55 protein-coding genes (2 of these 55 running past the window's edge) are annotated in these 57,671 nt (G+C 40.4%); 3 read left to right on the forward strand and 52 right to left on the reverse strand.

Going from position 1 to position 57,671, the window contains the following annotated elements; all coding sequences use genetic code 11:
• The 23 genes from CXF95_RS00790 to CXF95_RS00900 all read right to left on the reverse strand — a co-directional run.
• Positions 1-236 carry the start of a MinD/ParA family protein gene (locus CXF95_RS00790; protein ID WP_101196933.1) on the reverse strand. 631 nt of this gene lie to the left of the window's left edge, so 236 of the gene's 867 nt are visible here — the first part of the coding sequence; the start codon lies at positions 234-236; its stop codon lies off the left edge, out of view.
• Entirely contained in the window at positions 233-1,564 is a 1,332-nt protein-coding gene (gene flhF, locus CXF95_RS00795) for a flagellar biosynthesis protein FlhF (protein ID WP_101196934.1), read from the reverse strand. The genes CXF95_RS00790 and flhF overlap by 4 nt, the downstream gene beginning before the upstream one ends.
• Before the next feature lie 45 nt (positions 1,565-1,609).
• A complete protein-coding gene (gene flhA / locus CXF95_RS00800; protein WP_101196935.1) occupies positions 1,610-3,709 on the reverse strand; it encodes a flagellar biosynthesis protein FlhA in 2,100 nt (699 codons plus the stop codon).
• A 114-nt stretch (positions 3,710-3,823) separates the two neighbouring features.
• Positions 3,824-4,948 (reverse strand): flagellar biosynthesis protein FlhB, encoded by a 1,125-nt coding sequence (gene flhB / locus CXF95_RS00805; protein WP_101196936.1) that lies wholly within the window; start codon positions 4,946-4,948, stop codon positions 3,824-3,826.
• 16 nt (positions 4,949-4,964) lie between these two features.
• Positions 4,965-5,726, reverse strand: coding sequence for a flagellar biosynthetic protein FliR (fliR, locus tag CXF95_RS00810; protein WP_369809263.1), 762 nt, complete (start codon positions 5,724-5,726; stop codon positions 4,965-4,967).
• Between the two features lie 57 nt (positions 5,727-5,783).
• Positions 5,784-6,053: a flagellar biosynthesis protein FliQ gene (gene fliQ, locus CXF95_RS00815; protein ID WP_101196938.1), complete on the reverse strand. Its 270-nt coding sequence runs from the start codon at positions 6,051-6,053 to the stop codon at positions 5,784-5,786.
• 50 nt (positions 6,054-6,103) lie between these two features.
• Positions 6,104-6,859, reverse strand: a complete 756-nt coding sequence (fliP, locus tag CXF95_RS00820) for a flagellar type III secretion system pore protein FliP (RefSeq protein ID WP_101196939.1) — start codon at positions 6,857-6,859, stop codon at positions 6,104-6,106.
• The gene (fliO, locus tag CXF95_RS31055) at positions 6,856-7,362 is read right to left on the reverse strand and encodes a flagellar biosynthetic protein FliO (RefSeq protein ID WP_101196940.1); all 507 of its coding nucleotides are present in this window, start codon (positions 7,360-7,362) and stop codon (positions 6,856-6,858) included. The genes fliP and fliO overlap by 4 nt, the downstream gene beginning before the upstream one ends.
• Positions 7,322-7,744, reverse strand: coding sequence for a flagellar motor switch protein FliN (fliN, locus tag CXF95_RS00830; protein WP_101196941.1), 423 nt, complete (start codon positions 7,742-7,744; stop codon positions 7,322-7,324). Before fliN ends, fliO begins: the two co-directional genes overlap by 41 nt.
• Before the next feature lie 29 nt (positions 7,745-7,773).
• Positions 7,774-8,832 carry a flagellar motor switch protein FliM gene (gene fliM / locus CXF95_RS00835; protein ID WP_101196942.1) on the reverse strand — a complete coding sequence of 353 codons (1,059 nt, stop codon included), beginning with the start codon at positions 8,830-8,832 and terminating at the stop codon, positions 7,774-7,776.
• Positions 8,833-8,860: 28 nt separating this feature from the next.
• Entirely contained in the window at positions 8,861-9,382 is a 522-nt protein-coding gene (gene fliL / locus CXF95_RS00840) for a flagellar basal body-associated protein FliL (protein ID WP_101196943.1), read from the reverse strand.
• A 122-nt stretch (positions 9,383-9,504) separates the two neighbouring features.
• The gene (locus CXF95_RS00845) at positions 9,505-12,072 is read right to left on the reverse strand and encodes a flagellar hook-length control protein FliK (protein ID WP_198556454.1); all 2,568 of its coding nucleotides are present in this window, start codon (positions 12,070-12,072) and stop codon (positions 9,505-9,507) included.
• A gap of 371 nt (positions 12,073-12,443) precedes the next feature.
• Complete coding sequence (gene fliJ / locus CXF95_RS00850) at positions 12,444-12,878, reverse strand: flagellar export protein FliJ (RefSeq protein WP_101196944.1); 435 nt, start codon at positions 12,876-12,878, stop codon at positions 12,444-12,446.
• A 10-nt stretch (positions 12,879-12,888) separates the two neighbouring features.
• Positions 12,889-14,223, reverse strand: coding sequence for a flagellar protein export ATPase FliI (gene fliI / locus CXF95_RS00855; protein ID WP_101196945.1), 1,335 nt, complete (start codon positions 14,221-14,223; stop codon positions 12,889-12,891).
• Positions 14,224-14,226: 3 nt separating this feature from the next.
• Positions 14,227-15,009, reverse strand: coding sequence for a flagellar assembly protein FliH (fliH, locus tag CXF95_RS00860; protein ID WP_101196946.1), 783 nt, complete (start codon positions 15,007-15,009; stop codon positions 14,227-14,229).
• A gap of 30 nt (positions 15,010-15,039) precedes the next feature.
• Complete coding sequence (gene fliG, locus CXF95_RS00865; RefSeq protein WP_101196947.1) at positions 15,040-16,077, reverse strand: flagellar motor switch protein FliG; 1,038 nt, start codon at positions 16,075-16,077, stop codon at positions 15,040-15,042.
• Between the two features lie 37 nt (positions 16,078-16,114).
• On the reverse strand, positions 16,115-17,815 hold the full coding sequence (fliF, locus tag CXF95_RS00870) for a flagellar basal-body MS-ring/collar protein FliF (RefSeq protein ID WP_101196948.1): 1,701 nt from the start codon (positions 17,813-17,815) through the stop codon (positions 16,115-16,117).
• A 10-nt stretch (positions 17,816-17,825) separates the two neighbouring features.
• Complete coding sequence (fliE, locus tag CXF95_RS00875) at positions 17,826-18,152, reverse strand: flagellar hook-basal body complex protein FliE (protein WP_101196949.1); 327 nt, start codon at positions 18,150-18,152, stop codon at positions 17,826-17,828.
• 342 nt (positions 18,153-18,494) lie between these two features.
• Positions 18,495-19,847 (reverse strand): sigma-54 dependent transcriptional regulator, encoded by a 1,353-nt coding sequence (locus CXF95_RS00880; RefSeq protein WP_101196950.1) that lies wholly within the window; start codon positions 19,845-19,847, stop codon positions 18,495-18,497.
• A 3-nt stretch (positions 19,848-19,850) separates the two neighbouring features.
• The gene (locus CXF95_RS00885; protein WP_232787557.1) at positions 19,851-21,047 is read right to left on the reverse strand and encodes a PAS domain-containing sensor histidine kinase; all 1,197 of its coding nucleotides are present in this window, start codon (positions 21,045-21,047) and stop codon (positions 19,851-19,853) included.
• Positions 21,048-21,544: 497 nt separating this feature from the next.
• On the reverse strand, positions 21,545-22,981 hold the full coding sequence (locus CXF95_RS00890; RefSeq protein ID WP_101196951.1) for a sigma-54-dependent Fis family transcriptional regulator: 1,437 nt from the start codon (positions 22,979-22,981) through the stop codon (positions 21,545-21,547).
• Positions 22,982-23,181: 200 nt separating this feature from the next.
• Entirely contained in the window at positions 23,182-23,985 is an 804-nt protein-coding gene (locus tag CXF95_RS00895; protein ID WP_101196952.1) for a flagellin, read from the reverse strand.
• A 149-nt stretch (positions 23,986-24,134) separates the two neighbouring features.
• Positions 24,135-24,725: a D-glycero-beta-D-manno-heptose 1,7-bisphosphate 7-phosphatase gene (locus CXF95_RS00900; RefSeq protein ID WP_101196953.1), complete on the reverse strand. Its 591-nt coding sequence runs from the start codon at positions 24,723-24,725 to the stop codon at positions 24,135-24,137.
• A 58-nt stretch (positions 24,726-24,783) separates the two neighbouring features.
• On the opposite strand from CXF95_RS00900, the gene CXF95_RS00905 reads away from it, so the two are divergent.
• From CXF95_RS00905 to CXF95_RS00915, 3 genes are all read left to right on the forward strand, one after another.
• The gene (locus CXF95_RS00905; RefSeq protein ID WP_101196954.1) at positions 24,784-25,821 is read left to right on the forward strand and encodes a zinc-binding dehydrogenase; all 1,038 of its coding nucleotides are present in this window, start codon (positions 24,784-24,786) and stop codon (positions 25,819-25,821) included.
• A gap of 132 nt (positions 25,822-25,953) precedes the next feature.
• The gene (locus tag CXF95_RS00910; protein WP_101196955.1) at positions 25,954-29,481 is read left to right on the forward strand and encodes a 6-hydroxymethylpterin diphosphokinase MptE-like protein; all 3,528 of its coding nucleotides are present in this window, start codon (positions 25,954-25,956) and stop codon (positions 29,479-29,481) included.
• Positions 29,478-30,179 (forward strand): nucleotidyltransferase family protein, encoded by a 702-nt coding sequence (locus CXF95_RS00915; RefSeq protein ID WP_101196956.1) that lies wholly within the window; start codon positions 29,478-29,480, stop codon positions 30,177-30,179. The genes CXF95_RS00910 and CXF95_RS00915 overlap by 4 nt, the downstream gene beginning before the upstream one ends.
• 17 nt (positions 30,180-30,196) lie before the next feature.
• Here CXF95_RS00915 and CXF95_RS00920 read toward each other — a convergent pair whose 3' ends face one another.
• From CXF95_RS00920 to pseG, 29 genes are all read right to left on the reverse strand, one after another.
• Positions 30,197-31,687, reverse strand: a complete 1,491-nt coding sequence (locus CXF95_RS00920; RefSeq protein WP_101196957.1) for a PfkB family carbohydrate kinase — start codon at positions 31,685-31,687, stop codon at positions 30,197-30,199.
• Between the two features lie 115 nt (positions 31,688-31,802).
• Positions 31,803-32,951 carry a methyltransferase domain-containing protein gene (locus CXF95_RS00925; protein ID WP_101196958.1) on the reverse strand — a complete coding sequence of 383 codons (1,149 nt, stop codon included), beginning with the start codon at positions 32,949-32,951 and terminating at the stop codon, positions 31,803-31,805.
• Positions 32,952-33,249: 298 nt separating this feature from the next.
• Complete coding sequence (locus tag CXF95_RS00930; RefSeq protein WP_101196959.1) at positions 33,250-33,984, reverse strand: phytanoyl-CoA dioxygenase family protein; 735 nt, start codon at positions 33,982-33,984, stop codon at positions 33,250-33,252.
• A 12-nt stretch (positions 33,985-33,996) separates the two neighbouring features.
• Positions 33,997-35,022 (reverse strand): Gfo/Idh/MocA family oxidoreductase, encoded by a 1,026-nt coding sequence (locus CXF95_RS00935; RefSeq protein WP_101196960.1) that lies wholly within the window; start codon positions 35,020-35,022, stop codon positions 33,997-33,999.
• Positions 35,019-36,269, reverse strand: a complete 1,251-nt coding sequence (locus tag CXF95_RS00940; RefSeq protein ID WP_101196961.1) for a class I SAM-dependent methyltransferase — start codon at positions 36,267-36,269, stop codon at positions 35,019-35,021. The genes CXF95_RS00935 and CXF95_RS00940 overlap by 4 nt, the downstream gene beginning before the upstream one ends.
• On the reverse strand, positions 36,266-36,796 hold the full coding sequence (locus CXF95_RS00945; RefSeq protein ID WP_101196962.1) for a WbuC family cupin fold metalloprotein: 531 nt from the start codon (positions 36,794-36,796) through the stop codon (positions 36,266-36,268). The genes CXF95_RS00940 and CXF95_RS00945 overlap by 4 nt, the downstream gene beginning before the upstream one ends.
• Positions 36,793-37,995: a methyltransferase domain-containing protein gene (locus CXF95_RS00950; RefSeq protein ID WP_101196963.1), complete on the reverse strand. Its 1,203-nt coding sequence runs from the start codon at positions 37,993-37,995 to the stop codon at positions 36,793-36,795. Before CXF95_RS00950 ends, CXF95_RS00945 begins: the two co-directional genes overlap by 4 nt.
• Entirely contained in the window at positions 37,996-38,862 is an 867-nt protein-coding gene (locus CXF95_RS00955) for an NAD(P)-dependent oxidoreductase (protein ID WP_101196964.1), read from the reverse strand.
• Positions 38,862-39,713 (reverse strand): phytanoyl-CoA dioxygenase family protein, encoded by an 852-nt coding sequence (locus CXF95_RS00960; RefSeq protein WP_157828023.1) that lies wholly within the window; start codon positions 39,711-39,713, stop codon positions 38,862-38,864. The genes CXF95_RS00955 and CXF95_RS00960 overlap by 1 nt, the downstream gene beginning before the upstream one ends.
• Positions 39,714-39,726: 13 nt before the next feature.
• Positions 39,727-40,791 (reverse strand): alpha-ketoacid dehydrogenase subunit beta, encoded by a 1,065-nt coding sequence (locus CXF95_RS00965; RefSeq protein WP_101196966.1) that lies wholly within the window; start codon positions 40,789-40,791, stop codon positions 39,727-39,729.
• The gene (locus CXF95_RS00970) at positions 40,784-41,728 is read right to left on the reverse strand and encodes a thiamine pyrophosphate-dependent dehydrogenase E1 component subunit alpha (protein ID WP_101196967.1); all 945 of its coding nucleotides are present in this window, start codon (positions 41,726-41,728) and stop codon (positions 40,784-40,786) included. Before CXF95_RS00970 ends, CXF95_RS00965 begins: the two co-directional genes overlap by 8 nt.
• Complete coding sequence (locus CXF95_RS00975) at positions 41,725-42,378, reverse strand: class I SAM-dependent methyltransferase (protein WP_232787558.1); 654 nt, start codon at positions 42,376-42,378, stop codon at positions 41,725-41,727. The genes CXF95_RS00970 and CXF95_RS00975 overlap by 4 nt, the downstream gene beginning before the upstream one ends.
• Before the next feature lie 2 nt (positions 42,379-42,380).
• Positions 42,381-43,370 carry a GDP-mannose 4,6-dehydratase gene (locus CXF95_RS00980; protein WP_101196969.1) on the reverse strand — a complete coding sequence of 330 codons (990 nt, stop codon included), beginning with the start codon at positions 43,368-43,370 and terminating at the stop codon, positions 42,381-42,383.
• Between the two features lie 56 nt (positions 43,371-43,426).
• Positions 43,427-44,086, reverse strand: coding sequence for a bifunctional 2-polyprenyl-6-hydroxyphenol methylase/3-demethylubiquinol 3-O-methyltransferase UbiG (locus CXF95_RS00985; protein ID WP_101196970.1), 660 nt, complete (start codon positions 44,084-44,086; stop codon positions 43,427-43,429).
• A gap of 101 nt (positions 44,087-44,187) precedes the next feature.
• Positions 44,188-44,754, reverse strand: a complete 567-nt coding sequence (locus CXF95_RS00990; protein ID WP_101196971.1) for an SIS domain-containing protein — start codon at positions 44,752-44,754, stop codon at positions 44,188-44,190.
• A 124-nt stretch (positions 44,755-44,878) separates the two neighbouring features.
• Positions 44,879-45,817, reverse strand: coding sequence for an NAD(P)-dependent oxidoreductase (locus CXF95_RS00995; protein ID WP_101196972.1), 939 nt, complete (start codon positions 45,815-45,817; stop codon positions 44,879-44,881).
• Entirely contained in the window at positions 45,818-47,389 is a 1,572-nt protein-coding gene (locus CXF95_RS01000; protein WP_101196973.1) for a TIGR04372 family glycosyltransferase, read from the reverse strand.
• Between the two features lie 24 nt (positions 47,390-47,413).
• A complete protein-coding gene (locus CXF95_RS01005; RefSeq protein ID WP_101196974.1) occupies positions 47,414-48,952 on the reverse strand; it encodes a TIGR04372 family glycosyltransferase in 1,539 nt (512 codons plus the stop codon).
• An 82-nt stretch (positions 48,953-49,034) separates the two neighbouring features.
• Positions 49,035-49,940, reverse strand: coding sequence for a nucleoside-diphosphate sugar epimerase/dehydratase (locus CXF95_RS01010; protein ID WP_101196975.1), 906 nt, complete (start codon positions 49,938-49,940; stop codon positions 49,035-49,037).
• Positions 49,930-51,030 carry a phosphonoacetaldehyde reductase gene (locus tag CXF95_RS01015; protein WP_101196976.1) on the reverse strand — a complete coding sequence of 367 codons (1,101 nt, stop codon included), beginning with the start codon at positions 51,028-51,030 and terminating at the stop codon, positions 49,930-49,932. Before CXF95_RS01015 ends, CXF95_RS01010 begins: the two co-directional genes overlap by 11 nt.
• Positions 51,031-51,035: 5 nt before the next feature.
• Positions 51,036-52,160 carry a phosphonopyruvate decarboxylase gene (gene aepY, locus CXF95_RS01020; RefSeq protein ID WP_101196977.1) on the reverse strand — a complete coding sequence of 375 codons (1,125 nt, stop codon included), beginning with the start codon at positions 52,158-52,160 and terminating at the stop codon, positions 51,036-51,038.
• Complete coding sequence (gene aepX / locus CXF95_RS01025; protein ID WP_101196978.1) at positions 52,160-53,461, reverse strand: phosphoenolpyruvate mutase; 1,302 nt, start codon at positions 53,459-53,461, stop codon at positions 52,160-52,162. The genes aepY and aepX overlap by 1 nt, the downstream gene beginning before the upstream one ends.
• Positions 53,462-53,767: 306 nt before the next feature.
• Positions 53,768-54,205 (reverse strand): DUF86 domain-containing protein, encoded by a 438-nt coding sequence (locus CXF95_RS01035; RefSeq protein WP_101196979.1) that lies wholly within the window; start codon positions 54,203-54,205, stop codon positions 53,768-53,770.
• Positions 54,198-54,587: a nucleotidyltransferase domain-containing protein gene (locus CXF95_RS01040; protein ID WP_101196980.1), complete on the reverse strand. Its 390-nt coding sequence runs from the start codon at positions 54,585-54,587 to the stop codon at positions 54,198-54,200. The genes CXF95_RS01035 and CXF95_RS01040 overlap by 8 nt, the downstream gene beginning before the upstream one ends.
• A gap of 17 nt (positions 54,588-54,604) precedes the next feature.
• Complete coding sequence (locus CXF95_RS01045) at positions 54,605-55,330, reverse strand: SDR family NAD(P)-dependent oxidoreductase (RefSeq protein ID WP_101196981.1); 726 nt, start codon at positions 55,328-55,330, stop codon at positions 54,605-54,607.
• Complete coding sequence (locus tag CXF95_RS01050) at positions 55,323-56,639, reverse strand: AMP-binding protein (protein ID WP_101196982.1); 1,317 nt, start codon at positions 56,637-56,639, stop codon at positions 55,323-55,325. The genes CXF95_RS01045 and CXF95_RS01050 overlap by 8 nt, the downstream gene beginning before the upstream one ends.
• Positions 56,640-56,646: 7 nt before the next feature.
• Positions 56,647-56,904, reverse strand: coding sequence for an acyl carrier protein (locus CXF95_RS01055; protein ID WP_101196983.1), 258 nt, complete (start codon positions 56,902-56,904; stop codon positions 56,647-56,649).
• Positions 56,905-56,914: 10 nt separating this feature from the next.
• Positions 56,915-57,502: a UDP-4-amino-4,6-dideoxy-N-acetyl-beta-L-altrosamine N-acetyltransferase gene (gene pseH / locus CXF95_RS01060; protein WP_101196984.1), complete on the reverse strand. Its 588-nt coding sequence runs from the start codon at positions 57,500-57,502 to the stop codon at positions 56,915-56,917.
• Positions 57,499-57,671: the 3' end of a UDP-2,4-diacetamido-2,4,6-trideoxy-beta-L-altropyranose hydrolase gene (gene pseG / locus CXF95_RS01065; RefSeq protein WP_232787559.1), read on the reverse strand. It continues 880 nt past the right edge of the window; the window shows 173 of its 1,053 coding nt (coding positions 881-1,053); the start codon falls outside the window, past its right edge; it ends in the stop codon at positions 57,499-57,501. The genes pseH and pseG overlap by 4 nt, the downstream gene beginning before the upstream one ends.

A 57,671-nucleotide genomic window follows, 5' to 3' on the forward strand; every position in this document is an offset into this window, starting at 1 on the left:
GATAACACATGAGACAGATTTTTTTCTACCCGAAGGCCTAAAAGCACGTCAACATTGGCTAAGCCTAAATCAGCATCCAACACCATGACTCTTTTGCCTTGTTGTGCAAGTGATATAGCGGTATTGAGGGTAACATTAGTTTTCCCTACTCCGCCCTTCCCACCTGTCACGGCTATTACTTTTATTAACCTAGATTGATTCATTCTTCTTAAGCTACTTGCTTGGTCCTCAATCATACTGCCACTGCTGCGTTATTAATGTGATTAGGTGCATTATGAATTAAACCGAATTTTTTATAAAGCTTCGCTGCACTAGTAATTAAAAATTTTGTGCTTGCAGATTGCAAATCTTCTGGTACCCGTTGCCCGTCAGCCAAATAACAAATTTGTAATTTGTTCTCAATTGCCACGCTGATTGCCTCTCCTAAACTGTAACATTCATCTAATTTAGTCAATATACACCCTTGTAAAGAAATCTGTCGATACTCATTTACTGTTTGTTGCATGACGCGGTACTGGCAGTTAGCCTGCATTACTAAATAATGCTTGATATTAGCACAAGAATTCTGTCTCATAGTATTTAACTGTTTGATTAGCCTAGCGTCTTTTTGGCTAAATCCTGCTGTATCTACCAATACTAAACGTTTATTTCTAAATTGATAAAGTAAATCTGATAGTTCATTGGAATTTTGTGCTTGTTTAACACTACAGCCAATGATTTTACCGTAGGTTGCAATTTGTTCGTAGGCACCAATTCGGTAATTATCCAAGGTAATAATCGCCACTTGTTCGACGCCAAATTTATGTGCTGCTTGAGCCGCGAGTTTGGCGATAGTGGTTGTTTTACCCGTGCCTGTTGGTCCCATCAATGCCACCACCCCAGGTTGAGATAAGATATCATCATGTTTGGTTTGTAATCTATTTGCCAAAAGTTTCAGCAGGAACAGCCAAGATTGTCTCTCATCTGCAGCTTCTGGCGCATAAGACACCACTTCTTCAGCTAAAGCATCCGAAATTCCCATTTGCTGTAACCTTTGCAATAAATATCCATGTAACGGGTGTTTACGGTTCTTTTCTTGTTCAATTAACCCAGATACCTGAAATTGCAAAATGTGGCGCAAAGACGATAACTCTTGACGCATTTCTTTAAAGGCATCTTGTTGCTGGGTATTTTGCTGTGAATCCGAAGATTCAGGAGAAGGTACAGCAATAGCATTGTCAGAATAAGCTTGGGGCTGCGCTTTATATGCCGGCTTAACGCCTTTAATTTTTAAGGGGGAGGCAGCTTGTGACTGTTTTTCTAATAATGCTTTTAGACTATCAGGCCCAGTATCACCAATGATTTCACTCAAAGTAGGGGTTTTTCTAGATAAGTTAGCTTGAACTTTGGGCGCTTCTTTTTCAGTCAATAGCGGAGCATCAGGTTCATTGTCATAGGCGGCCATTATCTCAATACCGTCAGCATATTTTTTATTTGACATAATAACTGCGTCACCACCCAACTCGTCTTTCACTTGTTTGAGTGCATCTCGCATGTCTTTGCCATAAAAACGTTTAATTTTCATATATACCCTTTAAATACCAACATTACGGCTGATCATCCCGTCAGATTATTGACCCACGGCACTGACAATTTTGATTTGTTTGTCATCAGGTATTTCCTGATATGACAACACATGTAATCCACTAACTGAGTGTTTTAAGAACTTTGACAATACTGGTCTTAACATACCTGAAGTCAGTAAAACTGCAGGCTCACCTGCTAACTCTTGTTGTTGAGCTGCTTCGTTCAACGAACCTTGCAAACGTTCTGCTAAGCCCGGTTCAATTCCTGCGCCATCCGCTCCACCAGCTTGTAGAGACTGGTGCAACATCTGTTCCAATTCTGGTGCCAAAGTAATAACAGGTATTTCGGGTAAACCACCGTTTATTTCTTGCACAATTAATCGTTTAAGTGCGATACGCACCGCAGACACCAAGACATCTGGATCTTGGCTTTTAGGACCAAACTCACATAACGTCTGCACTATGCTGCGCATATCCCTTATCGGCACGCCTTCATAAAGCATGATTTGTAAGACTTTCACTACCGTGCTCAAAGGCAAGATATCAGGCACTAAACCTTCAACTAATTTAGGGTTATTTTTGGCTAGTAAATCCAACAGTTGCTGCACTTCTTCGTGACCTAACAATTGATAAGCATTGTTAGTTAACAATTGGCTTAGATGTGTAGCCACCACTGTGGCTGCATCCACTACTGTATAACCAAGGGTTTGCGCGTGTTCTCTTTGATTGGCTTTGATCCAAACCGCGTCCAGTCCAAAAGCAGGATCTTTAGTCACTTTACCTTCTAATTTGCCAAATACTTGTCCGGGATTAATCGCCAACTCATCATCATGACTCAGTTCAGCTTCACCAACTGTGACGCCCAACATAGCAATAGTATAATTATTCGGGCTTAAATCTAAATTATCGCGAATATGTACCGGCGGGATCAAGAAACCCAGTTCTTGTGATAATTTTTTTCGCACACCTTTAATACGGGTAAGTAGTTCACCCCCCTGTGCCTTGTCGACCAAGGGGATCAATCTATAACCCACTTCTAATCCAATGGTGTCAACATGCTGGACGTCATCCCAACCAAGCTCTTTTATTTCTAATGGTTGTTGATTTTGTTCAGGTAAAGACTTAACCGATTGTGGCTCATTGGCAATTTTTTGGGCGCGCCAATGACTGTAATAAGCATAGCCACCCACCACAGCACTAAATCCTAAGAAGGCAACATGAGGCATACCGGGTACAATCCCCATTACAAATAAAATACCAGAGGTGATATAAAGTGCCCGCTGATCGCCCAGTTGTCTGGTTAATTCTTTTCCCATTTCTTGTGAGTCATTTTCTCTTGTCACAATAATGGCGGTCGCTACTGACAACAACAACGAAGGAATTTGTGCCACTAACCCATCACCTATGGTCAGTAAAGTGTAAATTTCAACCGCATCGCCAAAAGCTAAATCATGTTGGATCATGCCAATAAACAAGCCACCCACTAAGTTAATTAACATAATGAATAAACCAGCAACAGCATCACCTTTTACAAATTTAGATGCACCGTCCATAGATCCGTAGAAGTCAGCCTCACTGGTGACTTCAAATCGACGTTTACGGGCTTCATCAGAATCAATAAAGCCAGCATTTAAGTCTGCGTCTATGGCCATTTGTTTGCCAGGCATCGCATCCAAAGTAAAACGAGCACTGACTTCTGAAATCCGGCCTGCGCCAGCCGTAACCACTTTAAAGTTAATGATGAGCAAAATGGCAAATACCACTATACCTACTGCATAGTTACCGCCAATCACGACTTCACCAAAGGCTTTTATTACCTTACCTGCTGCGTCTCCACCCTCGTGCCCTTCAAGTAAAACGATTCTTGTTGACGCGACGTTTAAGGCGAGTCGCAATACAGTCGCGATAAGTAACACTAACGGGAAAATACCAAAATCAACGGGTTTTTTAGTAAACACTGACACCAGAATAACCACTAAAGACAAGGCAATATTGAAGCTGAATAGAATGTCCAACAAAAATGCGGGCATAGGCAGTATTACCATGCCCATTATTGCTAACAAGACTATGGGTGCGCCTAAACCAGATGAGACAGACTTAAATTGGTTTTTATCAAACCGACCGAGATAAGATGCTAATTGCATAAAAGAATTATTGACGCTTTGTTGAATTTGTTAACCTTAAAAGAAGTAAAGCAACTAGTGCGCCAAGTCTATAGAGAAAATAGGTTCCTCTGTAAAAAGTTACTAAACCAACGCTTAACGTCTTAGCTCTGGGGGGATCGGCAAATTACTTTTTAATGGTTTAGGACGTTTACCTTTACCTTGTTTATAGGCTTTTAATTGATAAACATAGGCCAATACTTGAGCCACTGCCATAAACAGTTTTTCGGGGATTTCGTGTTCGGCTTCAGTAGAATAATAAATAGCCCTAGCTAACATAGGAGATGCCACAATTGGGACTTCATGTGCATTGGCAATAGTACGAATATGCATGGCCATTTCATCCACTCCTTTGGCCACTAAAGTCGGCGCGCGATTACCTAACTGATCATACTTTAATGCCACCGAAAAGTGGGTGGGGTTGGTGACTACCACATCAGCATTTGGCACTTCTTGCATCATCCGGTTGGCGGCAGCTTGATACTGTAACTTACGGATCCTACTTTTTACTTGGGGATCGCCATCGGCGTTTTTACGTTCGTCTTTGACTTCCTGCATAGACATTTTCATTTCTTTGTTGTGTTTGTAGCTTTGATAAGGCACATCGAAAACCGCAATAGGTATCAAAGCACAACACATAATCAAAAATCCCCACGCAATTAAATCTAGCGCATGAAAAAGGTTGCGCGGATATAACTCTAAGTCCAAATGTAATGCTTCATCTTTAAACATTATCAATGCTACGTATGCCATCAACGCCACCACCACAAATTTAGCTACCGCTTTAAATAATTCCACTACGCTGTTCATACCAAACATACGTTTAAAGCCCGCTATAGGACTCATTTTTTGAGCTTTTGGCGCAGCGCCATCCCAAGTAAAATTATAACCACCTAAAGCGATATTCCCGTAGATACCAGCAATAGCCACAATCACCATATAGAGCATAACAGGCATGCTAATTGTATCGATTGCAAATCCCCAAGCTTGAAACATATGGGTGAAATCATAGGTTTCATCTCGAGACAAGGTAAACGTGCGCTGCGTCACTTCAAATAATGCGCTGGCAATTTGCGAGCCAATAAGTAAAAAACTAATACCACTAGAAATTAAAACTAAAGCCGTAGACAATTCTTTTGATCTGGCAATCTGTCCCTTTTTACGGGAGTCTTCAATTTTCTTGGAGGTGGGTTCTTCTGTTTTTTCATTTGCATCAGACATGGTTTACCTCCATTACTTAAGAACACACCAGCACTAGCTGACACATCATCAGTTGTGCCCGGTCCCACATCACTTCAAAGTGATGGGTTAAGTTGTCTAACGTTAACCAAATTATGAGTAGTCCCATAATTTGAGCGATAGCAAAACCTATACTAAAAATGTTCAATTGCGGGGCTGCTTTTGTCATCACACCAAAAGCTAAGTTAACAATAAGCAATGACACAATAGGCGCCAAAGATATCGTGACGGCTGAAATAAACATCCAGCCTGCCCAGTGAGCAATATCTCTAAATTGTTCTGGGGCAAACCATGCTTCACCAATTGGAAAAGCTTCGAAGCTCATCACAACCATCCGGATCATAGATAAATGTCCATCTAACGACCAAAACAAAAGAGTGGCCAGTATAAGATAAAACTGCCCCACTGCAGGCACACTGATACCATTAACCGGATCGACTATTGAGGCAAAGCCCAACCCAGTTTGCAAGGCAACAATTTGACCCGCTAACACAAAGGTATTGAGCACCATATTTGATAAAAATCCCAATGCAATACCAATGATTAACTGCTGTATTACTAGCATGAAGGTGCCAACAGAAAAAACCTCTGTTATTGGAACCGGTACTGGCGGAATAACGGGCATAATAATAAGGGTTAAAAATAGCGTCAGTAGCGCCCTTGTGGTAGGCGGTACACTTTTAGCACTCAAGCCAACCATAGAAGCAAATAACCCTGAGATGCGCATAAATGGCAACAGTAAGTCCGCCAAGTATTGCATTATTGTAGTCGTTGCTATATCCAAGGTTTTAGCCTTGATCCTTAAAAACGAACACCACTAACCCACTACCTCAGGAATTCTCTCGACCATAGTAAAAAAGAAATCCATAAGCTTTTGCACTAACCAATGCCCCCCCCAACTGAGTGCCAACAACGTGACAATTAGACGTGGCAGAAAGCTCATGGTTTGTTCATTAATAGAGGTTGCAGCTTGAAACACAGCAACAATTAACCCCACAAACAGGCTGGGCAGGATAATCGCTGAAACCAACAGAATAACCATCGCTAATGATTCTTTGAGTATTTCAACAAAAACTTCTGGACTCATGGGCATACCTTATTCATTTTTTGACTAGTTTTTTGACCAAGTAACATTCCCTAACCCATCCCAAAACTATTGGCTAAGGTACCAAAGACTAAATTCCAACCATCCACCAATACAAATAACATGAGTTTAAAGGGCAAAGACACGATCATAGGTGACAACATCATCATGCCCATCGCCATCAATATGGAGGCAACCACTAAATCTAAAATCAAAAAAGGAATAAACAACATAAAACCAATTTGAAATGCAGTTTTGAGTTCGCTGGTCACAAAGGCGGGGATCAAAACGTTCATAGGCACATCAACAGGATCTTGGAATTGCCCATCCATACCGCCAATTTGTACAAAGGTCTCTAAATCTTTAACCCGCGTTTGAGCTAGCATAAAAACACGTAATGGCTGTTTACCTATCTCATAGGCTTGTATAGAGGTAATTTCTTCTTTTAAGTAGGGTTGTAGTGCCGTTTCGTTTATCTTTTCAAACACAGGCGCCATGATAAACATCGACAAAAACAAACTCACACCGATTAAAATCTGGTTAGAGGGTGATTGCTGCAAACCTATAGCTTGACGCAAAATAGACAAGACGATGATGATCCGCGTAAAGGATGTCATCATCATCACAAAAGCGGGTAGCAGGCTTAACGATGTCATGATAGCGACAACCTGCAAGGTCATAGTATAGTCTTTGCTACCATCTGGGTTGTCTGTCAGTGTCAAAGCTGGGATCCCAGGTTCAGCTAAAACGTGTCCACTAAGAATACTCAGTAGTAACAGCAAACAAAGACTCCAACATATTTTTTTCATAAGCGTTTTCCGTCAATATTTTTTTTATTATTATTTTGAGCCATAGCTGGGTTTATTTTACCTGCCATAAGCAATGCTAGTTTATCTTTGAATTTTTCGTTGCCAGGCGCTGCTGACGAATTATCGATAGGATTAGACAAAGTCACTAAGTGGTTAATATTATGAGCTGTTATACCTAACAAATGCTGCTCACCCGCCACTTCAATCACTATGACTCTTTCTTTTGCTCCAGCCATCATCGAGGCGACAACTTTTATGTTTGAGGTGCCAGATTGAGTGACGTTAAACCGTCGCATAAGGAAAGCAAGCATAAAAACAACGCCAATAACCAATAACAAAGAAAGGAAAATTGACACTATTGATGTGGGGTTTGATACACTTTGAGGCGCCGAATTGGCCTCAAAAGAGATACATAAACATGAACCAATAGCTATCCAAGCCCATGTTTTGTAGGACTTTTCTTTATCTAAGTTTTTTGATTCTTTCCAGTTGGCTAATAACATCAGTTAATCGAATACCAAATTTGTCGTTGACTACTACTACTTCTCCATGAGCAATCAACGTGCCATTTACTAAAACATCTAATGGCTCTCCAGCAACGCGATCAAGTTCGACGACAGAACCTTGGTTTAACTGCAGTAAATTTCGAATACTGATATTGCTTCGACCGACCTCCATAGCGATAGTCACTGGGATATCTAAAATGGTGTCGAGTTTGCGTTTTTCTTTGGACGTTATTTCTCGGTCCTCATCAAATTCTTCAAGTTCGGCGACTTCTGCATCTATGCCAAGCTTGTCTTCAGACTCTCCTTCCGTTTTACCTTCTTCGTCAGCTTGCTCAGCCATGGCCGCAGCCCAATCGTCTAAACCGTCTTCTTCACTCATCATTTACTCCAGACTCTGGACAAAAGGTGTTACCAATCATCTTCGAGGGTTTGCAATTCGGCGTCGCTATCAATTCTTCGACCACCTTTGGTTAATAGTTGCAGCTCAGACTTCACAGAAGTTGGGCGCGGAATTTTTTCAATTATTTTAAGTGCCACATTATCTCGTGAACGTCCTAATTTGGCTCTAAAAGTCGGTAAATCTTCAATTAATACCGTAATATGTTCTGGCATGTCGATTGGGATGATATAACCGGGCTCTAGCTTCATGATATCTGCTAGTGTTAATTCCAGATCCATCATATGAGTAGATAAAGCCACTCTTACATCCAGCATTTCATCTCGTAGAGCCTTGCTCCAGCGTAAATCGGTGTCTTCTTTATCACTTTGTACACCCGCATCTAACAGCTCACGTATTGGTTCCAGCATTGAATAAGGAAGAGATATATGGAAGTCACCTCCGCCACCGTCTAATTCTATGTGAAAAGAACTGATCACCACGACTTCTGTTGGGCTCACAATGTTGGCCATAGCTGGATTCACTTCAGAGTCTAGATATTCGAATGACACATCCATAACGGGTGCCCAAGCCTCTTTATAATCTTCAAAGATAAGCTTCAATAACATCTGGATAATACGGCGCTCAGTTGGAGTAAATTCTCGCCCTTCAATTTTTGCATGGTAACGACCATCCCCACCAAAAAAATTATCGACCAAGATAAATACCAGTCTGGCTTCCATGGTAATCAGCCCAGTGCCTTTGAGTGGACGAAAGCGCACCATATTCAAACTTGTCGGTACAAACAAAGTGTGGATATACTCACCAAATTTAATCATTTGGATACCATTAATAGAGACTTCAGCAGAACGGCGCATCATATCAAATAAACTGACCCGCATATGCCGAGCAAACCGCTCGTTAACGATTTCAAGTGTTGGCATACGCCCACGAACGATCCTGTCTTGAGATGAAAAGTCGTATTCCATTGCTGAGCCATCAGACTCACCACTGTCAACTTCTTCTTCCTCAACATCATCTACACCATGCAATAGTGCATCAATCTCGTCTTGGGATAATAAATCGCTCAATCTAACTCTCTCATTAACAATTCAGTTGTTACTGCATAACAAATCCAATGAAAAGCACTTCTTCCACCGTTTGATTGCCGCTGACATCTAGCATAGTTTTTTGCACTTCTTTCAATGCACTATCTCGAATGGCAATTTTACCCGCCTCTGTGACTAAATCATCGGCATTGGCGGTACTAAAAGTTTTTAACAAGGTGCCTTCAATCAAAGGAATATGCATTTTTGCTTGTTCTTCGTTATCGGAACCTCGCATCATTAACTGTACTTTAATTTCAACTAACCTGTCTCGATTTGATCCTGGCACATTAAAAACAAAGGGTCTGGGCATAGCGACATACAAAGCCGTACCTGTTTTAACAAGTGCGGAGGCAACCCCTTCTTCCCCTTGAACCGCAGGTTCACCCTCTGATGCCATAATAGGCGCATCGTCACCCATTAAAAAGTAGTAAGCAGCACCACCTCCTGCAATAAGTACAACAACAGCAACGATAATAATAATCAGTTTGATTTTTTTGCTGCCCTCTTCCATTTTTAATTCTTCTTCAGCCATGTTTTCTTCTCAAATGGTCTAACGTTAAGGTCTGTAAACCTATTATCAACCCCAAAGCTAAATTGGCAAAGCGCTTTAGGCTTTTTCCTTGCAAATTCATCTGTAATACCAATCAGTATAAATCACACAAAATAATCAATTCCACCGAGGGCTCCATTTATAATGTTTTGCTGCGCTAAAACTTGCTCAGTCACATCCATATCTTCACTATCCCCCATACCACGATCACCCTGTCTGGCAGATTCACCCTGCTCTTGCTGACCATCACTTTCTTGGCGTACCGAAGATTGGCCTAGTTCAATGCCTTTTTCAGCCAACATTTCTCTTAATCTTGGAGTCGCCGTGTCAACTGCATCTCGTGCTTGTTGTGACTGGACCACAAAATTCACTGTTGCAGACTCACCGGATACTGCGACTTTGACATGAACCGAACCCAATTCAGCAGGATCGAGTCGAATTTCAGCCACTAGGTTTTTAGTATTCACCATCCAGCGCACTTTTTCGGCTAACTGCTGATGCCCCTCAGGTTTAGCGATATTAATTGCCTTCTCAAACTTGGACTCAAACTGATTTAATTGAATTTGTTTGCTTTGCTCACCTTGGATTTGAGCGGCATCTCTTAAAGTAGCGCTATAGACTTGATCATGTTGATGCTCGATGGCACGGTTTATTGTTTGGGCAAGATCTAACACTTTTGAAACGCTGTTGACCATCTGCTCTAAATTGATGGGGGCTTTAGCAACAACTCCGGTATCGGTTGTTTTTATTAACGCTTCTGACACCAATGTTTTCAAATCAATACTCGGCTCTCTGCCCTGAGATAGTTGATTCTTATACTCCTCAATACCCGACTTTAACGCGGAGATAAAATCCTTTGACGAAGATCCAACTGAACTACTGATTTCAGAAACCTTAGGAATAACGACTTGCTGAGCAATCTGTTCAGAGGTTATAGGTTCCTCAGAGTGTTTACTATCAAACACTCTCTGTGCAATATTCTCTAATACTTTATCCAGCTTATTATCAGTCAAGTTTAATATATTTTTTATGTCGTTATTACTGCTCACTTTCTGAATTTTACTCGAAGATCCAACTGAACTACTGATTTCAGAAACATTAGGAATAACGACTTGCTGAGCAATCTGGTCAGAGGTTATAGGTTCCTCAGAGTGTTTACTATCAAACACTCTCTGTGCAATATTCTCTAATACTTTATCCAGCTTATTATCAGTCAAGTTTAATATATTTTTTATGTCGTTATTACTGCTCACTTTCTGAATTTTACTCGAAGATCCAACTGAACTACTGATTTCAGAAACATTAGGAATAACGACTTGCTGAGCAATCTGGTCAGAGGTTATAGGTTCCTCAGAGTGTTTACTATCAAACACTCTCTGTGCAATATTCTCTAATACTTTATCCAGCTTATTATCAGTCAAGTTTAATATATTTTTTATGTCGTTATTACTGCTCACTTTCTGAATTTTACTCGGGTTAAGTAAATTGCTAGTTGCAACTTGAGCCAATTGAGAATCTTGTTCAAGCAACTCATCTTGCTCGGCAACAGACACTATTTTTGTTAATAAAGATAATGCTTCAGCTTGTTGAGCTTGAGTTAGTTTATCTGGTGTATCAGGCAAAACGGGCTTAGCTAATGTAGCTGGCCCTTGGACAGGATTTTTTCCTATATCAGAGTCAACTAATACTAATAATGATCTCAGCAGAGCTTTGTTTTCAGCTAAGGTCAAGTCTACTTGCGCTTGCGAGTCTGATTCAACTTGCTGATTTGCTAATAACACATCTTTTTCAATAACCGGATCGATTGCTGTATTAAGTGTTTTTTGTTCGGAAGTATCTGTGCCACTTTTTTGACTGTTTATCTGCAGTTTACTGCTCAATTCTTGTAAAACGCCGGTTTTTTCTAACAGCAATTCAGCCACTTTTTGTTGGACATCCACATCTGCTAGCCCTTCTTCTGCATGGGTTAGAACTTCCCCTAGCGCTGCGTCGACAAGCATGGATATGTCCTGTGAGATTTCACTGTCTAATTTTAAATCAGCCTCAGACATCTCTATAGATTCAATGTCGATGTTTTTGTCTACCAAAAGTTGTTTGGTGGACCTCGCAATATCAGCCAACTTTTGATCGGCCAACTTTTGAACGGCCAACTTTTGCAAATCATCTACCAATGACAGCCATTCTTGGGTAACAATACTCGCTGATTCCACAGCAGACTCTGTATCATTCTGTTTTGAGGACAAAACCAACTGCAACTCTGCTTCTGTGTTGCCATCCTTTAGTTCACCATTAAGGATATTTGCATCACTTTCACTGTCAACATTTTCCCCAGCATAAGGACCATCAGAAGCATGACCTTCATTGGCGGATTGCACAGCAGTATTGCCTTCTGACGAGCTTGATGTTTGTGCATCATGAGTTTTTATTTTGCTTTCTTTTACCACAGAAGAAGGCACCATTTCTGTTTCGTCAAGAGATTGTTGCAAGGCTTTTTTTCTTGGGGAGTGAGGCGGTGGAGACTCAGATGCACCAGCTAATGTATCAAGCGATGTTTGATCTTGTAATAACTTACCGAATTGCTCATTTGATTCAGAGCCTTTAAATGAGTTGGACTCTGCAGCGGTGGCAAAAGCGGCAACTTCTGATTTAGCTGTGGCAACATGTTGCATCATTCTTTTTTATCCCTCGAACTGAGAAGTTATCTCTAAAATACTGATTTATATTAACTTTATTTTTTTCATGTAGATTTAAATTAGCTTGTCTTTCTCAAGTCCAACTTTAAATTAACAATTATCTTGTGTATCTAGGTATGACTCAGCAAAGACCATTCCAACTTATACACATACACCTCAAAATGACGAATTCGCGGAAATTTAACTAACCTGAACTTGGGTTAACACGGATATTTTTCAGATGTGCTAAATTTAAGGGAAATGGCCTAAGTCAAAAATTGCCAACATAGAGCTAGGTATCCTGAATAAATAGCTTTGAAATCCGCCCGAAGGGAGCGCGTATTTTAGGTGGTATGCTTATATAGTAGTCGTCACTTACGCATGAATTTTTGCAATGACAGTTCATCGAGCATGATTTGTTCTTGTTTATCCTCACGCTTTTGTTTGGCTTTGTGTTGTTTATCCAGCAACATTTCTACCGCTTTACGTTTTCGCTGTTGTGCCAACCATTGCATACGCCGCTGGTCTGCCACCCTCACGGCTTGGTTTACCGCATGCATTTGCATTTCACAGGCTTTATCTAACTTACCAATAAATTGCTGATGTTGACCAAAGATGACACTGCCAACCCCTTGTTTAGCGCGCAGTTGGGCTTCCCGTAAATAATCTAAACGATAGTTTTCTAATCCAGCCAGTTTTTGCTTGTTGTCTTGGTAAAATTGTTGAGCTAACTGAAAATCCTGCACCAGCTTTTGTTCTTTTTGTCGCTCCCAATCTGCGACCATCTGTAATTGCGATTGTGCCATTAGTTAATTGTTACCCCTTGCCCAATCCACCACTTAAGGTGGTCATATCAGCAGTACTGTGATCAAAGTCTATAATTTGTTGCATACCTTGCTGTAAAAAAGCATTGATTGCAGGCTCGGCATTAATGGCTAAATCAATCCTAGGATCAGTACCTTTGCTGTATGCACCAATACTGATTAAGTCACGGTTACGTTGATAATTAGAATACACTTGGCGAATACGTCTAGCGCCTAGAACATGTTCTTCGGAAACCACCATTGGCATAACTCGGCTGATAGAAGCCTCAATATCAATGGCAGGATAATGACCTGAGTCGGCTAACTCTCTAGAAAGTACAATGTGTCCATCCAAAATCGCTCTTGCTGCATCAGCGATAGGATCTTGTAAATCGTCTCCCTCTGTCAACACTGTATAAAAAGCAGTAATCGAACCTTGATTTTCACTGCCATTACCCGCGCGCTCTACTAGTGCTGGTAATCTGGCGAATACCGAAGGGGGATAACCTTTAGTTGCAGGTGGCTCGCCAACTGCTAAAGCAATTTCTCGTTGCGCCATGGCATAACGCGTAAGGGAATCAATCAGTAATAATACATTTAAACCTTTGTCTCGAAAATATTCGGCAATAGTAACGGCAGTTTCACAACCTTTTAATCGCATAAGCGGTGACGTATCGGCTGGTGCTGCTACCACCACGGATTTTGCTAACTCTTCTTTACCCAAAATATCTTGTATAAACTCTTTTACTTCTCGGCCCCGTTCTCCCACCAACCCGACTACCACTACATCTGCTGAGGTTCCACGAGTCATCATGCCCATCAAAACACTTTTGCCAACGCCACTGCCGGCAAATAAGCCCATTCGCTGGCCCAAACCTACTGTCACAATCGAATTGATTGCTCTTACCCCAACATCCAAGGGTTGCTTAATAGGTTTACGCAATAGGGGATTCATTGGAGGCCTAGATAACGGTACCCGTTTTTCTGCTTTAATAGGACCTAAGCCATCCAAAGGTTGACCATTGCCATCAACGACTCGGCCAAGTAACTCCATACCGACAGCCAAACCTTGTTCACGATTGAGTGGTTGTACGCGTGAGCCAGGTACTATGCCCTTGACGGCTTCGGTGGGCATCAAGTAGGTTATATTTTCGGCAAAACCTACCACTTCGGCTTCTATTTCACCTTCCATCGTTTGAATGAGGCACTGGCTACCAACAGGCATTTGACAACCCACAGCTTCAAGTGTCAGCCCTATGCCTCGCACTAGTTTGCCGCAGGCGACTATAGGCACTTTGGGCACTTGATCTTTGAGCAGTTTTATCCGGTCTAACATAGCAGTAGACATAACTTACTCGTCACTTTCGCTAATATGACTCAAACCTTGTTCTAACAGGAATTTGTTTATTATATCTTTGACTCGGCGTTCTACCGTGATATCAACAGCATTTGATTGAGTAACAATCTCACATCCGCCCGCTGACAATTCAGGTGATTCAATAAAATCCCAGCGATGTTTAGTAATTTCTTCTGAACTAAAATGGTTATTAACCAACTCAATATCATCGGGATGCAAATGTATTTGATAATTTTTTTCTTGAATAGGTAAGGCTTTAAGCCCCTCACTCAAGGCTTGAAAAATAAGATCTGGATTCGTTTTGACTTCACTACGTATCACACCTTTAGCAAGGCTCACCGCCAATAACACCAGCTCTTTCTCCAGTGCTTTTTCCACATTCGCGACTGGATTTTGAATACTGTCAATTAATGATATCCAGCTGGTAAGATACTGCTGCACTTGCTCTTCGCCATTGGCCAAACCTTGGGTGGTACCTTCTTCTAAGCCTTTCTCGAAACCTTCCTCATGCCCTTTAACTAATCCGACTTCAGTTCCTTGGGCATGACCTTCTTGCTGACCTTGAGAAAAACCTTCTGCGTGGGCAGCTTCTCTAATCGCTTCAATTTCTTCAGCTGTAGGGGGTAATATTTCTATTTCTTCTTCAGGGGGCTCGTACTTCCAATCAGATTTCCGATTAAACGCATTGGTTTTGTTGTTAACAGCATCTTGATTGATATCTTCAACATAGGGTAAATCCCATGCTTGGAATTCATCATCTTGCTCATCTGTGGTCATATTTTCAATGCCTTAAAACTAACAGCTATATTACAAAAACTCATCACCACCACCAGCACCTAACATAATTTCACCGGCGTCAGCCAAACGTCTGGCCACAGCGAGTATTTCTTTCTGCGCTGCTTCCACTTCACTAATACGCACAGGCCCCATGGCTTCAAGGTCATCAAGCAACATTTCAGCCGCGCGTTTAGACATATTTTTGGTGATTTTTTCTTTAAGTTCGCCTTCCGCACCTTTAATGGCTTTAAGTAGCGCATCTTGTTGCACTTCACGCAAGATAGCTTGGATCGCCCTGTCATCCACATCTGCCAAGTTGTCAAACACAAACATCAAGTCTTGGATCTGCTGGCTCATTTCTTCATCTTGTTCACGGATAGCATCCATCAACTGACCTTCGATATTGGTATCTAGATAGTTCATGATATCTGCAGCAGACTTCAAGCCGCCCATTTTCGCAGCTTGTGTACCCGCTTGACCGGCAAACTGTTTCTCCATAATTTCGTTGAGTTCTTGTAATGCAGCAGGTTGCACTTCTTCCAGATTGGCTACTCGCATCATCAAGTCCAAACGCACTTTCTCTGGGAATTGACTGAGGATTTCCGCTGACTGTTCTGCATCCAAATACGACATAACGATAGTTTGAATTTGTGGATGTTCGTTACGAATAATGCTGGCTACTTGTTTTGAGTCCATCCATTTTAATGAATCTAAGCCTTTGGCACCTGAGCCCAGCAAAATTTGATCAATCAAGTTAGCGGCTTTATCTTCACCCAAAGCGGAGGTAAGGGCACGCTTTACAAAATCTGTACTTTGGAAACCAATAGTGCTGTAATTTTGAATTTCTTCAATGAAATGTTTATGTACCGCTGTAATTTTTCCTTGGGTCATATCATCAATCTTAGCCATTGCTGTGCCCAATTTTTGTACTTGCTTTGGCTCTAAGTGCTTAAGAATTTGCGCTGCATCATCTTCAGTCAAACTTAGCAGCAAAATAGCAGCCTTATCAACGCCTTCTAATTTACTGACGTCATAACCAGTATCATCAACCTGTTCTTCTTCAGCCACAATCTATTCCTCAAACTGCCGGATGGTAAGTCTAAACCTAATCATCCTGCAACATCCAGTTTTTCACAACTTGAGAAGATAACTCTGGTTCATTTGCTACCAGCGCCCTAACGGCTTTCAGTACATCTTCATCTTTATGCAAATCTGGCAACATAAAAGTGCCATCAGCTGCAAACCCAACCTGCGATTCGTCAAACTCTTCAGCTAATAGGCTAATAGACTCATCACCTAAGTCTAGCCCTTCATCAGCATCAAACTCATCTGCTTTCATATCATCGGGATTAATCAGTTTACGAACCATAGGCCGCACAACAACTAAGATAAGTAAAGCGATAATAAAAATACCACCACCGAGTTTCAGCAAAGGTAAGAACTTAGGATCTTCCCAAAACGGAATTTCTACCAGCGGCACCTCACCTTCACGGTTAAATGGAATGCTCACCACTTCTAATGAGTCCCCCCGGGTCACATCAAAGCCAATCCCACCTTGTAACAAACGGCGAATATCTAATAACTCGGCCTGTGATCTAGGTTCAATTGATTCTGTGCCATCAGCAGCGGTGCTGGTCACATAATCTAATGCAACTGAAACGCTTAAACGGCGGATCATACCCACTTGTTGTTTAGTATGACTGACTGTCGTGTCTAATTCGTAGTTCCGGGTTTCTTCTTTATGATTGCGTCCTGGCGTTTGCTGTGTCGAGCTGGTACTGGCATTCTCAGGAATGTTTGAATCTAAAGGAGGTTGATTGGTCAAGGCTCCTGGAATACCGGCAATCGCGCCACCAATACTACTATTTTCTACTGTCATTTCGCTGCGTATTGCAGGTAGGTCAGGGTTATAAGTACGTTGTGTTTGTTCTAATGACGTAAAATCCATAGTCACATCTGCTTGAGCTGTATAGTTACCTAAGCCCAAAACTGGAATAAGAATGGAATCAATTTTTTCAATATAGCTACTTTCACGCTTTTGCTCTAATTCGTATTCTTTGCGTGAGCGAGCTGATTCGGCTCCTTGGGACCCAGAATTCAACAAGCGCCCATTACTGTTTGTCACTGTGACCCGATCAGGCTCTAACCCTTGTACCGCTGAAGCGACAATATCGACAATCGAGTTAACTTCTCCACTGGAAATCATCGAACCACGGCGAGTGGTCACCACCACAGTTGCGCTGGCTTTCTTTTCGCGACGGGCAAAAACATTTGCTTTAGGTAAGGCTAAGAGTACTTTGGCCCTTGCAACGGCAGTCATTTCTTCAATTGTGTCGGCAATTTGCACTTCCCTAGCGTGTTTCAAACGAACTTTTTCAACTCGCTGGCTCACACCAAACCCCATGTCTTGCATGATGATATCGACACCCGCTCCATCACCTTGAGTAATGCCTTGACGGGTCATGCCTAATTTGATTCTTTGATATTGTTCACTGCTTACATAAACAGTATTCCCTTCCAAGCGATAATCAATTTGTGCCTGATCAAGGTAGTCCAAAGTTTCAATTAGCTCTTGTGTTTCCATTCTAGCTAAGGGACGGTAATCAGGCTCTTGAGCCCAGATTAAAATAAACACTGCAATCGCCACACATATCACTAAGGCAATAATCAAAGTAATTTGACGCACCATATCGGTACTACCGATTGTGTCCATAAAACCAGATTTCTGTTCTGCACCTGAATCATCTGAATACATATCTGTACCCATATCACTCATTGCTAATTCTGTACCTGCTGCTTCAGCCACTGGTTAGCTCCTAAACTGGCATACTCATAATTTGTTTGTAGGCTTCAAGCACTTTGTTTCGCACTTGAAGAGTTGCTTCAAAGGCAATACCTGCTTTCTCTTTCGCGACCATCACGTCTGCTAAGCTTAAACTTTTATCGCCCATTTCAAATGCCATTGCCTTATCTTTTGACTCTAACTGCATGTCATTAACTGTGCCTATAGCGTTACTCAGTAAATCAGCAAAATTCTGTGAAGAGGGGTTACCCTGAATAGCATTTGACTCACCCAAGCCCAATTTTGACTGCTCGGCCATGCCTTGCATTTCTTGATAAAGTGACTGTGCTTTGATGTCCATAAGATGCTCCGCTTGCAAAAGACGAAATGACGTAGAATGACGTTAGTGTCGTTTGAGTTGACTAACTACTTATATAGCTACTATAGCTATAGCAAGGTAAGTGCCAAATAATAAGCGGAAACGATAAAAAAAATAATCAATAAATTCAATGAATTAGATACAAAAACCAAGAATTTAAAGGTGTCATATTCTTGACAGAAGATATATCCAACCTGATATCAGGCTCAGACTTACCAATAAACCGTCATTATTTTAAGGTGTTAGTCAATCAGATAAAAAAAGCCACCTTTTTAGGTGGCTAAGGGGTTCGCATATGCGATGCTATAAAAATATCACAATATGCTAAGCAGGTAGTTCAATTCCCACTTCGCGCATTTTGGCGAGTTTGTAACGCAAGGTTCTGGGACTGATGCCTAACCTTTCAGCCACGTCTTTGCGACGACCTTTACAACTTTGTAAAGTATCAAGAATGATTTGATGTTCTTGTTGACGCAGTTCAGAGCCTAACTTACTGCTATCATCTTCAATATTTTCAAACGAGAGTTGAGAAGTCTGATTCAATAACCCTATATCTTGTTCAATCATTAAGTCTTCGGCATCAATTTGGTTACCCTCAGATAAAATCAGCGCACGCTGGATCACATTTTCGAGCTCTCGTACGTTACCTGGCCAATGGTGTTGTAATAGTTTGCTGCGGCCTGATGCCGTCAATTTAGATATTTCACAACCCTGTTTTTGGCAATGACGTTCGATTAAATGTTCTGCTAATGGAATAATATCACCGGCTCTTTTATCTAGAGGTAACCAGGTAAGTGGAAACACATTGAGGCGGTAGTATAAATCTTCTCTAAATTCACCCGCATCAACGGTTTGCTTTAAGTTACGGTTACTGGTTGCTATGACTCTGACATCTAAAGCGATGATTTTGCGCCCCCCTAGTCTTTCGACTTCTTTTTCCTGGAGTACACGCAATAATTTAACTTGTAGATTTAAGTCCATCTCACTGATTTCATCAAGTAAAATGGTGCCACCTTGGGCTTGTTCAAATTTACCAGGACAAGCTTGTATTGCACCTGTAAATGCCCCTTTTTCGTAACCAAAAAGTGTGGCTTCCAGCATATTTTCTGGAATGGCAGCACAGTTGATAGCCACAAATGTTTGTTGACTACGGTTAGATTGGTCGTGAATAAAACGTGCTAAGACTTCCTTACCTGATCCGCTAGGACCTAAGACCATGACCGTTGCCTCTGACCTAGCTACTTTTTTGGCTAAATCGAGTAACTGTAAACTACTTGGATCATCTGCCACGGGAGTGCGTGATTCTACTTTTTGTGCAGGTGCATAACGACCAACCAAATTAAGCAGCACTTCAGGGGCAAAGGGCTTAGATAAATAATCGGTTGCGCCATCACGCATCGCCTGAACAGCATCATCAATGGTGGCGTAGGCGGTCATCAATAATATGGCTAAATTGGGATATTTGTTTTTTATATTTTTGAGTAATGATAAACCGCTCATACCACCCATTTGAATATCACTCACCACTATGTCAACTGCTTGTTCAGACAACTGAACCATGGCTTGTTCGCCACTATCGGCCTCAATTACTTGATAACCACCAAGTAATAACGTGTCGACTAAAGCCTCTCTTAAACCTGCGTCATCTTCTACTATCAGTACTTTAGCTTGACTCATACTTTAGCTCCCCGCCGCATCTGCAAAATATTGTTGAGGCTGCGTTTTGTGTGTTGAAACAATGAATTGATTTGGTAAATGACTGGTATCATAAGTTGGTAAACATAGGGTAAAACAAGCACCACCATCGGCTAAGTTTGCAACTTGAACCTTGCCTTGATGAGACTGAGCAACACTCCTGACTACTGCAAGGCCTAAACCTGTACCATTACTTTTTGTTGTGAAAAAGGGTTCGAAAATTCTATTTAAATTTTCATTTTTAATACCGGGACCATTATCTGCGACAGATACATCAACCCAATCAGGGTTTTCACTATGACGACTTGCCGCGAGATTAATTACCGCATTTTTCGGTTTTACGGTTAACGCATTGTGAATAAGGTTTTGTAATGCTCCCACTAAAGCTGTTTTATTACCCAAAATAACCACGTCAGGCTCAGGTAAAGAAAGTACTAACTTAGCTTGTTGACTTTGCAACATGGCGTCTGCACCTTGCTGAACTTCTTGCATTAAGCTAGATAGTGAAATTTCGGTTATCACTTGCTCATCACCACTTTTGGCGAACAACAACATGTCGTTTACTTGGCTTTCTAGGTCTCGCAATCTTGAAACAAGTTTTTTACTGAACTTTTCTCGAGACGTTTTATTTAAGGTGTTGTTAGACAAGTTCGCGGCATACAACATAGCTGCCGACAAAGGGGTTCGAATTTGGTGCGCAAGGGAAGCGACCATTCTTCCTAAAGAAGATAACTTCTGCAAATGCCCAATACGTTGCTGTAATTGTCGGGTTTCAGTCAAATCAGTTAGCACAATAAGTTGCCCAGGCTCTTTTTCTAATGGAGTGATTGAAAGTTTGACTTTACGTCCGTCATATAGCGACACTTCGTGTCCATCATCTGCTTGAGGTTTGAATGAACGGGCTATTATGGTTCGCCACAACTGGCCATCTAAAGGTTCACCTAACAAGGTTTTAGCTAGGTTATTTGACTGCCTAACGATACCTTTGCCATCTATCACCACAACACCTGCTGGCATAACTTGTAGCAAATGCTCCAAACGATTAGCTTGTAAACGTAATGCCTCTAATTCCTGAGCATTGGAGTCATGTGACGCTTTCTGCAACGCCTCATGCCTGACCACTTCGCCTAGAGCAGATAAAGTATCACTCGGTGTTTCAATCAAGATGTTATTGGTACCCATACATTCCTCACGTCAAAACTTAGACAGAATAACTACAGGTGAGATAAAGCACATGCCATGCCAACTGAGAATCATAATAAAATCATAATCTTAGAGTGAGTTTTCATTAAAAAATGACGTCAATGAAATGACACAGTGGGCCTGATGTATGCCCATAACAAGATTTGGATAATCAATATACTTTGCTTTTCTCTGTGCTTTTCTCTGTGCTTTCTGTGCGCGGCACCCGGTGTTCTCGGTGGTTCAAATATCTGGTTCTTTGGCTTTTCAATTACAAATATTTTCACCACAGAGCGCTGCGCTACACAGAGCGCTGCGCTACACAGAGCAAAGGAAAGAAATTAAGATGAATGAATACATACCCAAAGCCATTGGAGTTGCAGCTAGGCGGCAAAGGAACTCAGCCCAATGAGCTTAAGCGAATAAGTAATTGAGGGTGAGTGAGAGCAGCCAACAACGCTGCTACTTCAAGGGAGACCGGTATAGAAGAGTTACAGCTAATCTTTACTAATATTGTACTTACGCATTTTTTCTACCAATGTAGTTCGGCGCATACCGAGAGCTTCTGCGGCTCTGGCGACAACCCAGTTTTGTTGCTCAAGGGCTTGGATAATCAAACTGACTTCTAAATCTGAAATGTATTCTTTCAGATTTAGGCCTTCAACAGGTAACTCAGTGGACAAGGTGTTATCAAGGCTATTATCGCCTTCTTCATTATCTTCAGTATCATCGCCACCAAACATTGCATTAATAGCATCACGCTCTAACAGCTCATCCGGATACTCAGGTTCGTAAGCGTCTACATCTAGATGTTTATACTTACTGGGCAAATCACACACATCGATAAGTTGATTCGGATATAAAATCATCAAACGCTCAACTAAATTTGATAACTCGCGCACGTTGCCCGCCCATTTGTGTTCCATCAGAGAGGTCATAGCGTTAGCCGTAAACTTGATTTGTGAGTTATCCAGCTCCAGTCTCGATACAAGCTCTTGCAGTAATAATGGAATGTCTTCTTTGCGTTCTCGTAATGCAGGGCTATCGATAGGAAAAACGTTTAGACGATAGTACAAGTCCTCTCTAAATTGCCCTTCCTCAATCATGATTTCCAAGTTACGGTGAGTGGCAGCGATAACTCTTACGTTGCATTTAATGGGTTTAGTACCGCCTACTCTTTCGTACGTTCTCTCTTGTAACACACGCAGTAATTTAACTTGCATTTGTAATGGCATGTCACCAATTTCATCGAGAAATAGCGTACCACCGTCTGCCAGTTCAAAACGCCCTTTGCGTGAACCAATAGCGCCAGTAAAGGCCCCTTTTTCATGACCAAAAAGCTCGCTTTCAAGCAACTCACCGGGGATAGCACCACAGTTAACTGGAATAAAAATACTGTCGGTTCGGTTAGATAAAAAATGGACGTTACGGGCTATAACTTCTTTACCGGTTCCCGACTCACCCAAAATAAGAACATTTGCTTCAGTAGGCGCAACTTGTTCAATTAAATGTCTAACACCTTGTATTTCTTTGCTTTTCCCAACCAAACTTCTAAATAAACGGGTTTTATTGTGCACACTCGTTTTGGTATGAGGCTGACTGCGCTTGTACTCCTGGCAACGATGCAACATTTGAGTCAGCGCAGCGTAAGTTAAAGGCTCGCTTATGGCCCCAACAATATTCGTCTGTGGCTCAAAAGTGACAAAATCGCCAACCAAAACAAAAGGTTGATAAGGAAATTTTTCACTGATATCGCAAGCTAACTCGGGTGTTGCCGCATCGATCAAAATAGCCTTGATATCATTGTTATTTCTAAGCTTTTCTATCGCAGAGCTGAATAAAACACTAGTACAAGGCTCCCCAAGAAAGGTCAGAATGGTACTTAGATTATTTGCCCGCGTTATGTCAGAACTAATAATCAAAATATTGCTCATTCCACTTCCAGCCTTATGTTGTTTTTATAATTAACTGTATTTTACGTGATTTTAACCATTCGAGGTGGGATAGCAATAACATTTAAGGCATATTTGATGACGGTACCTTTTTGAGTGGTTACTTTTGCACAAGAATTTTGAGACAAAAAAAGAGCAGTTTACTACTCACTACTCAATTTTATTCAAACATTATCTGAGCTTTAACTATTTAGCAAAGACAACACTTGGCCTTGTTGTTGATTTGCCATGCCTTGCACCGCAAGACTGGTTTGACTCAAGATACCTGCGGCGACATTTTCAGACGCAGCCTGAGCAAAGTCAGTATCTTGGATACGGCTTCTGGCCGCAGAAACATTGATATCAGTTTGCGTTAAATTTCGCGCTGCACTTTCAAATTGATTTTGAGTTGCACCTAAATCTGCTCTAGCACTACCGACAAACTCGGTCGCGTTATCAGCTATAGCTATCGCGTCTTCTGCACCTTGGGCAGTACTTAAATCCACATTCAAAATATCATTCAAGCCGGCCGCTACATTTTGCGTGGCCACACCAATTTTTTGTCCCCCATTAGCACGCACCTGAAAATCAATATTGCCATCACTGGATAACAAAGATTTACCCGCAAACTCGGTTTGCTCGATAGTTTGTGAAATATTCTCTTGAAGTTGGGTGACTTCTGATTGAATAGCCTTACGGTCGGAATCGCTTAACAAACCGTTACCCGATTGCACAGACAATTCACGTATACGATTCACATCTTGGTTAATTCCAGCTAGACCACCTTCAGCCACTTGTGTCAAAGAGACACCGTCAAAGGCATTCGAAATAGACTGACGATTACCTTCAACCTGAGTGGTCAAACGGTCAATAATCTGCTGAGCCGCGGCACCATCGGCTGCGCTATTAATACGCTTACCTGATGACAACTTCTCGAGTATAGACTCTTGCTTGTTTTGAACTTGCTGTAACAATGATGTATTAAATTCAGTATTTAAACCAATCATAGACTTATCCTCATGTATCTTGGGTAAAGATAGCAAAGAACTGGTCAAATGTTAAACATCCTTGATGTTATTAGTTTATACCTAACAACTTAAATACATACCTATTCAATTTATTTAGCGACTGTGAGCATAGGAAATAATGCATTCTCTTATGTTAATATTTTGAAGTGATGATGAACGGCATCGAGCAAATTATTACAGGGAGAGGCAACAAGATTTCTCTTATCTGCAACATCCACTAAAAATAAAGAACCTATACCGGCATTACTACCGGCCTCAATATCAGAGATGCGGTCTCCCACTAAAACAGATTGCGCTAAATCGAGGTTATGCTCATTTTTCGCCCTTAAGATCATTCCAGGTTTAGGTTTACGACATTCGCAATCTTCCACATAGGCAGCTAATCCAATAAGAGGATGGTGAGGACAAAAATACACATCGGTGACGTCAATTTCTTCTTTTTGAAACTCTTTCAACATCCAAATATTCAATTCAGAAAATTGATTTAATGTGTAATATCCCCGTGCAATACCAGATTGATTAGTAATTATAATTATCTTATATCCCTGAGATAATATGATCCTACACGCATCAAAAACACCATTTATAAAGTGGAAATATTCAGATGTACTTACATAATTTAGCTCAGTGTTGATAACACCATCTCGGTCTAGGAAAAACGCTTTGTTCATTTTGTTATCAGTTGTATGCATTTGTGAGCATTTATCTTTGATTTTCATTCAGATATATCTAACTATACAGATAATAAAAATGATAATAACTTGATAGGCCAAATGAATGAAGTTTACCGGCGCAGTATTGATAAATACAAATCACCCTCTGCAACTTGTTGAAGATATTCAGGTACCTAAGTTACTGGCGGGACAAGTATTAGTTAAAGTCGCATTTGCAGGTGTATGTCATAGCCAATTGATGGAACAAAGTGGTGAAAGAGGCATTGATAAATATCTGCCTCATTTGCTTGGACATGAGGGAACGGGCACCGTGATAGACATAGGTGAAGGAGTGAACAAAGTTAAGGTCGGCGATAAAATAGTGTTGGGCTGGCTCAAGGGAGATGGCATGGATGTTGGTGGAAGCGTCTATGATTCACCAATGGGTAAAATCAATTCTGGTGCAGTCACTACTTTTAGTGAGCTGACTGTAGTATCAGAAAATCGCTGTTATCCGTTGCCAGCTAACATCTCCATGCAAGAAGGTGTGTTACTAGGTTGTGCGTTACCCACAGGAATGGGCATAGTAAAAAATCAAGTTAAACCCGATTCAAATACCACTATTGGGATTTTGGGTTTAGGTGGTATTGGCATGAGTGCATTGATTGGCGCAACGTGTTTACCTCATAAATCACTGATTGCTATAGATACTAATGAACAAAAGTTAGCACTCGCAAAAACACTAGGTGCGAACTATTGTATCAATCCAGCCAAGCAAAACGTCAATGCGGAAATACAAGCATTGACTGCTGGGAAGATGTTGGATTTTGCAGTTGAAGCAGCGGGCGCTTGTCAAACAATTGAATTGGCCTTCTCGCTGATAAACAAACAAACTGGGAAATGTATTTTTGCGTCTCATCCTCCAGCGGGACAAAAAATCCAAATAGACCCATTCGAGTTAATTTGCGGAAAGACCATCACTGGTAGTTGGGGCGGATGCTCTCATCCAGAGCATATGAGCCAGTTTGTATCTAAAAATAAATCAAAGCTAAATTTTTCACCTTTTATGTCAAACACCTATAAATTAGCTAATATCAACATCGCAATGGATGATTTAGCTAAACAAAAACTCCTTCGAGCCATTATTTGTATAGATAATTAGGTAAATATTTCTGAGAAACCGAGTACGAGTTGATTCGTGTGAATTTTTACACCTTAGATTGTCAAACAACTGACTGGTCAAATAGGTCTAATTATTGCTTTAACAATATGACTATTAAAAAAATTAAAAACCATGCTAAAAAATATACGCCTACACATTGAAAAAGATGAACAAAAACAAACCGAACTTGATGAAAAGTTAGCCGGTCACATACTGACCACTCACAATAGCAATCTCAATGCATTTCAACGCTACATCCCTTCTTTATTGCCCTATGTGAAAAATACTGACTTAGCCAACCACTCGATTTTCATCAATAAATACGGTGAAAATAATATTGTTGATTACGGTATGGGCCGCACCTTTTATGGCTTTCATCCCGAAAAAGAGGTGCTCGAGCAGTTGTCTCGGGTTGAACAATACTGCCCTGAAATTATTTTCGAAGCACCTCAATCAAACCATGGGGATGACACTTGCCAAGCATCAAGCATTGAAGAACTACAAAGTGTCAAACTCAGAAACCAGCAACAAGCCATGCCATATGAAATTGAATGTTTAGTGGTACTCGGGTGTGGCCTAGGTATTCATTTAAGTCATTTATTAAAACAGCACAAAATTAAAAACTTACTGATTTACGAGCCGGAATTACAGTACTTCCAATGTTCAGTTATGACCACGTCTTGGCAAGATATTTTTACCTTAGCAAAAGTACACAATACCGCTATTTTTCTGCAACTTGAAAAAGATGGCAGAGACCTGATTAAAGACGCAAACGAACTAATTGAGCATTGTGCTATTTCCAGCTTTCATATTTACAAACACTACAACCATCAAGTGTTCGACTCGTTATACAAAGATTTATGCGAACGAAGTTGGAGTGAAATTGAAGACAGTGGCTTTAAACTGAAGTCGAAGGAAAGTTACTTAGACTTTCTGCCAAGTTGGACACCCAACATAGACTTAGCAAACCATTCGTTGTTGGCCGCTCCGAACGATAAACTGGCAAACAACCTTAAATCTTTTAAAAAGTTTTTCCCTGAAATTTATAAAGAATACAAAGATTACACACCTAAAAAATGGCTGCCAGTAGCCAATGCTTCTGGTGAAGTCAACCTTGTAAAAATAGACAGCTTACACTCGTGGTACGGTGAGTCTCCTAAACATGATTGCACCTTAAATTTCGAAAACTTTAACGAACAACCCAACAAAGATGGTCTAGTACTGGGCTACAGAGGCACCAAACTCGCCCACTACATCCATTATCAATTTGTAAAAGAAACCGAAGAACTACTAAAACAAGCCGAAGAAGAAGTAGGCGTCCTTCCCGAAAATGTGCCATCAATCATTATGTTTGGTTTAGGTGTAGGTTACCAATTAGAAAAATTACTTGATGAACATACAGTCGAAAAGCTGTTTATCTGTGAGCCAAACCCAGACTTTTTTTATGCTTCGCTGTTTGCCATAGATTGGCAAGCTATATTTGAAACAGTGGAAGAATCAGAAACACGGATATACTTAAATATAGGCGACGACGGTACTAATTTATTCAGAGATTTACTGAGCCAATTCTACGCCATTGGCCCTTATATTTTGAACAGTACCTACTTCTATCAAAGTTACTACAATGCCGCTTTAAACTCCGCTATCAGCCAACTAAGAGAACAGTTACAAGTGGTGATATCCATGGGCGAATATTTCGACCATGCTTATTTTGGAGTCGCACATACCAAAGAAGGCATGAGGCGGAAGATCCCTGTTTTAGAGGCTAATCCAGCAAGCAAACTCAATTACGACAATAAAGAAGTACCAATATTTATTGTAGGCAATGGCCCGTCTTTAGACAGCTCGATTGATGCCATCAAAGAATGGCAAGGCCAAGCGATAGTAGTTAGCTGTGGAACGGCCCTACAAGCCTTACACCGGCACGGAATCACGCCGGATTTTCATGCCGAGATAGAACAAAATAGAAGCACCTATGACTGGGCTGTGTTGATAGGCGATTTAGACTACTTAAAAAACATCACCCTCATATCATGTAATGGCATCCATCCTGACACCTGCGACTTGTACAAAGATGTACTGATAGCGTTTAAAGAAGGCGAATCTTCTACAATATCTGCACTCAACGTATTGGGCCGAAAAAACTTTACAACACTACTCAACGCTTTTCCCACTGTTAGTAATTTTGTCATCGACTTATTCAGCACTATCGGGTTCACCAGTATCTACCTAATTGGTGTCGATCTGGGTTTTGTCGATGTTAAGCATCATCACTCGAAGTCTTCTGGTTATTACCAAGAAGATGGAAAAGAAACCTACGACTACACAACAAGTGCAAACACCTCCTTAATAGTGCCGGGAAATTTTCGCCCCACAGTCAATACTAAGCACGAGTTTAAAGTCTCACGGCAAGTAATCGAACAAGTCACTAGTTCTAAACCCAAAGAACAGGAGTTTTATAACTGCAGTGACGGCGCAAGAATTAAAGGAACACTGCCTATTAGGACCGATGATTTGCTAATAATGGCTACTGAAAATCAAAAAATACAAATCGTTGAAAAACTAAAAACACTAATATTTTCAACCAAAGAACTTGACAATTATATTGAAAAGTTTGAAAAACAGTTTTCTCATGATTTATTGATAGAGGAACTCAGTTCTTTTGAAACACTTTTAGAAAAAGATGTGGCAAGCAAAGACGATACTCAGAAGATAATCACAAAACAAAAAGAAATGCTGTTTACGTCATATAAAAAGGGTAACTCACTACTATTTTATTATTTGTATGGGACTGTGAATTATGCAAATGCAGTTTTGACAAAATTAATCAATACACAATCAGAGTCAGCCATTACCAACGAAATATGTAATCTAGCTAAGGAAAAATGGCTCCATACAATAGAAAAAATAAAACTGATTTTACTGGATGATATGCCCAATGATTTTGATACGTCCACTTACGGATTGCATACAAGAGAAGCAAAACTTTTAGCCATGAAATACCGAAAAGAAAAGCTATTAATTGTTACCGATTCTGAAAAATTCAAGAAAGTCGCCCAACACTATTTAGCAACATATTACCCGTGGTTAGAAAACTTCCACATTCTGACATCGCAAGACAGCTTAAACTATAATCAACAGCCAAATTATTCAGTGTATTACTTAGCAAACACACAAAACGTCATTAAAGGCGAGGATAGTACAGTTGTATTGACAACCAAAGTTGAAAATATGAAATATGCCAATAGCGAAGTTAATTATCTATTTATGCCACTGGTAAATAAAAAAGTAGCTCTAACCGACACTGTGACATACATACACATAGCATTGCGATATTGCCTAGGTAACCACAATAGTCCTATAGTACTTCCTAAAACTTTTGTTAGTGACACATCTGATTTTGGTGAACAGCCCATCGAAATACCTACAGAGAGTTATTATTTATATGATTATTGTTGGTATTTGTGCCTATACCCTAAAAACTCTAATTCCAATCTAGAGATAGAAAAAATTTCAAATCACGGTTCAAGGGGGAAACGTTTGCTAGAAGAGCTCAAAATGAAACATCTTGTTTTAAAGCCCATTTCACACGAGAACATGTGTGAACTAAGAACAGGACATTCAGTTTTGTTAAGGTCAATACGGGAGCAAAGTAAATGAAAGCAGTGTTGCTTGCCGCAGGATTGGGTTCAAGGTTAAAACCATTAACCAATACAATACCTAAGTGCCTAGTACCCATTCTGAATAAACCACTGTTGGACTACTGGTTAGAACTAACTCTAGAATCCAAACACATAAGCGATGTTTACATTAACTTGCATTATCTCAAAAATAAAGTGACAGAACATATAGCCACTCATTGGCGACACGAAAAACGGATTACTCTATACAGTGAAGAACAACTAAAAGGCACAGCAGGTACTTTAAATGGGCTAAACAAGGAACTAACCGGTAGTCCCTTACTAGTCATACATGCCGACAATTTATCTAAGTTCAACCTTGATAGTTTTATTCACGCTCACCAAACAAGGCCAGATAATTGTGTTATGACTATGATGCTATTTAAAACCGATGCTCCTTCAACTTGCGGCATCGTAGAGCGTGATGAAATGGCAAGGGTAATTACCATGCATGAAAAAGTTCCTAATCCTCCTGGAAATTTAGCTAATGGTGCGGTGTATATATTTGAGCCTGAAGTATTAGATTGGATAGTAGGCAACGAAGCAGCAGACATTAGCGCAGAAGTAATCCCGGCTTTTCACGGCAAAATTTATTCATGGCTTAACAATGTATACCACCGTGATATTGGTAATCCACAAAGTTATGCATTAGCTCAGCAAGAGTTCACTAAACGCTAACTTTATGGAATTGAGCTTTACAAAAGCTGCACAATCGCTCGATTAAAGCGTTTCGCATCTATAGGTTGATTGCCAACATTACTCACTTGACATGCCGCGGCCACAGAGCCAATAAATGCAGCTTCCCAAATATTGGCCCCAGCCGCCATTGCAATTGCTGAGGCCGCAAATAAGCAATCACCTGCACCAGCTGGATCAACAGGATTAGCAGCTAAAGCTTTTACTCTATCATTATCCCAATGGCTATCATTGATCGGATTGTGAATTAATATCCCTTCATCGGCAAGTGTCACAAACAGATTTTTACACTGCGCCTCTGCGGTTAATTTTTGGGCTAATATCACCAACCCATCTCTATCATTTTTAAGGGCCACTCTAATTTCACGCTCGGTAGGCGTAATTAAATGCATATTCTTAAATCTAGAGATATCTCCAACTTGTGAGGAAGTTTGACTATCGGCAGCAAGAATAACGTCCTTATCAGCAGCAAAAGCTATGATGTCATCAACTAAAACTTGCGGTAACATGCCATAATTAAAATCTGAGAAGAGAACAACATCGGCTGTATCAATCGCAGACTTAAGAGCATTACCTATAGTGGTTTTCAAGGCCTCAGATATGTCGTGAGATCTGACCTCGTTTACTCTAAGTAAGGTTTTATTACCTACACGATAACGAGTCTTCAAAATAGTAGGTCTTGTATCATCCTCATAAACGAAAGGTTTAACACAGTATTCGTTTAGCCTCTGGCGCACAAAGTTAGCATGCTCATCTTGCCCCACAACAGAAAAATAACTGACGTCCGCAGCACCCAATGATTTAGCATGCCCAGCGACGATGCCTGCGCCACCTAAAAAGAACTTCGACTCTTCTGGAGTAACGACAATAGTAGGATCTTCTTGGGACATTCCCACAGCACTGCATTGTACATATTGATCAACAATGGTATCCCCAATCACCAGTACTTTTTGCAGGCTAATTTTATCAATGATATCGAGAATATTATCGCGGTTTATCTTATGCCTTGCCAAGTAACCGTTCAACTTATCAGATTGCACATCGGCAGATGCGGGCCTATTGCCAAGATATGAATACGAGCTAGATCGACTATTACCTGAACTAAAAATAAGTTTTCCGCCTAAGGCTTCCAACACAGATTTTTCAGGGTTAAAGGTATTTTCGTACTCTTTACCTTTCACCACAGCCCAGGGTTTTATGTGTTTTATCAAATTTTCAACAGATTGTGTGCTGATAAATGCCCGGTCGACATATTCCAAAGAAGAGATAACCTCAAGTCTATGTTCTTCATTCAAATATTCTGGATTGTGAATAATCTGATCCGAATTCACAGCAACAACCAGCATTTCGCCACATTCTTTAGCAAAGCGCAGTAAACGCACATGTCCAGGGTGCAAAATATTAAAATTGCCACTGACCAATACGACTTTTCGCCCAAGAAAAGTTGACTCTAATAGATTATTTTCCGATTCAATTTGTTGTTTTAACATAGCGTAAAAGGAGCCACCTAACTGTTATATTGCCTAAACTTCTCGGTCGTATTTCAACAACTACGATAAGTCACATATATTCATCTTATGGTCGCCAAATAAAGTAGCATTAATTTTATTGATTCTCATCAACACAGACAAAACTTACATACTGCTGACTTCTGCCCCAAAAACCAGCAAAAGATGCAAAATCAACCTCCTCAATTGAACTCCCATCTAACAGTTTTTTAACTGCGGTAACATAGTCGGTAATAGCCTGTGAAGTGATGGGTTGAGAGTCGTTTATCTCAGCGCAGATATCACTTAACAAGTTAAAAACACCTATCCATAATTGTTCGTCTGCAGAGCCCCAAACCGAATGGTGATTGTTATACAACACCTCTACTTTAGCTTTAATTGATGCAGACATTTGTGCATCACTAACATGTGACGGTTCATTTTTATTTAAGAAGTTGATTTCTAGGCTTTTATACTGTGTGATCAAATCAGATAGTGAACCATTGTTGTTCTCTATCAATTCTTTGTACCAGCGCCAATCCTGCTTAAATGTAGGACTCGCACCTAAATATTCAAAGTTATCCTGAAGAGTTGTCGCGGCTTCTTCTACGGAGAATTGATAGTTCCTCCCCCACGGGTGTAATATTACATCAGCCACCCAATCTTCTGTCATCCGACTCACAAATTTGAGATGCGCAAGGTGTGGTCCAAAAAACTGGCATAACTTAGCCATTTTTTGTTCACTATCATCAGATTCAAAAAAGGGAAATAACATCCTTCTCATAACATCAGCCAATAAAGATACATAAGTCGCAGTGGTAACAACCAATACGCCTCCAGGCCGGACATATTTGGACATTTTATGAAGCAGCTTCGACGGATTGTCCTGACCTGGTAATAAACCTTCAGCCAAGACCAAATCGTATACTCGATTATCTTTGTAATCTTCGATCAAACATTGCTCAAGCTCAATCGATGATGCGCAATTAAAATCACCATCATTGATTCTAGACTCAAGGTACTTGAATCCTACAGTTGATCCTTCGACCAACTTATACAGTTTTGGCTTTAAACTAGCTGTATATAGCGCATTATCACCAGAACCGGGACCGAACTCCAGGACACTACAGTTCTCAACCATTGCAGGTGGAATACCTAGTTGCAAATAAAGCCCCCGGCGCCGATTGAAATGCTCATTGCCCTTTTTAACTTCCTGTCTTACCGGCACAGAACCAAAACTATTATAAAAACTAACAAAATTTCCCACTACAACCTCTTTATGGTTATATAAATATGATACAAATCGATACCTACATTCCAATGGCTATTCATGATTTTAAAAAAACATAGAATGTTTACAATCGACCCATTGTTTATTACAGTATGATTTGACATCGTATATGCAATTGAATTGATCTTATCAATTAATTAAATTTAACTACTTAAATGTATCGGCGAAAGATTGAAGACCTTAAATTAACAAAGGTTGAAATAAGCCAATATGCTACAAACATATAATTAAAACTAGAATTTAATGATCTGAATGAAACATTCCTTGATACGCGTCATTTGTGTTCACTGGGCACAAGCAATGTTGCCTCAATACTGAAGCGGGTTGAGTCAGACTGATTGGGCATTCCACAATGGAGTAACTCATCATGAAAGACAATGAAATCACCCGGCTTAGTCGACAAATTCATAATATCTAATGTATTAATATCTTCATCAAACTTGGGTTTAGTCACAGCCGAACCGTTTGTTTCCCCGTGATACTTCCAGTCGGATCGTAAATGTGAACTTGGGATAACCCGCAGGCCACTTTTACCTGGTTGCGTTTCGATGGCGATCCATATTTTTAATCTACGCATACCTGGCGCAATCTCGCCATGCCCTAAATCCCAGAACCATTTATCCGCGTGAAAATCGCCAATATCGTCGTTTCCAGGCCTGACGACCCTCCAATACATTTCTTGCCAACCGGAGCCGTCTTCTCCGGTAATTCCTTGAATATTCAACTCTTTGGTTAAGTGCTTGAAAAATTTCAATAACTTAATGCTTTCAACCGCAGCAGGTCCCAAAATTCTTGCTCTTTTAGGCCAAAGCACTCTGTGATTCACTTCGTCAGTAATCAAATGATAGTTTTTCATGCCAGCTGTATAGAATTGACAAGACAATTCAGGATATAGGGAAAGGATCCTACTCAGGTAGCTATCAAAAATTAGGCTTTGCAATACCGCAAAATCATCACTTGGCATCTGCCCGACGACGTATCCGGGTGCCCCATCAATTTCAGCCAACATTATCAATCTCCCCTATGGCGAAATAAGACTCAGCATTATTTCGGTTTTGTCTGCGTGACTTTGCTTTGCGGCTTCAATAACCTTCATCACATTTATCGCCTGAAAAGGCGTAACGTTTAGGGATTTACCGTTGGTAAGGCAATCACATATGTTCTCATAGTAGAGGCTATGCTGACCTGACTCAATAGCGACTCTATGCTCGCCTATCTCATTGTAAACGGTTCCAAAAATCTCATCGTTGTGACCAAAATCCTCAGCAAGTGGTGAGTTCAACATAGACGCTTTAGCGTCTGTGAATTTAGTACTATATACACCCTTTGTGCCCTCTATATAATATCTAAACGGTGATTCAATAGCATAAACACTAGATCGAAGGACTACTTCTAGCTCTGGATAAGTGCAGCGGATTGAGAAATAGTCCGATGTTTTAGATGATGGTCTTAATTGTCTAATTGATGCGTTAACAGAACTGGGGAAACCAAACAGGCAGAGCATCTGATCTATCAAATGAGGCCCCATATCGTAAATAAAGCCATTGGCCGAAAGCGGTTGTTCTTTCCATCTATCATTGAGAATGGGCTTATATTTGTCAAATCTGGACTCGAAATATCGAATGTCCCCTAAACTGTTATCAGCGATTAATTTTTTGACTGTAAGAAAATCCCCGTCCCACCTTCGATTGTGAAATACGGATAACAATACGTCATTCTCGCTGGCTATTTTCATTAGCTCTTTAGCCTGAGCAACCGTCTCAGTAAAAGGTTTATCAACCACCGTATTAACGCATTTTTCTAACAGGTACTTAGCGGTGTCAAAATGACAAAAATTGGGAGTTAATACAATTGCCAAATCCACTTTTTCCGCGTTAAGCAAAGCTTCAACGTCAATAAATATTTTAACCTTCCCGGCAATTTCATATACTTGCTCAGGGGATTTTGACGAGACAACTGCTGTTAATTTAAGTGATGGGCAACGCTTAAGCAAAGGTAAATGAAAATGCTCTGCTGCGCCGCCCAAGCCAATAATGACCGTGTTCACAATCCAACCAATTCCAACGCAGGAAGTGGCAGTATAAAACGCCCTCCGCGTTGAATAAATTGAGTATGTTTATCGATTATCGGTTTTGCATAGTTCCAAGCCAGCACTATAACTACCTCTGGCTTGTCTTGATAGAGTTTATCAGTTGAAAAAACCGGAATATGATGTCCTGGAGAATACATTCCTTGTTTTACGGGGTTATCATCAATTTGGTATTCTAGAAATTCTGCTAAGCCAAAATGATATACAAGTGTGGTGGTACTGTGAGATGCGCCATATCCAATTATTCTTGCTCCGCTGTCTTTAAGCTCTTTACATAACTTTCTGCACTCTTCCCTCAACTTATTGATATTTTTCGAATACATAAAATACGTTTCCGCATCGTGCATTTTTTGATTGTATTCTTCTTTTAAAATATCTAAAAGTCTAGAGCTTGCTTGTCTTTTCTGGCCTTTCTTTTGAGCTGTCACTCGTATTGAACCACCTTTTGCCTGCAGTGCTATAGCGTCAATTAATTCTAGCCCTGATTTTTCAAACAGCGTATTCAATACTGCAACAGTGAAATAGGAAAAATGCTCGTGATAAATATAATCAAACATATTGATTTTCATTTGCTCTGGATGATAACCAGTTAGAACAACAAATACACCGTCATCACAAAGCAGATTCGCTACATTCTCGGTAAACGCCAATAAGCCATCAATGTTTGCGAACATGTAATTTGCAGTGACCACCGATGCCTTGCCATGATCTTCGATTATTTGCTTGCAAGTGCTTCGCGAGAAAAAATCGTTGATGGTAGGAATACCAGACCCATTAGCTTTTTGTGCAATTTGAGAAGCGGGCTCTACACCTAACACTTTTACTCCATCTCGTTTAAACGCTCTTAGCATGGTTCCATCATTACTGCCTAGATCAACGACAAGAAGGTCTTCGGCTGGCGCATGGTTTTCTAACACGTCATCAGCATAAGACTGATATTGGTTAGTCAAACCAAGGGTAACGCTGGTTTCATAGGTATAGGTTTGGTAGCTGATTTTAGGTGACAATATATGCGGAAGAAATACATATCCGCAGTTCTGACACAGCGCCTGCTCTAGCGGAAAACAAGGTTGTGCAACATCAAACCTGTCTTTAGATACAAACTGATCTTCTGGAGGCGTATCTGCAAGCTTCAATACGGTGACAATGTCATCACTTTGACATATTTGACAATGACTATCACAACGCATGTCTTCGCTATTCATCGGAATCCTCTTTGATCTATTAATTGCTTGAGGTTTTCGATGTACTGCTTAATCGCAGAGGTTTCCTCAACTGAAGGGGCCCACGAAGCATATACCGTTTCCTCAGGGTTAAACGGTCCTAACGTAGTTTCATGAAAAACTGCCACGTCAGATATAATCATAACCGTGTGATAAACCTCTATATTGAAACGATAATAAAAAGGCTTTCCTGAGTTATATTCACCTAGTTCAATGACACTGGTTATCTCGCCTGATGCGTCAAACAGAACAATATCGACTTCGCCCTGCATAATATGAAACGATTCACTTTTTGATAGATGCTTATGAGGCCTGACATAAATATCTTTTTCATGAATGATTAACATCTCGTGTACCTTGTCGCTCTCATTGCTATGAGTACACAGTCGACTCTGTCGGCGGCTAGATTTTTTCGCAACCGACTCAAGAAAAGCGATCGTATCTCGGTCTACCTTAACTATCGGTTCCGAAGTGTAAAGCACGTCTTCAGTTACATATTTATAGGTCATGAAAAATACTTATGAATGCTTCTGGCACTATTTGGGAAAATAGACAAAAATTCTCCTCCAGCGGCAGTGAAAGCCGAATTTTTTTCGATGATTTTGTGCTCACTCAATGGGTTGACACTCAACATACACAGTTTCAGTGTAGGGTCAGAAAGTACGTGAGAGCCGACTATAGGAAGCCTCGATCCTGGCATGAATTTACCTATTTTATTTGGCTCATCATCAATCACAACATTGATCAAATCATGTATTTGAAATGACCAGATGAAAGTGCAAGCCAAATGCCCAGCCCCAAAAAACGCGACCTTACCATTTGCTTTCACTGCTGCTTCAAAGTAATGACGCACTTGATTTTTAATAGGTGAAAACTGTCGGGCATAATAGGTTGCTCGTAAAAATTCAGCTTTGAGGTCGTGGGATTTCCGTATTCCTCGACTTGAATGAGTATCGCTTGGCTTAACCACGGCCACCAATGAATTTTCCATCGGATATGGATAAACGGTAAAATCGATTAAATCAAAGCCTTGTGCCGATAAGGTAGATTTTAATGTTTCTTGCGTAAAATAATACACATGCTCTTCCCAAAGCATAGTGTAATCGCATCCGTTTAGTGAATTTTCACAATCGGGCAATTCCAACACGATATAACCGTTGCTGTTGACAAGTGCCTTTAATGCTTCAAAAAACTCATTTAAATCATAAGCATGCTCCGCAATATGTCGCACAATTAAGATGTCAACCTGTCCGTTCTTTTTTACAATATTTGTGGCGTTTTTCGTATTAAGATGCGCTTGTACACTCTCTACTCCAGCATTCTCAGCAATACCTAAATCTTGGGTAGCTTTAATCTCCCAAGTTGACAAACCGAATTTAGCCAGTCTTTGTAATGTAGAAGTATCTTTAAAACTCACTCCAGCGACGACAGTATCATTGTCAATTCCGGGTAATTGCAGTAATTTGCTAACCAAATCATCTAAGTGAGGTTCAGGCTCTGAATAGGTTATCCAATCGTACTTCGGTACCAATTTATTACATGGCAGCGGATTGACCAAACATAATAATCCCGTTTTTGAACATTGTCCTAGAACAATAGGATGTTGCACTTCATCATCATCTTGATTAAGTAAGTAGCGGTTAGAAACAGGTTGGTCACCAATGTCCAATAATTCATTTACGGATGTATTTAAGTTATGAAATTTCATTTAGTTTACATCCTCAGATACTAATCTCACGGTTTTTGCCAGACCTTCTTCTAATGATGTGAACTTAAATGCAGGAAAATAGCTAAACAACTTATTTGCACTAAATACGTTATCAACTTTATCTTTAGTTCTAGGATTTTGTGTAACTGATACCGTGGAGCCCATGTTCTCAGTTAGGCTCCTTAAAATATCTTGAAATGAATGACTTACCCCGCTTACAAGATTCAATAGTCCGGCGAAATTTTGCTCTATCATAAGACAAACAAGTCTTGCGACATCTTCAACATAAACAAATTCTCGCAATTCAGAACCATCGCCCCAGAGAGTAATGTCGTGCCCTGTTAAACTTTTATCGATAAAGCCAGCAGGACCATACCCTTTGGACGTATCACCAAGACCATAAATAAGCGGCGGCCTGAGAATCGCTATAGCGTTTACGTTAACTACTTTGGCTAACAAATACTCCGCTGTAAGTTTACTTATACCGTAGTAACTACGTGGTTGAGTGGGTGTCGACTCGTCGATGTTTAGGTTCTGGACATCCTCACCATACACAGCTGCTGAGCTAAAAAAGATCAGTTGCTTCACTGGATTATTCAGTAAAGCTGCAGATAAGTTCTCAATAATGCGCTGGTTTTTCTTATATATTGAGAGATCATCACCTAACTGTTTTTTAATCGCCGCGCACACAATAACCACGGTATCAGGTGTTAATACCTTGGCAAGTTGTTGAACGCTTTTGTCTGCCAATAAATCGATTTGTTGAGAAGAGGAACCATCAACCGAATGTTCAGGGAAGAAAAGGCTTAACTGTTCGAACAAATGTCGACCAATAAATCCATTGTGTCCTATAACCAAGATGTTCATCAGGCTGAACCTAGCTTATTTCTGTTTGCACTACTCTTAAATTCAGCAACCTCTAACGGGTTCCTGGCATAATACTGGTCCGCCAACTTAGATGCTGCGCTGCTGACTAGGTTGGTATAGTAATTATCTTTTAAGTTGACGTTTAACGGAGAAAAGCTATTTCTAAACCTAAAATCAATCGACCATCGAGTATTTCCAGACGTATTTTTTTCTTGGCCATGGATCATGCAAAGAGAAAACATTAAATAGTCCCCAACTTTCATCAATGGCGCATAAAGCTTAGAACGATCTAAATCGTCTATTTCTTTGGTTGCATATAAAAACCCTATTTGATTTTGCTTCGAACCTTTTGTAATTGTGTCATGGTCTAAACGCTCAAAATCTAAGGGACCCAAATTTTGACTTTTAGGCATTACGTTGACAGCGGCACCTTCAACAAAGTCTTCCAGCGGCACAATGCAAGACAGTTCGTATGCTGTATTGCCATAGAAAGTATCTCTATGTAAACCGATATTGTCTTCTTTGATATCCGGTCTACTAATACGTAAATAGGGTACGGCTTGAAGATCGATATCTGGCCCGACTATATGCTGAAAATGATTCAGGTTCTGCAGAGCCAACTCTTTATGCAACTGTGTTTTTTGAATGACTTGCGTGAGCTCATAATGCAGCTCTCGGTGCTGTTGTTCGCTAATTACATGTTTATGATATTCGTTTAACCTGATTTTTTGTCCAAACTGCACATTTACAAACTTCTCACAGACCTTTCTCAATTCCCAAACCATATCAGATTTGGAAAACGTCCCTTCGCAGAACCCTTCTTCGGTATATTGATGATTTGCTGACAACATAAAAGACTCCATATTAAAAAGGCCCTTTAAACCAACTACCCGGTACGTCGTGATGTCCTGACTGTTCGAGCGGTGAATGCGCTTCAAGGCTTTTCTTACTTCCCAATAGTTCGCTAATTTTACATGCTATAGCCTGAGCGCATGGATAAAAATCTTTTGTTAATCCGTAGCTAGTTGGCTCTGGATAGTCCGGCAAACCCAACCTGACAGGAGCTCGGTTAAAGTGGCCAAAACAATTCTCGGATAAATTCGCTAAAATTTCAGCGCCACAAGAGAATTCTTTTCTTGCACTATCACATACCAATAGATGTCCAGTTTTTTCAATAGAGCTATGCAGAACTGACCAATTGATCTGATGCAAACATGCAGTATCTATAACTTCGCAGTCAATGCCCAACTCAGCTAAATGCTCAGCTGCTCGCAGTGCTTCAAGCAACATATAGCTGTTTGCCACAACAGTGATATTTTTACCTTCTCTGACAATCTGAGTATGTTCAAGTGGCTGTTCCAGCGAAACAATACTTTCCGTATGACAACTTTGTTGATGCAGCCAGCGATGTTCAATAAAAAGTACTGGATTGTCATCCATAATGGCTTGATGAAGCTGCTGTGCTACATTCTCGGTACGACTCGGAACAACCACTTTCAACCCGGGCACGTGAGCAAACCAGGCTTGTAAGTTTTGAGCATGTGTAGGCCCCTGTCCCCAACCTCTGCCAATGATAAGTCGAATAGTGATAGGCACTTTCATCATACCATTGAACATGTAGTGCCATTTGGCAGCATTATTGACAAGCTGGTCCATAGCCAGCAAGAAAAAGTCCAGACGTTGGTGAGTCATTAATACGCGACTACCTGCAATTGCAGCACCTATACCGATACCCGTCATTGCATTTTCCGCTGTAGGCATATCAAAAACGCGTTCAGAACCGAAAGCTTTAGCCAATCCAGACGTAGTACCAAAGATCCCTTTAGGATCATCAATGCCCAAACCAAAACTTAGCATGCTGCTATCCATTTGCATGGATTGATGTTGGGCACGATTTATCTCATCAGCAAAGTTTGCAGTCTCAAGCATAAAGATACTCGTAATTTTGGTCAATTGAAGGAAACTCCGCAGCTTCTGCCAAACTAAAAGCCTGACCAATTTCTGATGAAATCGACGCTATTATCTTATCTTTTGAAAAGGTTGAAGGTAGCTGTACTTCGGCTAGAACTAATGGGTCTCTTTTTAACCAGTCTTCTACTTCTTGTTTAGGACGATATCCTAGTTCGTCATCATAATTTGGTCCACAATGCTCTCGATGACGGTAGGTATGACATTCCATTAAAACAGGTCCTTTCCCTTGAAGTATACTTGTTTTAGCCTCATTGGCAGCTTCGGCCACAGCAACCACATCATTACCATCCAATTCGATTGTGTTGGCACCTATAGCTTTAGCCAGATCGATAATGCTGCGATTGCTTGGCTGCCTAACATCAAGAGAGCTATATACTGAATAACGATTATTTTCGCACACAAACAACATCGGCAGAGATTTAAGCACAGCAAAATTAAGCGACTCATAAAAAGCCCCCTCTTCCGTAGCCCCTTCTCCAAAATAAGCGACCGATATAGCACCAGTGTTTTGGGTTTGAAAATGTAGTGCGTGCCCTACGGCGAGCGGAATGCTATTAGCAACGATAGCCGTACTAGCCATAAAGCCCGCATCTAAATCACATAAATGCATGGAACCGCCTCGTCCGCCGGTGCATCCCGTTTTTTTACCATAGAGTTCGGCAATCAACTTATTGACTGAACCACCTTTTGCTAGGTAATGGGCATGTGCTCGATGTGAACTATAGACTTTATCGTCAATGGTTAAAGCTGAAGATACCCCAACTGCAACCGCTTCCTGACCAATTGATAAATGAGTAGGACAACGCATCTTTTGCTCAGAATATCGGTTAGCAATCTCTTCTTCTACTAAGCGAATACGCAGCATTTGTTGGTACAAGTCAGATAGTGGTTTCATGGCATGAACCAATGGAAGTCACCGGAATAACCAACCTTTTTGAAAAAAGCCTTCCACTCATCTACATGCAAGATTGTTTTGGCGGTCAAATTCCACTCATACATGCGCTTTTCCTCTTTCTCATTTCTAAATGCATCTACAGTAATAAACGCATTACCTTTACCTACCCGCTCAATTTCCTGCAGTGCTATTGCACATTGATCTTGCTCTAGATTGTGAATAGTATTAATGCTGATCACTGAATCAAAAAAGTTATCTTCAAATGGAAGGGATGTTGCACAGGCAATATTTAAACGGTCTTTCACTTCTTCTTTGGCATGACTGACCGCATACTCTGATATGTCTACGCCCCTAGCATCCAACCTAGGTAGAGCTTGCAACAAGTCATATAGCATGAAACCTTTCGCACAGCCGACATCTAACAAAGCGCTTTGCTCAGTCAAGGAAAAGTGTTTAATAATATCAGGCACAACCGGCTGCCAGAACCTAGACATGTAAGAAAAACCACCGTAACCATACAGGCGTTCACCATCAAAAAACTCTTCTCCAAACTGTCTTGCTATTGCTTGGACAGCAGGTGTTTTCACTTCATTTCTTCCCGTGAGATCGCGTTTACTTTTCGGGTAGTTAGCTAATAAATCAATTTCCACAATTAGACCTTATGAATATATTCGAGGGGCTGGAGTTTTAGGGTCTCAAAGTTGTTTTTGGCCCATTCGATAGTGCGAGCTAAGCCTACAGTAAGACCGATGGTCTCTTGCCAATCCAGCTCTTTTCTCACACGTTCAGAATCAAGCAAATACATGGCATCTTTTCCCGGCCTATCTTCAGTAACCTCACAAACATCTTCGAAGTTCACCGACAACATTTGGCAAATCTGCATAATTAGGTTGCGTATTGAAACCGATTTCTTGGTTGAAATATGATAACAAGATCCGACTATTCCGCTGTCTCCTATTAGTTTGGTCGCATTAGAAACATCGTCCATGTGTATAAATGAGCGTTCAGAGTGCCCACCACCATGTAAAGGCAGCTTTAATCCCATCATAATCGACAATATAGTTTTTGGAATAATTCTATAGAGCTGCTGTCCTTCACCATAAACGTTTGCAGCTCGGGTAGACACAACTGGAAATTGATGAACATCAAAAAAGGTTTTTAAGCTCATATCAGCCGCGGCTCTTGACACTGCATAAGGAGTACTTGGATTAAATGGGTGGCTTTCATCCACAAAACCAGAGCAACTGCCATACACTTCAGGGGTGGAAATATGGATGTATTTATCCAGATAGTCTTTGTGCCGCAGTATATTATGCAATTTAATAGTTGATACCACATTGGTGTTAAACCAATGCTCTGGAAACTCCCAGCTCTGTCCAACCATACTTTGTGCAGCAAAATTATATATATGGGAAGGCTTTACTTTGTCTAGCAGTGCATCTATTTCAGCTAAGTCTTGATTGAGATTTAGCTGAAAAAAATCTACTTTTCCATTGCTCACCCAACTATGCGGCAGCAACGCAGAGACAGGTTGATTAGACCTACCTATCCCAACAACCTGAAACCCCTGTTCCAGTAAATACTTACAAAAATTGGCACCAGAAAAAGAGTTACTGCCAATTACACACACTTTTTTATTCATAAATACGTATTCACTACTGTTCTAATATTTTATTAATTTAACCTAGCTCCTGCGCTTTACTTAATACACAGCGCAAAAATATAATGTGCCATTGGTGAAAAACCCGTATGAACAACTTCGTCGTTCATTGAAAATAAAAAAACGTTGCCAAAATGTTTTTCACAGAGGGATTTCAAGACAGACCCAGACTTACAATTTATATGCCCTTCTTTACTCAGTTTAGACGCATATTTTTGGGACTCTAGAGATGGCATTCCAACAATAACTACCCCTCTTTCCTTCACAGAATGTCTGATATTTTCTAGAAACGCATCTTCATCTTCAGCAGAAATATGCTCTAAGACATCCAAAGAATAAGCGGCATCGAATGATTGATTTACACTGCCTGATAACATGTCGTGTTGCATGGCGCTTACTGACCATGATTCTCCCACTTCTCTAGCGTTAATGTCACGGATCAGTCCAGGTTCAATATCTAAAACAGTCAGACAATCAACGTCTTGCCTGACTATCCTAGAACCAAATGCGTCACCGCAGCCAACTTCAAGTACATTCTTACTGCCGTTCAACATTTTCGCTACAAACTTGTACCTTGATAAAAGGAACACTAAACGTTTCGGATCTAAATTCCAGGTCGCGTTACTTAAAAGACCCAGTTTCGTTTCAGGGAAGTCTGATAATTGCGAATGTATCTGGCAGTCATAAGTATCGGTCATTATTCTCTCTCAGATGTTTCGTTAGTATTCTTCGAAATTAAATTAGATTTCATCAATTACATAAAATCTATTAGGGCGAAATACGACTTCGCTCTTCACTTCTAAGGCTGATTTTTAAGTTTGTGATTTAGATGTTTCATCAACATGTGTCCAACAATTAACTGCAGATCTTCAGAAATTTGCATATCGTCTATTTCAAAATGAATAACATGTCGTGCAACATCTTTTGCCTTGCCTCCTTGAAACCCTAAAATTGCAAATGTCTGCATATCCAATTTATTACCAATCTCAAGGGCTTTAATTATATTGGGAGAATTTCCGCTACCTGATAACACTATAAGCACATCCCCACTATTCGCCTTCACTTGCAACTGATGTGAGAAAATGTGTTCATACCCCATGTCATTTCCCAAACATGTGAGAACAGATGAATTTGCCGACAATGCTTCTATATTTAACGAATTGCCATTGGGTGCAATGCCATATAAGAAGTCGTTTGCCAAATGTCCAGCATTTCCCGCACTGCCCCCGTTTCCACAAAGATACACCTGCTGTCGTTTTTCAATGCTATTGAACAAAACGTCAGATAAATACTCGGTACTTTGCCAATCATGACGCTCAGTAACATCATAAAGTTTATCCAAGTAAGTTTTTATAATATTTTTCAAATATTTACTCTCTTAAACACATCAATCATTTAATCCAATTAACATCGTTATCAATACTTCTTAAAGGTAAAGCTATGTCGTGTTGGCGTGCCCATGTCTTAAATCACCAATAGAAATCCACAGCTTATAAAACATGCTCCTGCATCCACTTCAAATTGTAACAACGGTCTTCATCAACAAGATCACCCTTTTGATAAGCTGCAATAATTTCCTCTATCGCGTTTTCTACACATTTTTTAGGTTTAAATCCAGTTGCTAACAGTTTATCCGAGTTCACACGATAAGAACGAGGATCATTTGACTCTGAGGTCACAACAACTGCCCCCGTCCTTTTAGCAATAATATCTGCGATTTCAGCAATGGTAATATTTTCAAACCCAGCGTTATAAACACCTGTTATTTCAGGCTTCTCCAACAAAAACATATACAAATCAGTAATATCGTCTATATGAATATTAGGTCTAGACTGGTCGCCACCAAAAACAGTGATTTTCCCATTCTTTACTGCCTGCATTGTTAGCATATTCACAGCGACATCCAAACGCATGCGCGATGAAAGCCCGCAAACAGTCGCCGGTCTTACAATTTGAACTGCCATTTTTTCGCTGTAACTGAGCAGTACTCTCTCAGACACCATTTTAGTCTTGTTGTACTCTGAAATAGGTTCAAGAAGCAAATCCTCTGTGACGTGCTGTTCACTCTTCACACCATAAACACTGCCGGAAGAAGCATAAATAAAGTGTTTGACACCTTGCCTTACTGCTTTATCGGCTAATTGTTGGGTCGCTAAAGCACTAATTTCCCATGTTAATTTGGGATCCAAATCACCACAGGGATCATTAGCAACTGATGCTAAATGAATAATTACATCAGTTTGCGATAAATCTAATTCGCTTGTGTACCTGACATCCTGCTTTAGCATCGTTAAGTTCTTATGTGGTAGGACAAAATTACCAAACCATTGCGTATCGACTGCGGTCACGATATAACCGGCGGACAATAACTTGGGAACCAATACTGACCCCTTATAACCACATGCCCCCGTTACCAAAATATTTTTCACCTAATCACCTTTTTTCAAATTAAAAAGTTCACAATGCCTGCGTAAAAAACTATTACTGACTACGCTATTAGCCCCTTTTATCCACACATCGTCAGGAATTGAATTCCAATATTGTTTTTGCAAATCTGTTTGCTCAGGAGATAATGTACGATCTCGTACCTTTTCATCAAATTCTTTAACTGCTGCAAATATATCCTCTTTATCGTTTTCGACAAAAGAAAAGCCAGCTTTAATTAAAACTCGCGTGTCATGGCAATTTAATAGTTTGATTTGTTTATTATTCCATTCAAAACTTTTCCCGTCGAACAATTCGTAAAAATTCACTATGTTGTCATTGCTATCAGATAAAGTTTTGGGTATAAAAACTGTATGTCGGCCATAATTGGGAACGTAAGGAGTGACATTCACGGCCAAAGTAGGCGTATCAAACATTGAAGCTAAACTTAGAATTCCGCTCGATGTTCCAATAAAAAACTGACAAATACTGAGTAAAAATGCTTCGATTTCCTCACCATATTTTTCATCACGGTGAATACAAAAATCATAATAATTTTCATGTTCAAGATTAAGGCTTTGATTACTCGTTTTCCCCAATCGTATAACGGTATAACCTTGATTCAATAAATAATCTATTCCCTTACTATAATTATCAATATTCATGTCACGAACATCATTGTAATCATGAGTATTGTCGGGGAACGCGGCAGACAGATAATCACTATCGCGGACGTGATAACACACAACATTAGTGAAGTCTTTAATGCCCTCTTTAATTAATATCCTCTTGATATTATTGATTTTTTCCTGAGGGAAATCAATTTTACTAGAAGTACTTTTAAACACCTTTGCTAATTCTGAATACAAGTCGATTATGCTGCCCCCCCGTCGCAAACTACTCAGGTCAAAAGGCATTTTTTCATAAAAATCGTCTTTCATCAGTAAGGGACGAGAACCATAAAATCCATACCAATATTCACTATTACAAACCGTTAACTTACTGGATATCAAATCATGAACAAAGTCGTTTGCTGTATTACCGCCACTTATAAAAATATACAAGCAATTATTATTTTTTAATTGAGCGTTCTTTCTTAACCAAGAATCAGGTTCGAGTGTTAAATGACCTATACGATGCACTTTCAATATTGCTATTTTCACACTGTCAAAACCAAGAGCAATAAGCTCTTGAGTGAGATTCTCTGCGTATCGTTTCTGTGGTGCCCCCCCAGACAGTGCATAAACCAAAGCAATAATAGAATCGTAGACTAAACCTCGACTTTTAAACGCTTTATATAAATTGTAAAGCGCGTCGCTATCCAAACCATTGTAAAAGCAGTACTTACGTAAAAAGCCGATATTTTCATTTAATGTTCCGAGCTGTTTGTGAGCATTGTAGGTGTGTGTCATCCACTTGACGTTTCTTGGATCAAGTTCACTAAGCTTTTTTGACAATGTAAGTACTGCGTCATATTGATTATTAGCCTCTGCATTAACAAGGCCATCTATCATGCTAGTTACATCCACTTCCTGTTCTCCCTTTACACCCATACTCGCAAACTGCTGTTGATTCATACTTTGAGGTTAACTTAGACGGAATCATATTAAGTTAAAAAGCGTTTTATGTTTTTGTAAAAAACTCGCAGTTGGAATCGCACTACCTGCTAACAAACCATTTTTACTTGCTATTTGGCTAATGTATTTTTTCTGACAAGGAGCAATTTCACTATCAATTTCCTCAAGACGCACTATCTCTTCAAATTCGGTCACTGCATCCAATATATCCTCTGGCGTATTCTCAACGTAGGTCAAATCGTTATCGGACATTTCTTTGGAATCAAAACAATCAATAATTTTCTTTTGATTCGAATCAGAAATTGTCAACCCATTTACGATACTGATGAAATTTAATCTTTCACCGTTTCGTATCACATATTTAAAAATTGACCTTGATTTAACCCCATAATGATGACAAATAGGCGCAGAATTCACTGACAAGGTTGGAGTATCAAACACCGCTGCTAAGCTAGAAGGTCCGGATGTCGTACCGATAAAAAAATGACAATGCGACAAGAGGAAAACATCAACAGCATTTTTAACATCTTCAAAATCGCCTAACGTGGTTAAATCAAAGTAGCTTGAAGATTGGAAGTTGAGATGTTGATTGCTTATTACTCCCAGGCGCACGACAGTATAACCTTGATTAATAAGATAATTAATCGAAGGTAGATAATTATCAACACTGGCATCTCGGTAATCGTGATAGGAAAAATTCTTTGTCGATTTTTTTGCCAGATATTCTGAATCTCTCACGTGTAGACAAACTATCTTGGCGGTGGAATCGATACCGATTTGTTTCAAATATTTTGTTGCAGTTTCCTTCTCAGCATTAGTTAATTTTATTACTCGATTGGACGTAGCATAGATATCAGACATGTTTTTGTACATATCCCCCGCAATTCCCTTTCTAACCTCTAAACCTTTGTCTCTAGGGTAATAGACGCTCATCAAGTCGTAGGGCATTTTGCGATAAAACTCGCTGGACAAAAGCTGAGGTCGACTACGATGGAGGCGATGAAAGAAATCGGATTCTACAATGGTAATATATCGCTTAAGTGTTTCAAAAAAAGTGAGGTTGCTGATTTCACCATTGCAAACAAATAGATTCAGCTCTTTGCTATCGAGATTCTCAGACTGGCTCTGTTGTCTTAACCAACTATCCGGCTCACACGTTAAGTGACCAATCCTATTGGTCTTCATTATATAAATAGCTAGTGAACTAAAGCCTAATTCCAGTAAATTTTTTTCAAGTAACTCTCTGACCTGATAATTTTCTGCGACGCTTAATGAGAACGCTGAGGCCAATAACGCACTGTATTGGTCATTTTGAGTATTGTATTTTTGCGCTAAAGAATAAAAACATTCTTCGTCAGTACTGTTATGCCAACAAAGTTTTCTGATAAAACCAATGTCTAACTCAATATTAAGTGCTCTAGAAACTAAATGTTTTTCTTTAAGGTACTGAGAATTATTGGGATCTAACTCTAGCAAATCATTCACTTTAAATAATGCAACCTCATACTCGTTATTTGTTTTCGCTTGTTCAAATTTTTGAACAATTGTTTTTACTTTTTCCACCCCCCCCCCTTTAACATCAATTAAAAACAGTCATCAACAGCAATGTTACTCTACTCAAACGACATCTTAAAATGGTTTAAGGCTAAGTAATGTCATGCAAAAATCTTTTTTCACTGTTGATCTCTTCAAACCCCACCTCTTGCAAATTGGCGTAATCAGACAACTTAATATCCTTCTTGGGGGTATTCCAATCGCCATATTGGAAGGTTAAATATTCGGCATATTGCGATGGAACTTGGATTGTTTCCCCTAACCAATCGAATGTCTCAAAATTGTCAAAGTGATGTTCTGGCGCATACCACATTCCCATACTAGGGAGATGGATAGACTTGCCATCTTGAGATTTTCTAAAAGCAATAGAGGAAGTGAAATCCAGTAAATCGCCAGATTTACTATTGAACTTTAACAATATAGATGTTGTCAGCTGTTTGCCATCGATTACTTTTTCTATTCGCCAATCTACGTCTGGATTATCAGCCACAAAAGACTTTACCAACGCCTCAACTTCAGACGCACTTTCTTGAGGAGCAGCAAAATCAACGTCGTCGTCCCAAGGAATAATATCTTGATCACGCACTAATCCTAATAAGGTACCAAAATCAACGACTAAGGGAATTTTGGCCGCAATCGCTCGTTCATTGAGCTCTCTAACAATTTTTCTGGCGAGTTGAATACTGGCTTGGTTGTAAAAGGGCAATTCATTCTTTAATTGATTCTTTACTGGCAGGATAATTTTCGCTTCTGGCACATCAAACTCTAGCCTAAGTTGTGACATAACCGCCATCCCCCATTGCGTGGTAATAACAATCTGATCAAAATCCAGCTTATCAATATAACTTGGCGGGTAAATTGTTAGCCCTTGCAATTGTTCACCATGTTTAGCGGCATCATTATCAACAAAACCTATAAACTCCCTTTCATCCTGAGTATTTTTCATGAAAATCAAGGCACCAGGCCCAGCACCAAATAACAGTGTTTTAAGCTTCATGTAATTCTCCGATAGTCTTAGACTGCTGACTTTTATTGATAATCCCTATCAACCAATCAGAGTTAATAGGGATAACAAAATTGTCTGCCCTAGAGGGATCCAAATTTGGATCGAATTGTTCAACTAAGGTTTGCCAATCTATAAATTTCACAATTTCTTTATCCAAGTCTAAACCAACTAAGAGTTCAAGTATGGTATCGACCAAATCAATACTTAAATTTAATTTTTCGTATCCTAGTTCGTGCATAATGGCCACTAAAGTAAAACTACACGCCAATCCATGAGGCATACCATATTTTATGGTTAATGGATAAGAAATGGCATGGGCGATGGCTGTTTTTGTATGACTAATAGCCAAGCCTGCTAAGGTTGCAGCTTGCTGTAAGGTTTTTCTGGCAGTCAAATTTTGAGCGTTTTCTAGTATTTGCGGTAAGGCCTCACATATACCTTCGATTGCTTGAATAGCGTGTTCCTGACTCTGTACTGTTCGATTTTTATTCCATAACGACTCTAGGGCATGCGACAGCGCATCTAAAGCAGGATATAAAGTTTCTTGCCTTGGTAACGACAAGGTTAAATGTGCGTCTAAAATAGCCACTGTTGGGGCGACATTAGCTAGTGAAAACTTTTTCTGTGCTGCACTGTCCCAAACCGTAGCGAAGGGGGTCACTTCTGAACCAGTACCTGAGGTAGTTGGAATAGCGATGAGTGGTAAAGATGGTGTTTTAGCTATTGATGACTGTTGTAACGATGTTTTAAGTTCAACATCTAAGTTTGCCAACATGTATGCCATCACTTTGGCCGTATCAATTACACTTCCGCCGCCCAAGGCAACCACTTGGGTAATGGAACCTGACTTTAATTCATTGATCCAATGTTGCAAATCGGTCAATTCAGGGTTAGGTGTCACTTTATCAAAGACAATAAAATGAGCATCACCGCAATGCTCAATAACATTTTTGACTATACCTCTGCGCTTAAAGCTATCACTTGTGACTAACAGTACTTTGCTGTTAGCCAATTCATCATTAAGAGCGACGAGGTAGTTATCGCTGTAGATAACTTTAGTTTTGTGCGTTGCTAAATTCATGTTGCTCAAAGGCTTCCTGCGTGACGCATAAACTGTTGTTTATTCTCAATTGGGCTAGAGGTTGGCCGACCTAAACCTTCTCGTGAGCCTATGGCTATTTTTATCTCAAAAAATATAGGGCCTGAATTAACAGCAATATCTGACCATGTTTTTGTGATTGATTTTTGATCGGATGCACAAAAGTACGCTTTGTATCCGCTGGCCATCGCCAACTTTTCGATATCTATTTCGCCTGCCACAGTCGGTTGACCACCAACCGATTCATGGCATTGGTTATTCAATACTATGTGTACTAAATTGCTGCTCGAATGATGACCAATAATGGGCAGAGCCCCCATATGCATTAGCATCGAGCCATCTCCATCTATGGCAATCACTCTGCGCTTAGGCGCAGCTAAGGCAACACCCATGGCAATAGATGATGTATGCCCCATGCCGCCTACCGTTAAAAAGTCAGATGCAGGCTCACCGCGCTGTTGTCTTAACTCAAACACTTCCCGTGATGTTTTTCCGGTTGTTGAAACAACAATATCATCACTGCCAAAAGAACTTAATAACGTATTCAACGCATCTTCTCGAACCAATGAATAAACACTGGGTAGCTGGTTTACAGACTTAAAGGCGCTAAAAGTAGCTTTTTTAATTAACACAGCAACGGGACGACTGTGTGCGTTCATTGTATCTAACAACGGCGCTAACACTGCGTCACTATCAGATTGACTATCCATGACAACAAAAGGAATATTCATTATAGATAACTGTTGTTCAGTAATTTGCCCCTGCATAACATGCTGCGGTTCATCTTTTATGCCGGGCTCTCCACGCCATCCAATGACCAATAACATGGGAATACTATACACCTGAGGATCGGCTAAAGAGGTAAGTGGATTGATTGCATTGCCTAAACCAGAGTTTTGCATATAAACAGCTGCAGGTTTATGACTACCAAGAAATCGGCCCATTGCTAAACCTACCGCGTTGCCTTCATTCGCTGTGATGATATGTTGATCTGCAGAAAAGTTATCGTCTATATACGCACACAAGTTTTTTAGCAGTGAGTCTGGTACGCCACAGAAAAACTCTATACCATATTTACCCAAACCGTCACAAAAACCGCGTGGGTTAATCATTATTTCCCACCTGGTATCAGCTCAAGAATTTGTTTAATAGGCATCATCTTGTCATCGACATCTGCCGAACGCCCATTTGCCAATATAGAGGTCGCGGTATCAACCATAGCAGGATAGGCACTGCGCAATAGTTGGTTTGCGTAGATGACAACATTCACACCTTTAGCCACCAGCTGCGATTCGTAAACACTGTTGTAACTAGAGGGGACAACAACCAGCGTTTTCTTATTGCTTAATTGTGCGAAGAGATCACAGAATTCAAAGATTTCATCAGGAGATTTTTCCCGACTATGGATCATAATACCGTCAGCGCCCGCTTCAAGAAAAGCCTCAGCTCGTTGCATGGCATCATCAATACCTTTACCTGCAATCAGACTCTCAATTCGAGCGATGATCATAAAGTCATTGGTTGCTTGGGCATCTTTGCCGGCCTTTATTTTTAAACTGAAGTTTTCAATACTATCTTGATTTTGTTCTACCTCAGTGCCAAACAAAGAGTTTTTCTTTAACCCGGTTTTATCTTCGATAATGACCGCTGATACACCTAAACGTTCCAATGTTTTAACTGTAAAAACAAAGTGCTCTGTTTTTCCACCGGTATCACCGTCATAGATAATAGGTTTGGTGGTGACTTCTAATACTTCATTCAACGTGCCCATTCTCGACGAAACATCTACAGCCTCAATGTCTGGCTTTCCTTTGGCGGTGGAGTCGGTCAAACTGCTGCCCCACATACCATCGAATTCTTGTATTCCATTTTTAGTTTCGACCTTGGTATTTTCGATGATCAAACCCGAAATGGCATTGTGAATATCTAAAAATCTTAGCAAAGGCTTGGCCGACAACAGTCGTTTTAGTGACTTGAGTCTTATTTGTGGGGTGGTACCAATCTCTTTCATCGCTTTATGCAGCGCAGTTGATGAGATACCTTGAGTGTAAGGCACTTCAACCAATTCACCTTGCCACTGGGCTAAGCAGTCAATCACACTTTGGCGAACAGCTTTCTGAACGCCTTGTTGCCAATCGTCGCCGTGCACCACATAGTTTGGCTTGAGTTCTTGTAAATTAGGTACATAGTCAAGGGTGGTTTGGGGAACAACTCGTGTCACACCTTTTATGTTTTCAATCACTTGTAGTCGTTGCTCAAACGTCATATAAGGCACGCGCTTATAGCTAGCAATAGCTTGGTCAGTTAACAAGCCGATAGTGACTTCACCCAAGGTTGCCGCTTTTTTAATAATATTAAGATGTCCTGGGTGGACTAAATCTGCGCTCATTCCTACATATACTGTTTTGGTCATATATCTTGCTTATCCATTAAAATATTACAACTTGTTGCTTTAGCAACATGACTGTTAAATGTCTAAAATTAGTTGCTTAGAAAGTTGGGAGTATTCATCCCAGATGATTTAAAAGTCCAAGGCTTTAACCGCAAGGCACTATTCTATCTATCCTTTTATCGACGGGAGGTTCGCAAGCTTTAACAAATCACTTTAAGTTATGCTGCACTGTCCGCATCCACTGTCATTACCGCGCCTGTGATAGCCGAGGCTTGTTCGCCAAATAAGTACATCACCATAGAGGCAGTATCGTTCACTTTAGCTAATTTACCCTTCACCTTTATCAGTTTTAAAGTCAGGCAAACTGAGTACTTTTAAACCTTTAAAAGCAAACCCTGCAAGGGCCTTGTAACGTCTTTTATTGATCACATCGAGGATCACTTGTTGATCAATATTCAGATAATCATGCACTAGCGCATTACGCAGACCAATTATCTTGCGCCAATCAAGCTCTTTATTTGTCCACTGTCCGCTTTGCTCTAATAATATAAATGCGCGGTTAGCATCTGATGCTATGCCTAAACCTTGGTGTTTTACCCAATGTTTAGCAATACCAATACAAGCTTCTATCAAGACTTGAAGTAATCTTTCGGCTGCCAAAGATTCAAATTGGTTTAACGAACGTTCAATACTCGCCAATTGATCGAGTTGAGAAACAAGTTGTTGGATATGATCCTGCATACTAGCGCTATACGCATTAAGCATTTTGCTGCCTACCATACTGATAATCGAGCTCCCACATCGACATGATCCGCTGTTCTTCTTTATAACGTCTAACGGTATCTCGACCATATAGAGGCGTATCGTCTTCTACTACCACCATAGCGATAGGTAATGGCGCAATATTGATATCCAAAATAGAAATGTCTACATCTAACATTTCTTGCCACTTAATGGCCAACACTTCAGGTCTGAGTCGATTATCCAACACATCCTGCAAAGGTTTATCAAATGCCACCGCTAAGTCATAATCACTTTTAGGGTGTGCAGTGTTTCTTGCTCTTGAGCCGTAAAGCCACATAACCACTAACTCTGGGGCGTTGGCCGCTAGACTTTTAAGTTGTTGTATTATTTCTTGTTGTGTCATTGTTTATTAACCAATAATTATGCCGTACTTCCGGCATCAACCGTCAATACCGTACCAGTAATAGCCGATGCTCGTTCACTGAGCAAATACATCACCATAGATGCCGCGTCGTCCACGGTAGCTAGTTTTCCTAGCGGGCTGCGCCTTTTGATACTCTCCAACTTATCGCCTTGTAGGCTGCTAGTCATATCGGTTTGCATATAACCAGGTGCGACACAGTTTACGGTTATACCTGCTTTACCCACTTCACGGGCTAAAGATTTACTAAACCCTTCCAAGGCGGCCTTACTGGCAGCATAAACACTTAGGCCGTTAAAACCTGTTTTGGCAATAATAGAAGATATGTTGATGATCCGACCTTTACGATTCAACAACATCGAACGCACCAAATATTTGCTCAGTAAAATAGGTGCTTGAATATTCAAGCGCATTAAATGCTCAATAGCAGAATTAGGCATAGTCGCCAGCACACCATCATGGCCAGCAGCAGCGTTATTGATCAGGGCGTAAGGTCGTCCATATTGCTTGATGAGTTGTTTACACAGCTCAGATATTTTGTCTAAATCGGCCAAATCAACAGCATGAAAATTAACGAGTTCAGGATAGTCTTGCTGCAGTGCTTTAAAGGGTTCAGAAATTTTCCGGGCGATGGCAATCACGCCATACCCCTGCCCAGCGGCTTGTTGGCAAATGGCTAGGCCTAGACCTTTGCTTGCACCTGTTACTATGACGTAATCAGTCATGCTGCTTCCTGTTTAACTTGCCGCTTGGATCGTAAGAAATATTATTCACTATATTGATTTTGGTAGGTATTTCAAAACGTTGCAATTGATTTTTGCACAATTTCAACAATTGTTGTTTAACCTCTTGTTGATTGGTTTCTTCTCTAATGGAAGGCCCATCAATCGTTACGTCTGCCACCACTAGCTCACCCAACAAGGCACTTTTTTTAGCATACACTTTCACTTGGCTAATATCAGCACATTGCAATAACACTTGCTCTACCTTCTCTGGATGTACCTTATTACCGCCCACGTTGATCGTACCTGTTGATCTTCCTAAAAAAAACACTCTATCGTCGATTATTTTGACTGTATCTAAGGTGTCTACGTAGCCTTGTGCATCAGTTTGTTGTGCCAGTGTTTGGCACAGATGATGACTTGGTTTAATCAGTAAATGTTGCTTATCTGACACCTTCAACGCCACCGAAAGTGAACAGTCATCAAGCCATTTAGCTGGGAAACCCGCGAGTCCATCCGTCACCACAAATCCGACCCCAGCTTCTGTCGAGGCGTAAATATGCCGTAATTTTGCTTTAGGGAACAAACGCTGCAATTTATCCAACAGACTTTGGTCGGCAATTTCCCCCCCTAGCGTGATATGACTCAGGGTTAATTCGCTCAATTGTCCCGTCATTAGAAGTTGCCGCCACAAGCTGGGGGTGGCAGATACAGCCGTTACACCACCATGCTTTAAAAATGCCATCTGAACTAAAGGTTCGTAATCAACCACATCCACTAGGTCAGCACCACTTAATAGCGCCTGTAACACCACTTGTAATCCGGCAAATCTAAAGGGTTGATACAACAGTGCCCAGCACAAAGTTTGCAATCTATGACTGTACTTAGTGTTTGCAGTCAATGATAAAAAAGAGTGGGAAAACCATTTTGGCTCACCTGTGGTGCCAGAGGTCGCCAAATACCAAGTTGTTTGGGTAACATCTGAAGCAGTAGATTTCGGCGGTTCTTCAGTTGAATCAATAACAGCTATAGCATTGTCTAACGGCCATTTAATTAGCTCTTCATCAGATATCGACACATCAGGTGGGCATACATAAATGGCTGAGCACCAGCCATCAAAGGCAATCAGAGCCGCAATAAACTCGTTTAAATTGGTATAACTTATGGCTATGCTATGTTGACAAAGTTGTGGGTACTGCAGCCTAATTTCCTGTGCTTGTTTTATTAGCTCAGCGATTGAACTGTGCTCACCTGCAGAGGTAATCACTCCCGTTGTGGGCAGATTTGCTAATTGATTGCTAAAGCTTTGCATGATGGATTTACTGGCTACTAGCACATTGTTGATAAATAGCTAAGAGCTCAGTAAAGGTGCTTGGGTAAGTATCAATAGCCAATTCTGTAAAAGGGTCGAAACCTAAGTCTTCTTCTAGCTGTGCCACTAACATGGCATAACCTAACGAGTCTAAACCGCACTCAAGTAACAGCGTATCTGCGTCAATCGGATCCACTAACTGGCAGTCGCTCAACTCAGCCACTTGTTGCATGGTTTGTCTAATTTGTTGTTCTAAATTCGTCATTAGTATTTTTCTAACCTACTGTGAAAAATTGAATGTGGGCTGCTGCAAGTGCAATGTTTTTTGGCAACTTTGCGAGTATTTTGTCACGCTTTTCAACCCACTGCTTAAGTTCATAACTGTAATGATGTATATCGAAACGTTGGCCATTGCGTTCGCCGCCTTTTTCAAGGCTAACTTGTTCATATTCAAATACTTTATGCATTTTATTTGCCGAGTTGTTAAACGACAACACTTGCGCCAGCAAATGACTAAATTGACGGTGGCTGGCGCCAAAATCTAAAGCCGCCAACTCCAACATAATACCACTACCGGGCCAAACGTTGGTCTCGCCCAAATAACAGCCCCATTCAGGAGTGGCCGTGTTCATATCAGAAAAATTAAGCACACCTATAGGGCGTTGGTCCTGTAAACAGATATAAAATTGACGGCTGTTATCATCATGAAGCTTTTCAAACCATGCACAGTGCTCTAGCCATTTTACTGGGGCACTATTATGCATATTTTGCATAATCCTTGGACTATTGCGCCATTGCCAAACCAGCTCCAGTTGTTCTTTTTGCAGCGGCTTAAAAGCATGTTCAGGTATCGCTGTTTTCATTTTGCATCATCACTTGTTATCTTTTGCTCTGACATCAGTTCTACTATTTTTTTAGCACCATCGACTACAGGAAACTGCAATGCCTTTGTATGCATAGAGCGCAACAGTTCTGGTTGTTGCCATAAAGATAAACACTGTTTTACCCACTCATCAGAGCTCAAGTCATCGC

Origin of the sequence: Paraglaciecola sp. MB-3u-78 (genome assembly GCF_002835935.1) — a bacterium.
In the GTDB taxonomy this organism is placed as follows: domain Bacteria; phylum Pseudomonadota; class Gammaproteobacteria; order Enterobacterales; family Alteromonadaceae; genus Paraglaciecola.

What these genes read in the sequence shown, in the direction of transcription:
- CXF95_RS01010 (WP_101196975.1), bottom strand. Translation starts at nt 49,940, where the DNA reads ATGAAGCTTAAAACACTGTTATTTGGTGCTGGGCCTGGTGCCTTGATT.
- flhF (WP_101196934.1), bottom strand. Translation starts at nt 1,564, where the DNA reads ATGAAAATTAAACGTTTTTATGGCAAAGACATGCGAGATGCACTCAAA.
- CXF95_RS00980 (WP_101196969.1), bottom strand. Translation starts at nt 43,370, where the DNA reads ATGAATAAAAAAGTGTGTGTAATTGGCAGTAACTCTTTTTCTGGTGCC.
- fliJ (WP_101196944.1), bottom strand. Translation starts at nt 12,878, where the DNA reads ATGGCACAATCGCAATTACAGATGGTCGCAGATTGGGAGCGACAAAAA.
- CXF95_RS00970 (WP_101196967.1), bottom strand. Translation starts at nt 41,728, where the DNA reads ATGAAACCACTATCTGACTTGTACCAACAAATGCTGCGTATTCGCTTA.
- CXF95_RS00950 (WP_101196963.1), bottom strand. Translation starts at nt 37,995, where the DNA reads ATGAAATTTCATAACTTAAATACATCCGTAAATGAATTATTGGACATT.
- CXF95_RS00905 (WP_101196954.1), top strand. Translation starts at nt 24,784, where the DNA reads ATGAAGTTTACCGGCGCAGTATTGATAAATACAAATCACCCTCTGCAA.
- CXF95_RS00960 (WP_157828023.1), bottom strand. Translation starts at nt 39,713, where the DNA reads ATGTTGTCAGCAAATCATCAATATACCGAAGAAGGGTTCTGCGAAGGG.
- CXF95_RS00845 (WP_198556454.1), bottom strand. Translation starts at nt 12,072, where the DNA reads ATGATGCAACATGTTGCCACAGCTAAATCAGAAGTTGCCGCTTTTGCC.
- CXF95_RS00910 (WP_101196955.1), top strand. Translation starts at nt 25,954, where the DNA reads ATGCTAAAAAATATACGCCTACACATTGAAAAAGATGAACAAAAACAA.
- CXF95_RS01000 (WP_101196973.1), bottom strand. Translation starts at nt 47,389, where the DNA reads ATGAATCAACAGCAGTTTGCGAGTATGGGTGTAAAGGGAGAACAGGAA.
- fliL (WP_101196943.1), bottom strand. Translation starts at nt 9,382, where the DNA reads ATGGCTGAAGAAGAATTAAAAATGGAAGAGGGCAGCAAAAAAATCAAA.
- CXF95_RS00880 (WP_101196950.1), bottom strand. Translation starts at nt 19,847, where the DNA reads ATGAGTCAAGCTAAAGTACTGATAGTAGAAGATGACGCAGGTTTAAGA.
- CXF95_RS00885 (WP_232787557.1), bottom strand. Translation starts at nt 21,047, where the DNA reads ATGGGTACCAATAACATCTTGATTGAAACACCGAGTGATACTTTATCT.
- CXF95_RS00890 (WP_101196951.1), bottom strand. Translation starts at nt 22,981, where the DNA reads ATGAGCAATATTTTGATTATTAGTTCTGACATAACGCGGGCAAATAAT.
- CXF95_RS00955 (WP_101196964.1), bottom strand. Translation starts at nt 38,862, where the DNA reads ATGAACATCTTGGTTATAGGACACAATGGATTTATTGGTCGACATTTG.
- fliR (WP_369809263.1), bottom strand. Translation starts at nt 5,726, where the DNA reads ATGCAATACTTGGCGGACTTACTGTTGCCATTTATGCGCATCTCAGGG.
- CXF95_RS00985 (WP_101196970.1), bottom strand. Translation starts at nt 44,086, where the DNA reads ATGACCGATACTTATGACTGCCAGATACATTCGCAATTATCAGACTTC.
- CXF95_RS00945 (WP_101196962.1), bottom strand. Translation starts at nt 36,796, where the DNA reads ATGACCTATAAATATGTAACTGAAGACGTGCTTTACACTTCGGAACCG.
- CXF95_RS00930 (WP_101196959.1), bottom strand. Translation starts at nt 33,984, where the DNA reads ATGTTGGCTGAAATTGATGGGGCACCCGGATACGTCGTCGGGCAGATG.
- CXF95_RS00900 (WP_101196953.1), bottom strand. Translation starts at nt 24,725, where the DNA reads ATGAAAATCAAAGATAAATGCTCACAAATGCATACAACTGATAACAAA.
- aepX (WP_101196978.1), bottom strand. Translation starts at nt 53,461, where the DNA reads ATGACCAAAACAGTATATGTAGGAATGAGCGCAGATTTAGTCCACCCA.
- fliN (WP_101196941.1), bottom strand. Translation starts at nt 7,744, where the DNA reads ATGAGTGAAGAAGACGGTTTAGACGATTGGGCTGCGGCCATGGCTGAG.
- fliO (WP_101196940.1), bottom strand. Translation starts at nt 7,362, where the DNA reads ATGTTATTAGCCAACTGGAAAGAATCAAAAAACTTAGATAAAGAAAAG.
- CXF95_RS01015 (WP_101196976.1), bottom strand. Translation starts at nt 51,030, where the DNA reads ATGAATTTAGCAACGCACAAAACTAAAGTTATCTACAGCGATAACTAC.
- CXF95_RS01035 (WP_101196979.1), bottom strand. Translation starts at nt 54,205, where the DNA reads ATGCTTAATGCGTATAGCGCTAGTATGCAGGATCATATCCAACAACTT.
- CXF95_RS01045 (WP_101196981.1), bottom strand. Translation starts at nt 55,330, where the DNA reads ATGACTGATTACGTCATAGTAACAGGTGCAAGCAAAGGTCTAGGCCTA.
- fliE (WP_101196949.1), bottom strand. Translation starts at nt 18,152, where the DNA reads ATGGACATCAAAGCACAGTCACTTTATCAAGAAATGCAAGGCATGGCC.
- pseH (WP_101196984.1), bottom strand. Translation starts at nt 57,502, where the DNA reads ATGAAAACAGCGATACCTGAACATGCTTTTAAGCCGCTGCAAAAAGAA.
- fliQ (WP_101196938.1), bottom strand. Translation starts at nt 6,053, where the DNA reads ATGAGTCCAGAAGTTTTTGTTGAAATACTCAAAGAATCATTAGCGATG.
- fliI (WP_101196945.1), bottom strand. Translation starts at nt 14,223, where the DNA reads ATGTCTACTGCTATGTTAGACCGGATAAAACTGCTCAAAGATCAAGTG.
- CXF95_RS00940 (WP_101196961.1), bottom strand. Translation starts at nt 36,269, where the DNA reads ATGAATAGCGAAGACATGCGTTGTGATAGTCATTGTCAAATATGTCAA.
- flhB (WP_101196936.1), bottom strand. Translation starts at nt 4,948, where the DNA reads ATGTCTGATGCAAATGAAAAAACAGAAGAACCCACCTCCAAGAAAATT.
- CXF95_RS00895 (WP_101196952.1), bottom strand. Translation starts at nt 23,985, where the DNA reads ATGATTGGTTTAAATACTGAATTTAATACATCATTGTTACAGCAAGTT.
- CXF95_RS01040 (WP_101196980.1), bottom strand. Translation starts at nt 54,587, where the DNA reads ATGACACAACAAGAAATAATACAACAACTTAAAAGTCTAGCGGCCAAC.
- CXF95_RS00965 (WP_101196966.1), bottom strand. Translation starts at nt 40,791, where the DNA reads ATGCTTGAGACTGCAAACTTTGCTGATGAGATAAATCGTGCCCAACAT.
- fliP (WP_101196939.1), bottom strand. Translation starts at nt 6,859, where the DNA reads ATGAAAAAAATATGTTGGAGTCTTTGTTTGCTGTTACTACTGAGTATT.
- flhA (WP_101196935.1), bottom strand. Translation starts at nt 3,709, where the DNA reads ATGCAATTAGCATCTTATCTCGGTCGGTTTGATAAAAACCAATTTAAG.
- CXF95_RS00915 (WP_101196956.1), top strand. Translation starts at nt 29,478, where the DNA reads ATGAAAGCAGTGTTGCTTGCCGCAGGATTGGGTTCAAGGTTAAAACCA.
- aepY (WP_101196977.1), bottom strand. Translation starts at nt 52,160, where the DNA reads ATGATTAACCCACGCGGTTTTTGTGACGGTTTGGGTAAATATGGTATA.
- CXF95_RS01055 (WP_101196983.1), bottom strand. Translation starts at nt 56,904, where the DNA reads ATGACGAATTTAGAACAACAAATTAGACAAACCATGCAACAAGTGGCT.
- fliH (WP_101196946.1), bottom strand. Translation starts at nt 15,009, where the DNA reads ATGACCACAGATGAGCAAGATGATGAATTCCAAGCATGGGATTTACCC.
- CXF95_RS00920 (WP_101196957.1), bottom strand. Translation starts at nt 31,687, where the DNA reads ATGTTAAAACAACAAATTGAATCGGAAAATAATCTATTAGAGTCAACT.
- CXF95_RS01050 (WP_101196982.1), bottom strand. Translation starts at nt 56,639, where the DNA reads ATGCAAAGCTTTAGCAATCAATTAGCAAATCTGCCCACAACGGGAGTG.